This window comes from Yokenella regensburgei (assembly GCF_051486985.1).
Lineage (GTDB): Bacteria > Pseudomonadota > Gammaproteobacteria > Enterobacterales > Enterobacteriaceae > CBFFRJ01.
This window is the reverse complement of sequence record NZ_JAHVDV010000031.1, coordinates 1-57,671: the sequence shown is the minus strand read 5'-3', so window position 1 is coordinate 57,671 and position 57,671 is coordinate 1. Positions and strand designations below refer to the sequence as shown.

Genomic DNA, 57,671 nt, shown 5'->3' with positions numbered 1-57,671 from the left:
CCGTGACTATCAGAATATGGCATCACCGTTATCAGCGTGAGGTCAGTGAAAAAAATGCAGAGGCGGTTCTGCAACGCTGGCTACCCCATATAAATAAAGTGGCCTTTGCCCACGGACTGGGAATTTCTTCGCTTTACTGGATAACACCGCAGGGTCAAAACTTTGATTTTTTCCTGCTGCTGAATATCAGCATCGCCGCGATCGTCGCCGCCAATGCAACGCATCTGACGCCGGTCATTAGTACTTTTAAACGCTTTTTTTTCACCTCCTGGGGCGTGCTGAATCTCGGCATTATCTGTCGCCTCGACAACGTGATGCTCATTGTTCTGATGCTGAATCTCCTCTATGGCTTTGCTATTTACCGCCACGCTTTAACGTCACACGCCTTTTTCATTCAGCAGGCCAGACTTGAAGAGGAGAGTGCCCGGCTGGCCGAACAATTTCGCCAGGCAAAAGAGGAAGCGGAGCAGGCGCTGCAGGATAAAAATCAGTTTCTGACCACCGCCAGCCACGATTTGCGTCAGCCCGTGCATGCGATGGGGTTTTTGATTGAGGCGATTGTCCATAAAAACCGCAACGATGCACTGATGCCGCAGTTGCTGGATCTCCAGCAAAGCGTGCGATCCGTGCAGTTGATGTTCAACTCACTGCTTGATTTGAGCAAAATTGAATCAGGCAATATGGCTACCGCTGCAACCCATGTGGATATCGGCGCGCTGCTGGACTCGGTTATCACGCTTTTTCGCGAGGAGGCGAGGAGCCGTGGCCTTGCGCTACGCACCTGGCGGCCCGGGCGGCGTATCCACGTGATGGGCGATCCGCTTCTTGTGCGCCAGTCCTTGATCAACCTTATTCAGAATGCCCTGCGCTATACCCAGCAAGGGGGCGTGCTGGTGGCGATTCGCCCGCGCGGTGCTGAGTGTCTCCTTGAAGTATGGGACACCGGCGTAGGCATCGCCGATGGCGAAAAAAACAAAGTTTTCTCACCTTACTATCGACCCGAACTGGCATGGAAGATAGACAGTGCCGGGCACGGCCTTGGACTTGCCGTGGTGGCGCGCTGCGCGAAACTGATGAACGTAAAATATGGCATGCAGTCCGTTGAGGAGAGAGGTTCCCGCTTCTGGATGCGGTTCAGGCAGTACGAGGGAGAGGTCAAGGCGGTGGACGTTGCGCCGGCTAGTAATGCTGCCGTCCCCGTTACGCGCCGCACTTCGTTGAGTGGTTCTTGCCTCGTGGTCGACGACGATCCGCTGGTGACCTCCGCCTGGGAGAGCCTGATGAGTAGCTGGGGCGTCGCCGTGCGCTGTGCCGCCTCTGCAGAAGAGGCATTTGCTATTGTCGACGACGGGTTTATCCCCGAGGTTGTGCTGTGCGATCAGCGGCTGCGGTCGGGTGAAAGTGGCTTTGAGATCTTAAAGGCGCTGCTTGAGCGTCTGCCAAACGTCAGCGGGGCGATGGTCAGCGGTGAATTTAACTCACCGGTGCTGCGCGAAGCGGAAGAAGAAGGGTATATGGTACTGCGCAAACCGCTTGAGCCTGCCACGCTGCATGCCCTGCTGACGCAATGGGCCGCTCGCTGATAAGCAGAGCGGCATGGCGTTACTGTTTAATCATCATCCTGATGAATGCTTTTCTGTGAATCTAATCACAAATAAGCGGGGCGACCATTGCCTTCGGCGACGGACTTCCTTATCAATAGCCGCAGAGGATCGTTACTGATAATGCAGGCGTGACCAATTTGTTCCCTGACGGGAATCAATTGGTCACGTTTTTTTTTACCTGAAGAAAACCGACGGCGCTGTCATGAAGATTTTGAAAGTATTTAATAACAATGTGTCTCTGGTTTTTAATGACAAGGGTCAGGAAGAAATCGTCATTGGTAAAGGGCTGGGATTCAACAAGCGCGAAGGGGATCTGGTGGATGCGGCCCTGGTGGAAAAGCGCTTTGTGCTGGCGACCGCGGCGCTCAGTAAAACCAACCACTCACTGGCGTCGCATATCAATGCCGAAGAAATTGAGATAGCCATTGGCATTATAAAAAATGGTGAACAGGTTTTAGGTTACCGGATTGACGAGGCGATTATTCCGGCTCTGGCGGACCATATCGGTTTTGCCCTCAAGCGTTCGCGTGAAGGGGTAACCATCAGTAGCCCGCTGAAATGGGATATTAAACAAATTTACTTCAACGAATATCAATATGCGTTGCAGGCATTACAAAAAATTCGCGACACCTTTTCCGTCGCCCTGCCCGATGATGAAGCCGTATTTATTACGCTGCATATCGTCAATGGTGGCATTCTGGAAAATGACATGCATGAAACCATGAAAGTGACGCAAATTATTAATAACATTCTCGATATTGTTAAATATCATTATCAAAAGGAGTTTAATGAGGCGGCCTATGATTATAACCGGTTCGTCACTCATGTGCGTTACTACATCATGCGTCATTTAAAAACTAAAGCCATTGATGACAGTGACACAACGCTGGAGCGGCTGCTGACCGGACGTTACAAAAACGATTATCTCTGTGCAATGAAAATAAAACGCTACTTAGAAAGTAAATATGACTGGTTAGTCACGCGGGACGATATTGTTTATCTCACCCTGCGTCTCAATCGGTTATCAGTAAATACCTGATTTTATTTATCAGCAGGCCAACACCAGGGAAATGTTCCGCCATTTTCTATGGCCTGCTATTACCTGAAGAAAAAAACAAAGACCAGGTGGCATCATGAAATATGAAAATGAGAGTAAAGAGATCGTCTCGCTGGTAGGAGGCAAAGAGAATATTCAAAGCGTGGTGCATTGTGCCACCCGCTTGCGTTTCTCTTTAAAAGATTCCTCTCTGGCGAAGGGCGAAGCACTTAAAAAATTGCCCTGGGTACTTACGGCCGTAGAGAGTGGTGGGCAATATCAAATAGTAATTGGCAGTGCGGTAGCAGAATATTATGAGGCCATACTGGCCGTAACCGGAAAAGATAAACAAGCCTCCGGTGAAGGTCATGATGCAGTAAAAAGTAAAAGATTCAGCATGGACGCGGTATTTGAAATTATCTCCAGCGCCTTTAGTCCATTAATTCCGGCGATGGCCGGTTCAGGGATGCTGAAAGCGGTGCTGACCGTGTTGGTAGAAGCAAAATTACTCTCTGACGCCAGCGATACCTATGCCGTACTCAGCGCTGCCAGTAATGCCATTTTCTATTTTCTGCCGGTGTTCCTGGGCATCACGCTTGCCAACAAAATCGGCGGTAATATGTACGTCGGGGGTACCCTCGGTGCGGCGTTGATGGAACCGACCTTTACCGCGTTGATTGGTAAAGCGGACACCACCTTTTTAGGCATAAGTCTGACGGCGGTAAACTACGCCACCACCATTTTCCCGATATTTATTGCCATCTTTATCTACGCCTGGCTCGATAAGCTGCTTAAACGCATCATCTATAAAGAGATCCAGCTCTTTGCGGTGCCGCTCATTTCCCTGATGATCATGGTACCTTTTACTGCTCTGTTCTTTGGCCCCTTCGGAACGGTACTGGGCAACGGTCTTTCGCATGGCGTGATGTGGTTGATTAACCAGAGCAAGCTGTTGTCAGGGATTGTGATTGGCGGCGGAATGCCATTTATGGTGATGCTGGGGCTACACTGGGGCTTTTCACCTGTCACTCTGGAAAACCTGCGCATCACCGGCGGGGACCCGATTGAAGGTATGGCAGTGGCCTCTGTCTTTGCACAAATTGGTGTGGCGATGGGCTTCTGGCTGCGCGCCCGCAAACACTCGAAAATGCGTGCGTTAACCGGTCCGGTTATTCTGACCGGTCTGCTCGCGGGGGTGACCGAGCCTATCGTTTATGGCCTGATCCTGCGCTACAAGCGTCTGATGGTGATCGTCGCGCTGGCTGGAGCTATCGGTGGGGCTATCTGTGGGGTAACGGGCGTGACCATGAACGCGTACGTTTTCCATAACGTCTTCTCTATCCCGGTTTACACCCCGAAACTCGGTTATTTCACCGGTGTGCTGGCAGCGATGATTTCAGGTGCTGTGCTGGCCTGGTGCTTTGGCGTTAAAAAAGGCGAAGAGGGAGAACTGCTCCCTGACGTGGCGGCTGTGCCATCCTCTGCACCTGCTGCACCTGCTGCACCGGTTGCTACGGCTACGACCCCGGCGGCAAAAAACGGACCGGTAAGCGATATTTTTTCGCCCCTGCGTGGTGAGGTTATCCCGCTTAGCGAAATCCCGGACGATGTCTTCTCCAGCGGCGTGGTGGGGCAGGGGGTCGGTATCATTCCACTCGACAACAGTGTTTATGCCCCCTTTGATGGCGTGGTCTCGTCCATGTTCCCTTCCCGCCATGCCATCGGCGTGACCTCGGATAAAGGCGATGAGGTGCTTATTCATGTTGGTATCAATACCGTGCATCTCAACGGTCGCTGTTTTACCCCAGCGGTGAAGGTGGGGGATCACTTTTCAGCAGGTCAGGTGTTGATGACCTTTGACAGGGAGGCCATCGCACGCGAAGGGCTCTCGCTGATTACGCCAGTGATTTATGTCGACGATCGGGGTTCCGGCGGCGATCTGCATATCGAGCAGGATGGCCGTGTTAGCGAAAACGACATTTTATTCAAAATTATTCGCCACCGGTGAATGCCGCTCTGCTGGCAGGGTAACGAACAGAAGATAACGGCTTTTTAAACAGGAATTTCAATATGAAGAACGATTTTCTTTGGGGCGGCGCGGTGGCCGCTCACCAGGTGGAAGGCGCATGGAACCTGGGCGGTAAAGGTATCAGCATTGCCGACGTGATGACTGATGGCACCAAAGTGACCGCGCGGAAGATAACGCCAGGCATTCTGGACGGTCATTTCTACCCCAACCATGATGCGATCGATTTTTATCATCACTACCCGCAGGATATTAAATTGTTCGCTGAGATGGGCTTCAAATGTTTTCGGACCAGTATTGCCTGGACGCGCATTTTCCCACGCGGCGATGAACTCACGCCCAATGAAGAGGGACTTGCCTTCTACGATGCGCTTTTTGATGAACTGCTTAAATACGGTATTGAACCTGTGGTTACGCTCTCGCATTTCGAGATGCCCTGGTATCTGGTAGAGACCTTTGGCGGCTGGCGCGATCGCGCGCTCATCGACTTTTTCACCACCTTCTCCACGACCGTCATGGCGCGCTATAAGCACAAAGTGAAATACTGGATGACCTTTAACGAGATCAATAACCAGCAGATCCTTGATAACCCCCTTTATGCCTTTACAAACTCCGGCATTATTTACGGGGAAGGGGAGGATCGCCAGGAGGTGGTCTACCAGGCCGCGCATTATCAGTTTGTCGCCAGCGCCAGGGTAGTGGAAGCAGGCAGAAAAATTAATCCTGAATTTCGCATTGGCTGCATGATTGCGGCAACGCCAAACTACCCTCTTACCAGCGATCCCCTGGATAACCTGCTTGCCCAGCAGGAAAACGAAAAGCAGCTTTTTTTCACTGACGTGCATGTGCGTGGGATCTATCCGTCATGGGTGCGTAAAGCCTGGGAGAATCGGGGTTATCAGATAGATGTGACTGACGAGGATCTTGCCACCCTGACTCGTGGCACCGTGGATTATATCGGTATCAGTTACTACCTCAGCAATACGCTCTCAGCGTCCGACAGAGGGGAGCGTCTGAAGGATAACCTGTTAGGTGATAATCAACTGGTGAAAAACCCCTGGATCCCCTCAACCGAATGGGGCTGGTCAGTGGATCCGACGGGGCTGCGCTATTACCTCAATATGCTCAATAACCGCTATGCGCGGCCCATCTTCATCGTTGAAAACGGCTTCGGGGCTAACGATGTCTTAACCCCGCAGGGAATAGACGATCGGCAGAGAATCGATTTTTTAAGCCTGCATATTGAAGAGATGAAGAAGGCCATTGAGTGTGACGGCGTGGACGTGATGGGTTACACCATCTGGGGCTGTATTGACCTGGTCTCGTTTACGACCGGTGAGATGAAAAAGCGCTACGGTCTGATATATGTCGACCGCGACAACGCCGGGAACGGCAGCGGCGCGCGCAGTAAAAAACGCTCTTTCGAGTGGTACAAAAAAGTGATTGCCACCAACGGCGATACCACTATCTAAGCGTCACTTAAGCGCCTGAAGCAGGCCCGTACCGGTGCGGGCCTGTTGCTATTTATCCTGCCGGAACTTCCTCCAGTAACCAGTGTGTAAAGGCCTCGAGCGCCACCTCGTTCGCCCCGGTCCCGGCAGGCTTCACCAGGCAAAAATCTTTACTCAGGCTGGCGGCAGCAGGCCAGGGTGCCACCAGCGCGCCACGGCGCACTTCCCTGGCAACATAAACTTCCGGCACCAGTGCTACACCCTGGCCGGAAAGCGCTGCGGCAATGGCCATTTCATGCAGATCATAACGAACACCAAGTGCGGGATTATCAAGCCGGATGCCGGACTCCCGCGCATAGCGCTGCCAGGCCTCGGGTGTCTGGCGCCGGTGGATGCGCGGCAGGGCATTTAACTGCGCGTCTGGATTGCTATCCTTTAGCAGATCCGGATGGCAAACGGGCACCAGCCTTTCCTGAAACAGGAAGATGATGCGCATCCCCGCCCAGGCCGGGTGGTCAAAATGGACCGCGGCATCGAACCCGCTGCCGGTAAGGATAAAGGGATCCGTCCGGACGGCAATATTCACCGTGATCTGCGGATGGTTCTGCCTGAAGTTGCCCAGCCGGGGGATTAACCAACGGCTGGCGAAGGTCGGTGGCGCGGCGATTTCCAGGCTGAGGCTGTCGGCAGGAATGCCTTTCAGATACTGCGTATCCCGGTCGAGACGTTCGAGTGTTTCACGTACCCGGTGCGCATAGCGTGCGCCATTCGGGTTAAGCTGCACGCGACTGCCGGTGCGATCGAACAATTTACACTCAAGCAGGCCTTCAAGGCGGGCGATCTGGCGGCTGATGGCCCCTTCGGTGAGGAAGAGTTCCTCCGCCGCGCGGGCAAAGTTGCCGTGCCGTGCGGCGGCTTCAAAGGCCTGCAGGGCAGCGTTGCTGGGGAGTTTTCTGCGCATTGTTAAACCTCATTGCCCGAAGGCGCGCCATTACTCAGTGATAAAATGTCACTGAGTAATGAAATAATATCGATTCTGAGGCCACTCTTTAGCAGGTAGCATGAAGAAACGTCAAGCAGACGGATGTTCGTCTTCGCGCTCACCGTCACTCAGGAAAGGTATTGTTAATGTCTCAGTCCGATTTGATCTCCTGCCAGGTGGGGGATTTTCAGATAACCGCGCTCAGTGACGGCACTATGAAGGCCAGCCTCGAGCTTCTCTCCGGCATTGAGATTGCTGAAGCCAGTGCGATTCAACAACGTGCCGGTATCACTGAGCCCGGCAACATCGATATTCATGGTTATTTACTTCGCGGCCGGGGGCGAACGCTCCTGATCGATGCGGGGACCGGGGGAAGAAATCATGCGGGTGGGCAATTAAGTGAGCGTCTTTCTGCCCTGGGCGTTCACCCTGAAGAGGTGGATACTATCCTGCTTACGCACGGGCATCCTGACCATCTTGGCGGGTTACTTAGCGCCTGCGGACAACCGGTTTTTCGCCATGCCCGGCTCTATGTCCATCCGCTGGAGGCGGCCTACTGGCAGGATGACGCGATGATGGCGCAGGCCGACGCGCGCAGAAAAGACAATTTCATGCTGGCCCGTGCCACGCTGGAAGCCTACGCCGGGCAATTGCGCTACCTGCAGGAAAATGAAACCATTGCCGGGATAGTACCGGTATGGCTGCCGGGCCACACGCCAGGCCATACCAGTTTTCGGATAGATGGCGCGGAAAAAAGTCTGCTTATCTGGGGCGATATCGTGCATTTCCCCCGGATTCAGTCAGAACAGCCTGAAGTTTCCATCGCTTTCGACTGCGATCCGGATAAAGCCCGTGAGACGCGACGACATATCATGTTGCAGGCGAGCAGGCAGAACTGGCTGGTGGGCGGTATGCATTTTGCCAGGCCCGGTTTTGCGTCTATTGCGCCATCCGAGGAGGGATTCAGGCTGACCTATATAGAGGAGTGATCGCGGATAAGCCAATACCAGGCGTCGGTGAAGCAAGTCAATAAAAAAGCCCCAACGGTAAACGTCAGGGCTTTCAGGTTACGATTAACACATTGTTTAACATTAATACACTTAATCGGTTCGTACTGCTATTTGTACAACCTTAAATGTACGCGTTTATCACTGATAATATTGGGTACTGAAAAAATAAAGCTATTCCTCCCATTAGTTATCGGTTAAACACTCCGCTGACAGAACTGATGCATTAAACACAGCGGACAAACAAGTACATCTCCCGGCGCGATATAAACTCTTTGATGCGTGACCTGACTGCCGTTGCGACAATAAAAAAACACTGGTTCGACCCAATCGCAACATTCGTTTTTGAATCATGGCGTTACATCATCGCGCGTTGGTCCACACCCTCTGCGATTGTCGAGATTTACAACATGGCCTGAAAGCACTGTCGCAAGGGAATAATAATTCTCCCGACGCAACTCACCCAAACAAAAATTACTTCGTGGCCTTTATCGCAGAAAAATTTAAAGAGCAGCGTCACTTTCAAATTAAGCGGTAAATATGTTTACTGCCCTTTGATATCTAATTTAGACAATTTTATGACGCTGTCAATACTGTCTTTAATAACATGTCTTTTAGATCAAGGTTGAATTAAATAGCCTATTAAAATCAGCGAGATAAAAAATTTACCCATGTTACTGTTTGGTTAAAATAAAAGCGGCAGGTGTTGCTTCTGTTACGTATTTACCGCTAATGAGGGCAAAGGGAGTAATTCCGCGCAATATTTGTTCAAAACAATCCGCCTGGCGCATTATTCCCTTGCCGCTCTTATGGTTACCTTAGGCGGGTTAGCCCAGGGTTTCGTCGGCAATGAGCACGACTTTACCAATATGACCGCTGGCATCCATTAACTGATGCGCCTCCCGGGCTTTCTCCAGGGGGAAGGTTTTGAATATCTGCGGTCTGACTGCGCCGGTTTCGATGAGCGGCAGTACCTTGTCACTCAGTGCCTTAATGATTTCTGCTTTCTCGGCAGGGGTGCGTGAACGCAGAGTGGATCCAAGGTGGGTCAACCGCTTGCTGAGCATGGGAAACAAATTTACCTCTTTTGCGACGCCACCGATGACACCGATCTGCACGATTCGACCATTCATCGCCGCTGCGGCGTAGTTTCGTGCAACGTAGTCGCCCGCCACAATATCGAGAATGATATCGGCACCCTGACCCTCCGTTGCCTGAAGCGTCGCCTCTACGAAATCCTCCTCTTTATAGAGGATAGCGACATCTGCCCCCAGCTTAAGGCTGGCCTCCTGGTGAGCTTGCGAACCGACAGTAGTGATAATCTTTCCGGCGCAAAAGGCTTTTGCCAGCATCGTAGCGGTGGTGCCAATCCCTGATGCGCCGCCGTGGATAAGAATCGTGTCACCCGCTTTGAACTGGCCGCGCTCGAACATATTTAACCAGACGGTCATGAAGGTTTCAGGCAGGGCGGCAGCTTCTGTCAGACTCAGACCTGGCGGTAGCGGCAGGGTGTTGCTTGCATCCGCCACGCAGTACTGCGCGTACCCACCGCCGGGAATCAACGCGGCGACATGGTCGCCCGGTTTGACCTTTTGCACATCCTTACCGGTCTGCACCACAATTCCGGCTACCTCAAGGCCGGGGATGTCTGACGCACCTGGCGGTGGCGCATAAAGTCCTTTGCGCTGCATGATATCCGGGCCGTTGACGCCTGCGGCGACAATGTGAATGAGCACTTCATTCTCTTTTGGCTGCGGCAGCGGGCGTGTGGTGGCCTGCAAAACCTCAGGCCCACCGGGCGCGGTAATTTCGATGGCGGTCATGGTTGAGGGCAGTTCCCCGTTTTCCCAGGACATGGTCTTCTCCTTACAATCAGTGAATCTTCAGCCATCCCGTTATGGATGCATTGCTAAAGACGGTGTCCTTAAAGATGGGTGCAGAGTGGCGCAAGCGCAAACCTGTCGCAGGGTTTCTCAAGCTGCGTGGACGTAAATAACCTGCGTTTTAACGATAAGCTCAGGGGGTGAACGGCAAAAATCGTGCATTTGAAAAAGAGAGAGCGGGCTGCCTTTGCCGCCAGTGAGTTTGAAAAAAGCGCCCGTGACCAGCCGGTGATGCCGGCTGGTCAGCTTCTTTATTTCAGGTGTGTTTTCAGTTCGTAAGCGGCCTGACCAAGCGCAGCCCGCACCGCCGGGACTTCGCTTAAGGCATTCAGCAGACCATAATCATGGATAAGCCCGTTATAACGCGTAACCGTGACGTCTACACCGGCAGCATCAAGTTTGCGGCCAAAAGCCTCGCCTTCATCGCGCAGCACGTCAAGTTCAGCTGTCTGGATAAGCGTAGGTGGCAGGCCCTGCAACTGCTCACGCGTTGCGCGCAGCGGAGAGGCGAGAATATTATTACGATCGCTCTCTTTTGTTGTGTAGGCGTCCCAGAACCACTTCATCATATTGCGTGACAGGAAATAGCCATTTTCATACTGGTTATAGGAGCCGGTATCAAAATGGGCGTCAGTGACGGGCCAGAGCATGACATTATAACGAATCTCAGGCGCATGATGCTGTTTAGCCTGAAGCGCCACGGCTGCAACCATGTTTCCGCCGACACTGTTACCTACCAGCGCCAGGCGTTTTCCGTCAACGCCAATTTCACTCCCGTGTTCAGATACCCAGCGGGTGGCGGCATATGCCTGATTAATGGCAACTGGGAAATGCGCTTCCGGCGATGGCGTGTAATTAACAAAGACCGCCGCCGCGCCCGAGGCTGTCACCAGGTCACGAACGAGGCGTTCGTGGGTCTCAAAATCCCCCAGAATCCAGCCACCGCCGTGGAAGAACATGAAAACGGGCAGGGTTCCTTGCGCATTCAGGGGCTTCACAATGTTTAGTGTCATTTCCCCCCCTTCAATATTTATTGTCCTTTCACTGACCTCTGCTGCAGGCAGTTTCGCGCCCTTCTGGGCATCGATGAGCACCTGGCGCGCTTCCTGCACAGAGCGTTGTTCAATCGGCTTACCTCCGCTGCTATTCAGCACATTCAGGAACTGCTGAACGTGATGTTCAGGTTGCGGTTGAGCGGCAAAGCTATTGATCGAAACGGCTGCCATTGCAGCAGTCAGTAACGCTGACTTGAATTTCATCGTCATACCCTTTTTAAATTTTGTAATATTAAATAGTGCACTATATAAATGGGCGGCATACTCAGGTATTCCTGCCCTGATGCACCTGCTTTTAATGAAAGTGGATACCTGGTACGCCAGCATTTTCGCCACACTGACGGGCCAGGATAAAGCCCCGGCCAGGTGAGTGACCACGGGCTTTCTGGAGGGTAATCGCCAGATTCAGAGGCCCAGATCCGACAGACCAGGGTGATCGTCCGGGCGGCGTCCCAGCGGCCAGTGGAATTTGCGCTCGCTTTCTTTGATAGGCATGTCGTTGATACAGGCATAGCGATGGTGCATCAGTCCATCTTCACCAAATTCCCAGTTCTCGTTACCGTAAGAACGGAACCAGTTACCGGCATCATCACGCCATTCATAGGCGTAACGCACGGCAATGCGGTTATCCGTAAACGCCCACAACTCTTTGATCAGGCGATACTCAAACTCTTTTTTCCATTTGCGGGCAAGAAACGCTTCTGCTTCTTCACGATTGTTGGCGAACTCGGCACGGTTGCGCCATTTCGTATCCAGTGAGTATGCCAGCGAGACCTTTGCCGCATCGCGGCTGTTCCAGCCATCTTCGGCAAGACGCACTTTTTCAATGGCGGATTCGCGGGTGAAAGGCGGCAGTGGCGGACGAACTTCGCTATGGGACATGTTAAAGACTCCTGTGTATGTGGGTATACCCGCAAAAACGGGGTTTAGATACTCAGACATTAAGTTTCTGCCACTGTCCCGCAACGTCCCTTACGCGAAGGGGGATGAGGCCATCACCTCTCTATCTGAGCCGGTGAAGTCTTCCTCAACTACGTTAAAAATTATCTGGCCAGAGGTATTGCTTCTTGTCCATGCATTAATGGTAGAACGATCGTTCTACCTTCGTCAAGCGACTTATTAAAACAACGGTGAAATTTACGCCAGCAAAGGCCTCTGACGGGTGGAGAATCGCTTTCAGTTTCCAGGAAAATTTAATTAAAACAATTGGTTATTTCGTAATGGGGATTCATTTTTTTATTGATGGTGTTCGGGCTAACACCGTGGGTTTAAATTTTCCCGGCCTGTCAGTGTGCCTGTGGTCAAAGATTAAACAGGGGAATTACGGGCGACTGGAAAGGCGGGGCAGGTAATAGCGCGTAGATTTCGGAAAATAAGGCTCGGGATTGTCACCAGCCGGACGAGGGCGGCAGAGCAGAAATAACATCTTCTCTGCCATGCGCAAAGTAACAAAAGCCGGAGTTGTGAAGAGAGGGAGTATTGCCAGAACTACAAAATGTCTCCCCGGCCAGGCTAGTGACCGGGAAGCTGTTAATACCTGAACTCAGGTCAGGCTCAGACGCCCGTTAAGAAACCTGCTCCAGTAACAGTTGCGCTATCTCTCTGGCATCGTCGGCGGCACGGTAATCGCCCATCACACGAGAGATGGTGATAGCACCTTCCACCAGCAGCAGCAGCTTTCTGGCGAGGGAGGACGCGTGGTCAATATTCAGCTGACCGGCAAGCTCAAGGGTGTAGTCGAGTAACTTTTGTTTGTGCATCCTGGCAATCTGGCGAACAGGATCGCTGCTGTCACCCACTTCCCCCGCCGTATTGATAAACGCACAGCCACGGTAGCCGTCTGACTCAAACCAGTCCCGGAGTACGGTGAATATATTCAGGATCCGCCCCTGTGGGGTCTCCGCTTTGTCGCACTCTGCCCGGAACCACGCCATCCAGCGTACATCACGGGCATTCAGCGCGGCGGTAGTCACTTCTTCTTTGTTGGCGAAATAGCGATAAATGCTCTTCCGGGCAACGCCTGAGGTTCTTACCAGAAGATCCATACCGGTGGCATGAATGCCGTTCTGATAGATGAGATCCTCGGCGGTGGCGAGAATTTTTTCTCGCGTAGTCGTAGTGGTGGTGTTCTTGTTCATAGAGTGATGGTAGAACTGGCGTTCTCCTTGGTCAAGTATCAGACAGTCCGGGGGTGACTCGGGATGAGGGTCACGTCAAAACTGAAGCTGACTGTAGAGCGTTACCTCATGGGAGACAATCAGTTTCCTACCCCTCCTCTGAGAAAACCTTCAGCGTGGTCAGGCTCTCGTTCTGTTTCTGAAGGCTGCCACTTTCATGCGGTTGCCACAGGTCGCCATGCTGCACCAGCGGCGGCGATGTGATTTGCTCAGATCATGGAACAGCAGAATGCAGTCGTGGGCTTCACACTGACGTACAAATTCGAATTTATCGTCCGTTATCAGCCTCACCAGGGCGTCGGCGACAGGCCAGAGAAGGCCTGAGGGGTGATGGCAATCAGGCTGAACGTCGACCTGGTACTGCTGCCTGTCCGGAGACCATTGCAGGTTGGTCATCGGGCGTCCTTCCACAAGTATCGCGTTAATGACATGCACATCAGCTGCAACAGCCTGCATCGCTGCCTCTACGACCCTCCTTGCTGCCTGCCTGAACTGACGCGCTGCTGCCAGTAATCCGGGCGGTGCTTCCGTGCCTTCAGATACCACACCTGCCATGACAAGCCAGTCGGTGACGCTGCGATCGTCTACCAGGCAATCATGCCGTGCATCGCCGGTACCGTATTCAGTATTGATGAAATCCAGCGCGAGGTTATCCGCGAGGAAGAGAGGCCGGGAAGCAGTGAGTTGGTTGTCCATATCAATCCGTAACCTATAAATTAATTTTGACAGGTTACCAAATTTATGTGTAACCTTCAAATAAGCAATTTAACGGTTACATAGGGGTTATCATGGTATTATCAACATCCACACTTCGTTCTGCTGGTGAAGCGGCAAAGGTCCATTACCGCGTGAAACAGACGGGTGATGTGAAGATTTTCTATCGCGAGGCAGGCGACCCGGCTTCGCCGACACTGCTTATGCTCCACGGCTTTGCGGGCTCTTCCTTCATGTTTCGTGATCTGATTTCTCGCCTCGCCGACCGCTATCATCTTATCGCGCCAGACTTGCCCGCTTTTGGTTTTACAGAGGCCCCGCCGCGGGGCGAATATGCTTATACATTCAGCCAGCTTGCAGAGACCATCAACCTGTTCACGCAGGCACTTAATCTTGAAAGCTATGCGTTGATGGTTCACGATTACGGCGCCCCTGTTGGCTGGCGGCTGGCTCTGGCACATCCGCAGCGGGTAACAGCCATCATTTCCCAGAACGGCAACGCCTATGAAGAGGGGCTGGGCGATGCCTGGGCACCTATTCAGACCTACTGGCGCGAACCGACGCCCGAAAACCGGGAGGCGTTACGCGGATTCCCGACGCCGGACTCCATTAAATGGCAGTACCTGGAGGGCGTTGCGGATAAAAGCCTTGTTTCACCTGATGGATATACGCTTGAAGGGGCGCAAATAGTGCGGCCTGGCAATGCTGAGATTCAGCTTGATCTGTTGCTGGATTACGCCTCGAATGTGCAGATGTATCCTCTTTTCCAGACCTATTTCCGTGATTATCAGCCACCGTTGTTAGCCGTATGGGGCAAAAACGATCCCTTTTTCCTGGCAGCAGGGGCTCAAGCATGGAAACGCGATCTTCCTGATGCAGACATTCAGTTCTTTGATACCGGACATTTCGCCCTCGAGACTCACGCAGAAGAAATAGCCGTTAAAGTGCGTGATTTTCTCGACAGACATCTGTGCGAGCAGGAATAACGCCGCTTCGGGCTGCGCGACGTTTAAGCAGGAAGTACAGCCTGAACCAAAGGAATAATGAAGGGCGTGAGTGACCAGCACTATTATTCAAAGTGTACCTCATGCCCAGTTCATGCCGAAAATAAGGCAACGTATTTCAATATTATCTGACGCAGAGGAATAACAATGTCACTGACAGCAGGTGTGCAACATATTGGCTTAGCTGTATCAAATCTTGAGGCAAGTGCGGCGTTTTTTACCAAACTGCTGGGCTGGGAGGAAGTAAAACGGCGTGAGGATTATCCCGCTATTTTTGTAAAAGATGAAGCACTGATGCTGACGCTCTGGAAAACACAAACTGAGGCCCCCGTTAGCTTTGATCGTAAAAAGAATGTCGGCCTTCATCATTTAGCGTTGCGGGTTAATAGTAAGGCGGATTTATACAGAATCCTTGATATTTTAAAAGCAAATCAGATAGAAATTGAATTTGAGCCAACTCTTATCAGAGAGGGGCCCTCAATGCATATGATGTGTTATGAGCCAAGTGGGATAAGAGTTGAATTTTACTGTTCAGATGAGCGGAATGGATAACATTATTTATTACTCTGCTGCTGCCCATTACGTGAGAGCCTGATGCCTCCCTCACTCAACCGTAAGACAGCGGTTTGCATGGGGGATGAATGAACGACGCCAGAGGAATACGAGTCACGTGGTTTATCGAGGCGTCCTTGCCTCTTCTGGCACTCCTTGTCAGGCCAACATAGTCTGTTTATCTGACGTTATTCAGGCGCATTGACCTGGGTGAGGACCGCTCCGTCTTCTCCGAGAAGCTGGAGTTTAAGCACTTCACTTTTAATCAGCGGCAGAGGAACCATATTAGGCTGACCACTGTTGCCAACATAGTCAGTGCCGGTTGCTTTCAGAAAGTAACGGACACTCATTTTGCCGCTTTCCAGCGATTTCGAAATGGTGCGAGCCAGTGTTTCGTCGGTGGCCGGAATAAAGCTGATGCGCTCCGTTTTAGACAGGTCGATAGCGCAGTTAGTATGTTTTTCGTAGCCGGTCTGTTCGTTGAATAAAAATTGCTTGCTGTCGCTGTTTACCCAGACCTGAAAACCTGCAACGCCTTTTGGATGCGCGGAGCTCTGATCGTTCGCTTCAATGTAGCGGGTGATAAACACGTTATTTGGTTTTCTGTCGTTGTGGATTAACGTCAGGGTAAAATAGTCGCTGACCTTCGTATCGGTCATGGCATCAATTTTTGCACGCATGCTGTTGATGAAGTCGGTTCGCTCGAAGTGTTCTTCTTTCTTCATCAGCTCTTGTGGCGCAATCAGGAAAGCGTAGTTCTCATCGGGTGAGGTACCAGAAACTTTTTTATATAACCCCAGGCATTGCAGGTTGGTATTAATGGCAGTGAATGCTGCGTCAGCAGGAATGTCGGGAGTTTTATTGACCGCTTGCGCCTGCTGTTTATGTTGGTCAGCAGGGGGAGTATTTTTTACCTCCTCTTTATTATCACAACCTGCAAGAAACAGGGCGGCAGTTAACAAAGATACCGTAGTAAAAGTTTTGGTCTTCAACGTCTTCCTCACTTTAAAATTAACCTACTTAAATTTCCATCTGACAAGTGACGCTCAATAAATGAGCATCTCTCAACCCGTAAAGACATCATTATGTAAAGCTCATGCTGAATAATTTACGCCCGTAACTAATGCGGCACTGATTTATCGGGGAAGTGGGTTCAGCGCTTGAATGTCTGTTTTTGCAATGTTGTTTTTAAGGCAAGCATTGTACTACGCAATTGTCATACTGCTACCTGCCATATTTTTCCCCTCTTTGCAAAAGCCGCACTGCGTAAAGCAACGGTTTCGGTACGCGGAGCGGCGCTAAAGCCCCTGGGCCTGACGCTGCTGTTCCGCGGTACGCCAGCAGGGAGATGAGTCTCATGTTTGTAAGTGCTGAGCATGGAATGACTGCATTAACAACGCTCGGGGAGATCGAGTGCTGCAAGAATGGCCGTTTCCATTTTTTGCGGGGAGGTGAAGGGGGCAAAACGCCTGAGCGGTGTACCATCGCGTCCAATCAGAAACTTAGTGAAGTTCCATTTGATTCGCCCGCCCGGCAAGCCAGGTAATTCGTTTTTAAGATAACGAAACAGCGGGTGCGCTGCGGTTCCGTTTACCTCTACTTTTCCGAACATCGGGAAACTTACACCGTAATTAATGTGGCAGGTCTGGGCGATGTCATCGGCGTCGCCGGGCTCCTGCTTACCAAACTGGTTGCAGGGAAATCCCAGCACCACCAGACCCCGGGCGGAATATTTTTTGTACAGCGCCTCAAGGCCGCCATATTGCGGGGTGAAGCCGCAATGGCTGGCGGTATTAACCACCACAACGACCTTGCCTGCGTAGTCGGCCATAGAGATAAGCTGGCCGTCCAGTGTGATCGCCGTAAATTGATGAAAAGTCTTCATATTATGGTCCTCAATTCCCCCCGTTCGACCGAGATGCTGCTGCATGGCGCGATACAGGTGGGCACAGTATTCATGGGGGCGATGCTACGATTCCGCTCTTTCCTGAGGCTTCGAACGCTACGATCTTCCCTGCTTTGCCTGGGGCATTTTCCGCTGTTCTCAGCGGCAAAGAGTCGTTAACCCCGGTCTTAAATCCCTGAGCCGCTATACTGACCAGTGCAGCTGCATTTTTTAGACGAGGCTGAGCCCGAAAAATTACCTCATACCTACCTTACTTGTTAGCAGGAGAGCAATATGCAGAAGAGTAAAACCCTGAAAGGGCTGATTGCCTTATCGGCAGTAGCCGCATTGTTCAGCACTGCAAGCGTGCAAGCCCAGACGCAGACGAATGCAGCGCAGAGTAACGTCGCAGGTCAGGCAGAATCGAGCACTAAGCTTAGCGCCGGCGACGCAAAAGCGTTAAAAGATATGGCCCAGGCCAATATCAATGAAATCGCTGCCGCGAAGATTGCGCAGGAGAAGGCGCAAAGTAGCGAAGTTAAAGCCTTCGCGGAGCAAATGATCAAAGACCACGGCGACGCGCTGACCAAAGTACAGACGGTCGCCCAACAAAAAGGGGTGGAACTACCGACTGAGCCGGACGCCACCCACAAGACCATGGCCGCTAAACTGGAAAAACAGAGTGGCGAGGCCTTTGACAAAATGTATATGGAAAATGCCGGTACCAAAGATCACAAAATGGTGCTATCGACCCTGAAAAGCGACGCTACAAAGATCAAGGATCCGGATGTGAAGGCGCTGGCCGACGCGCATACGCCTGTCGTTGAGCAGCACCTGAAGTCTGCGCAGCAGATGTCGAAGTCAGCCGATAAGTAATACGTTATTCGACAGGCACAGAATCTGCGCCCTGGACTGCGAGATTAAAGCGCATAGCAGGCAGGGCGGGATCGTTGCATGTTGCATAATGACTGTCGTTCCTGACCGCAGGTTTGCTGACGACTGCATTAACGTAAGGCCGCCATAAGAGAGGCGGCAGGACGAGACATTGCGAAGGACCGCATTTGGTTTAACACAGGCCTGGATAAATCAGCCGTTATGGCGGGCATTCCACTCTTCGCGGGTAATTTCCCATAGTTCGGAGTCAAGCAGACCACTCACATAGGCTTTCTTTTCCGTCCGAATAAGACGCATACCGCTACTGACTGAAATACGCTGGGACCGGCTGTTGTCTGCTGCTTTCGGCGCGCGCAACACTGGCTTATTCAGGGTATTAAACCAGTAATCGGTTGCGGCAATACTTGCCTCACGCATATAGCCCTGCCCCTGATATTCCGGTGCCAGCCAGAATCCGCGGTTATTATCCTCAACGTCGTAAAGACAGATTAGCCCCATGAGCTCGTCAGGCGTTTCACGACATCTGATGGTCCAGAACCAGGCCACGCCTTTTGCCATATCAGGAAGCGCGACGTTATTGACGTAATTCTCTGCGCCATTATCCGGGTAAGGCCAGGGTACTGAGGCGACCATATATCGAACCACCTCCCAGTGTGGGTAGCGTTTTTGAATCTGAACAGCATCCTCTGGGACAAGCGGCTTAAGTAAAAGGCGTTCTGTTACGAGAAGAGGGATTGTCATCGATATATTTCCTTATGTTTATTCCATTCTGTTCAACCCGGGATTCACTACCCTATGACTCTCTTCTGTCAGGGTATACGAGCGGAGACTGCGGTCAACAGGCGTCAGATTTATCGATGCTTCGGCTGACGTGCTCTGTCTTTTCGCCGTGGCATGATCCACGCCTGTTTTGTGCGAGCGAGGCCCTGGCGGCAGCGGTAAACCCCACGGCGGTATAAACCGGGCCTCTCAGGCGGTTACCTGTTAACTGCCGCTTAGCGCCAGAGTGTTGGGTCGGGCCATTCCCGCCAGTGCGGCGTTAGCATTATCGTTCATTCCTTTTGGCGTAACTATCAGGCCAGCAGTAAAGGTTAACGCCTGGTACCTAAGATCCTTGTGGCAATCGCTTTTGCACTCTTGAGCTTTACCTTTCCTGCCTCGGAATGCGTGCTGGATTCAAAGGTTTCAAAGTAAAGGTCGATGTTTTCTGCGGCTTTTTCTATAAATACCTGCGGGAGTTGCGAGCAAATAGACTGAAAAATTATTTCATAAGCTAAAGCACGGCACTGCAGGTCATCAATCACTTCTTCGACTGGCTTCATAACCTCTCCTTGATCAAGGCGGTGATACTCGCTGATAAACAGAAAACTTTCGAAAGCGAGTACCTGGGCGACAGGAATATTTAATGTAGCTGAATAAGTCTGACTTGACAGCATTCGCGCTATTTCAGCGAAAACCAGGTCGCCTCAGAGCGGCGAAAAGAGCATCACCAGGCTGTGGTTAACGAAGCCCGCCCGGGATGCTAAACCTTAAACTATCGCTATGACCACGCGCCAGAAACATAGCGGCGGGTCGGGAATCACACTGACGAGTCCGACTATAGTGGCTTGCCAACGCGCGGAGCGTAAACGGGTACCCAGGACGATGCTCGTGGGGTTTAAAAATCACCCCGTCAGCTACCTGTTTTCTCTGAAAGTTACCTATCGACATTTTAATAAATCTACAATTTTGTATGCCTCTTTTTCGTACATATTGCATCGAATAACTTCCAGCGAGGTAGGGCGACTAAAATAATAGCCCTGTGCAATATCACAATTGTATTTTTTTAATTGTAACAGCTGCTCCTGTGTTTCAACGCCTTCTGCAGTGACTTCCATGTTATAGTCTTTACTTATGCCAATGATTTTTTCAACTATATTTTTTGCAGTTTGTGAGTCATTCATGGCAAAGATGAACGATTTATCAATTTTTATTCCATGAAAAGGAAAACTATGCAGGTGGTACAGAGAGGTAAAACCTGTACCGAAATCATCGATAACTAATCTGATACCCATCTCTTTCAATTCCTGCATTATCTGCAATGCGCGCTCCGGTTTGCATAATGTGATGTTCTCGGTGACTTCCAGTTCGAGGCGAGATGAAGATAAACTGGAAGCCATTAGGGCTTTTTTAATTCTGAGAATTACATCACTGGTTTTAAATTCCAGGGGCGAAATGTTAACTGAAAGGCTAATTTTATCAAAAGTCTGGGCGACTTCCTTGCAGGCATTTTCAAGTACCCAATCGGTAATAGAGGTTATGATACCCGTTTCTTCAGCCAGAGAGATAAACTGATCGGGCATAATGACTCCATGCCGGGGATGCCGCCAGCGCACCAGGGCTTCCACTGAGGTCATGCATGACTTCTTGATATCAAATTTAGGTTGGTAAACCAGAAACAGTTGGTCTTTCTCTATTGCTTCACGTAAATCACTTTCCATTTCCCTGCGCTGGATAATTTGCTTGAACATATCAGATTGATAGATTTCATAGGAGTTCCCGCCTTTGTTTTTCGATTTATACAGGGCGATATCCGAATAGATTAATAAATCGTTAGCTGTCAGGGCATCCTGCGGCGAACGTGCACAACCGATATTCACACCTACAAATATTTGGTTATTATAGACATGATAAGGTTTACTCACCGAATCAATAATTCTCTGACAAAGAGCATCAATATCATTATCCTGGCTGGGGTCAGATACAATAATGATAAATTCATCTCCTCCCTGGCGTGTCACCATGTCTGAATCACTTAAGCAATGGCGTAACCTGTCAGCCACTTCGCTGAGAACGATATCGCCTGCGGCGTGGCCGTATAAATCATTGACTGATTTAAAATCCGTAAGATCCAGACTCAACATTACCAGCGAATTACCCGCTTCGCTTCGGGATTGTAATTTACCTGTAAGAAATTCCTGCATCATTACGCGATTAGGCAGTCCCGTTAATGCATCATGATGGGAGAGAAAGCGAATACGCTCATTCGCTTCCACCTCATGGGTGACATCAGAGGCGGTACCACGAAAGCCCATTGTGCCATCCGGCAACCGTGCTCTCTTTATAGTTAAGTTACAGTAGCGGTTATTGCCCGTCGCGGAAACGTAACGGCAATGAGACAAAGACAAACAGTTACCTGATTGGGTTGGCGTCAGCCAGCCTTTGATTGTGGCATGGTTATCTTCAAAAAAGTCTATTAAGCTTCGCTGAAGCCACTCATTGATACTGTAGCCAGTAATTAATGGGAAGCGCGCAGAAATCCATGTAATCTTTAACGAAGGGTTAGCTTCCCATATCCAGTCAGTCGTTGCATCGACAACGTCTTTAAAGCGTTGCTCGCTATATAATAATTCAGAGCGGCTTTGTTCCAACAAAAATGTCTGTTCATCATTCAAACGTGCTTTCATCATAGCCTTACGGGTAAGATGTAAGGCGAAGAGCGCAGCAGTGACCATGAAAAGAATCAGCAGAGGGATAACCCAGTAAAGTAAATGCTCAGAAGGGGATTTGCTCTGCCACGCAACCGTTAAGCACTCTTCAATATCTGAGGTGCAAATCTTACTCTGATTCAATATGGGATCCGCAGCGTGTGCTGATATTAAATGGAGATCGGTAATGCCGTATTCATCTCCAAGTTTCTGCATTTTCACTGGAGTTAATATGTCGAAAAAAATCATCAACGTATTTTTTTGATTAATATAAGACTCGAATTTAATGTTTTCACGCACAATCCATGCTGCTGCCACTAATGCAACCTGGCCATTAATATTAATCAATTTTGAAATGGTTTTTCCCTTACTTTCATCAAGGGCAGCGAAAAGGCTCCGGGAAATATCTTTTCCTAACCATTTATCCATTGGTACTGTACTCAGTTGCCCATTCTGTATGCTATACTGAGTTTTCCCATCTGGAGATAAAATAAAAACACCTTCGTAGTTAAATTTTGAGTAAAGAGAACTACCAAAATTTTGCTCATTCCAGGCCCAGTTTTTGTTCACGGTGCTTGAAAGGTTATCATAAGCCTCATTCCAGTTTGCATTATCTGTTAAATGCAAACGTAAATTTTCCTGGCGATTATCAAGGGATTTTGTTATTAAATGAGACTTTTCATTATAATCATAGTGATTTAAATCTTTTTTTATCTGAACAAGCGTGAGAATTATGGTTAAAAATATAAATATCATTAAACCCGGGATGAGTAATGTAATTTGCTGGAGTATCTCTTGAGTTTTGCCATCCAGCGAGGGTGGCGTTCTATTATCGAATAAGCTCATGATTAGACCTTGAATTAATGACTCATGAATCCCAAAAAAGTATCTTTGCTTGTCTTATAGAAATCTTAAAAAAGCTTACCAGGCATATAGTTGTGACTCTACTCATTCAAACTATCGTTAACGTTATAAAGTCGCACGGGTGCTGAGTGGTGTGCCGGCCACTATGGTAAATACTGCGCCTGGTAAGAAACGTTACTATAAAGAAGGCCTTAGAGTCGCTTCAGTGAAAATTAAAACCATTTTTATACCCTCCGGTTAAGGAGGGTATAAATATTAAAAGGATTCCCAGTCAGTCCCGGCGCTCGTCACTGCTGCAGGTCGCAGGGAACGTCTGACAGGCAAGGCGGATTTAGGTTTATTTTTTTGCGGTTCAGTGCCAATTTTGAATACTGAAACCAATTGAGAAAGCTGTTCGGCCTGTTGCTCAAGAGATAATGACGCTGCTGATGACTCCTGGACCAGGGCAGCATTTTGCTGGGTAGTAGAATCAAGCTCGGTGACAGCTTTCCCTATCTGGTCAATACCTCTGCTTTGCTCATCTGAAGCATCGGAAATTTCATTCATAATGCCGCTGACATTCGTAACCGATTCGACAATTTGCTCCATAGTCGAACCAGCCTGATTAGCCATTTCGGAACCAAGATGCACGCGATTGACTGACTCTTTGATCAGAACTTCAATTTCTTTCGCAGCCTGCGAGCTTCGCTGCGCAAGATTTCGTACTTCTCCGGCCACCACCGCAAATCCGCGACCTTGCTCTCCCGCGCGCGCTGCCTCGACTGCAGCGTTCAATGCCAGAATATTCGTCTGGAATGAAATGCTGTTAATAACATTAATGATATCTGTAATTTTATTAGAACTTTCAGTGATGGTTTCCATTGTGCTGACCACATCCCAGACAATTTTTCCACCAGCGCGAGCATGTTCGGCGGCGACCCCGGCAAGCTGGCTTGCCTCACGGGCGTTATCAGCATTACGTCTGACCGTAGAGGTCAACTCTTCCATACTCGCAGCCGTTTCGACCACTGCCGCTGACTGCTCTTCCGTACGGGAAGCGAGGTCAACATTGCCAGCCGAAATATCAGAAGAGGCGCTGGCGACGTGGACAACAGATTCTTTGATTTGGGCGATCATTTCCCGGAGCTTATCGTTCATTATGCCCATCGCGATGGTTAACCGCCCAAGTTCATCTTTCGACTGAGGCTCAATAATCGCAGTGAGATCGCCCCCGGCTATGCGTTCAGCAAGCGTCAGGTTATGTTTGATCTGGCGGGTCATCTGCCTTGTCAACAGCCAGGCCACGAGCAGTCCAGTTATTACTGCGCAGACGGCAACCAATGCCATGGTTAACATTACGTTTTGAATGACATCAATATTTTTTTGTGTTTGCCCTGCAACAAGATCGGTCGTAATTGTGTTTATTTTATCAGCCACACCTGTTAACACCGTAGCTGCTTTCTGGGATTCAATTAAGGAATGACTATAGGCCTCTACGTTTTCACGCATGAGCTTGAGATACTTTAACGCCTGTTCCTTTGCCGGGAGAGAAAGGACGATGTTTTCAGAATTTATCAACTTTAATGCAGCATTGTACTCCGTCATAAAGTCGTCCATCCCACGTTTCCCGGTGGAGGACTGTATCTCATACACGGACATTCCCATCTCATTCAAATCGACAAGTAACGACACTTCATCTTTAGAAATGCTTTGCTGCTGGAACAGGAGGGCACTGTATTGAACCAGTGGTGCTTTCGAATCCTGTGAGGTCAGTTGCGCTGCTTTTTGCTTTGTCAGGGAGTCTAACTGTACAAAGCTGTCACGCTGACTGGCGTAAAGAGGGATGGTATCGCGCAGTTCCTTAAATAAGATCCCTGCATCCTTATCCCAGGTGAAGTTTTGACCCTTAAACGCAATTTGATCCATTTTGCGGATGGCTGCTATATTATTCTGCAGGGCCGCATCTTCATGATTAAGCTGGTATATCAAACGATTACGTCTTGCCGTGTTCAGTTCGTCACTAATTTCATTAATGAGTTTTCCCTTAAGGGCATGATTGCGGATGGTGTCAGACTGAACAATACTGATCAAAGAAGAGAGTACGATAATAATTATTAAAACCGTAAAGCCACCAAATAGTTTAGCAGCCACAGGAAGGTTTTTTAGAGATGGTAGTAGCTGAGCCATAGAGGGTTCCTCGTTAAAATACCTGGTTTTCTTTAATTATCTTTATGTTACGGAAACTTTCACTCTACTGTTTCGCGTAGTGTAAATGCTGGGTCTAATATTCATTATGAATTGACTCATCTTGTCATCGGCCGTGTTTGATAAAACATTAATATTATCTGTAAGAAGCATGATGCAAGGTTTGTTTCTTTTAATATTTTTTTCTGTATTGCATAATATATGTGATCTGTTTAACACTCAGTAAATGCCACCCTGATAATAATTAGCATGAGAAGGGTGTTAACCTTAAAAACATCTCAATGATAATACTGTCAATCATTCTCGCAGCGAACATTTCCGGTCAATTGCAAAAGTCCCTGTTCAAATCTTCCGATATTTCGTCTCTTTACTATGAGTGGCTACAATCACCGTTAACATAATGGCGTTCTGCCTGGAGCACACGACTGTTCCTGAGCAGACAGAGCGACACCCAGGTGAAGTTATTACTTAAAAAATCTATCTTTTTGATATCTATCATAAATACACCCAGATTGTTGTCGGGTGTCCATGACCGATAACCCCTTGCATTCTCAGATGATAAACACCGGAATCACGCTTTGCACAGTGTTCGCATACTTTTGCACTATAACGAAAAAATTAAATCAGCCAGCTTTCCTGGAAAAGTAAACTTAAATTAAATTATTTTGGTGCATGTAAAAAATAACATTCATGTCGCAAACAGATAATAAAGGCCTGGTTATTGAAATCAAGCAAAAACGGCAGTATTTTTTAATTGCTTATACATCAATTCAGAACCGCAATAATGCAGGGCTGATTATGAGCAAACCTTAATTTTACCTTAAGAAATTAGGTCGCCACCATGATTTTTAAGCGTAGTGTGAGCCCCGAAGATTTAATTTTAATGCAAACGGTAAAGGAATTGCTGCTGGAAGAAAATCTTACTCATAGCGAGCTAATAAATAGCATCGTCAGTAAAATGCAGGTGTCATTAAATGAAGAACACCGTAAAACCTGCTCATCCTTGATCCGTGACATCTGGATATCTCAGGCGTTCAACGCAGAAAAGGAATCCAGTAAGGGTTCTCTATCCGGGAATAACAGGCTTGTAAACATAAAGCGTGGAGCCTTCAACCCGAAACAATGAATACAACCGGGAGCAAGGTAGCTTCTTATATATCATTTAACTTAAGGTGCAGAGTTATAGGGCAGGTAATGTCGCTTGCCCTTTTTTATGAAATACCTGGCTGTATGCCTGCTTAATAACAGCGTATAAGTGCATCACACTCCGCCGCTGGCAACACCTGGCGCGTAAAATCTGAGCTGTTTCTTTGCTTTTACGCAGGAGTGTTGTTTGCGGTCGCGGTTTTGCTGGCGTGATTAGCCAGGCCCCTCACTTCCCGCTGCCAGCAGCGGAACCAGCACATCGCTAACCGGAACTGGAATGCCATGAGCATGACCGTAGCGTTGTATCACGCCGTTACGGATATCCCATTCCATCGGGCGATTAGCCTGCCGGTCGGCCAGAATCGAGGTGCCTAAATCGGCGGGGGCGCGTTGAAAACCCTCTATGATCTCCTCCACGATACGATCATCCAGTACCGCCCCTTCTGCGCGAGCTACCGCCAGACACTCATGCAGATAAGCGTGGGCAAGCGTGCTGACGTCCTCGCGGGAAAACATACCGGCACGGCGATTTGCCAGAACCATCAGGCCGGCTACCGCATTTTGTAAAAGCTTGCGCCAGGCCACAGAACAAAAATCGTCGGACAGCTCAACGCTGCATGAGGTGCCGCTCAGGGCCTCTGTCACCCGTTTTGCCTGCGGAACATTCGGTAACGTCAGACGCGGTTTAGCGCGTAGCCAGACCGATGCATCAGGTTCACGCTGAGCCGGAAACCAGACCACCGACGGCAGTACCGTTGCGCCATTGACCAACCCTGCAAGTTGAGCTTTTTGTTCAACACCATTTTGCAAAGCGCAGACCACCGTATTTTCATCGCATAAAACGCACAGCCACCTGGCAGTGTCGGCGTTCTGAGTCGTTTTTACCGCCACGAAAACCAGGCTCATGGGGTGTTTGATGGTTGCGGGATCGGTTAACACCGGACCGGGAACAACAATTTCGCCTTCATCATGACGCAAGACTAATGTTGAATGCGCGGAGCGTCCGCAAAGTAGCGGCGTCCGGCCTGCTTCATGCAGTACCGCCGCGATAGTGGTCCCTATCGCACCCGGTCCAATCAGCGCAGTGGCTGGAAAGTCTGACATTGAACCTTCTCCTGATCTGCTATGCCATGGTCAAACAAGAGATGAACCACTGGCAGATGCCCGGCAGAGGGCGTTTGTAATGTGGCCTCTGTTGCGTATAACCCGTTTCAACTTTTTCAGGCGTAAGTAAGGCTAACCATATCTGAAAGTGTAGGGGAGAATGACAGCCTTAACGCTCTGTCAGAGCATATTTTATCTTTTAATAGCAGGAGCACGGCGTGGGGGATTTTATTTTCGGATCAAAAATGCCCAGAACGTAACGTCGCAGGGGAGGGGTAATAATGCATAAGCACGATTGAAAACGTAGCGGCAGAGACGCCAGTGGGTGACTCTTTTTAACGTTATGGAACTCTTTTTTTGCAGTTTCAGGACCAGGTCTGATTAACCGGTATTAAAACAAGCTATCCGCATGATAATGGCGTATGCTTAGGTTTAATGTAACCAATCAACCTTAACCGTGAATATTATCTAATTTCATTCGTATATTCATGGCGAATTGCACTTTAGTCCACATGATTATGCCTGATGATGAATTCTCATTTACTCCTTGGGTTGTTAAGAATATATCTTAAACAAGGGGTTGGCGTGAAAAATGAGAATGTAATAATTGGCGAAGCGATAGAGTTCCTGCTCAGTACACGCCCACGCGAAGAATTTAGTAGGGAAGCATTAATTGAGCATTTGAAACGTCAGTACGCCCAAAAATATGAATCCAGCGCATCGTTAGAAGAAATTGAACTTTATGAGCGGGCGCTTAAGTCGGTTATGTTTACAAAAAAATGAATGGCACGTCGAAAATAAGGCAAGGATTTTATTTTTACGACGTTATTATGTCAGCTTTCAACTATTACCTTTTTATAGAAGAAAGATTGCTAGTCATAGAGTCTGGCAAAAACATCCGCTTCGCTATAACCTACCTGATGTCGTGAAAAACCATAATCTGAGAAAGATGAGCGTCGTCTGGAATGCAGGATCTTATAGATAAACGGGTACCACAGGCCGAGCATAGCGCGCCATGTGGGGTATCTTTGTCTGCACTGAAGGTAGTAAAAATAAATTTCTTACAGTTACAGACCGGACATGTAAATTTAATGTTAGGAATAAATTTCTCCTCGCTGTTGCGTTATCACTCATTGTATCACTTCGCTTTTTGCTTAAAGGATATATCGAAGGAAAAATATACCACTGACATCCATAAATTTTGTCAGCTCTGGCAAAGACACCCTGGCAGGACGACGATCATGAGCACGGGTAAAAATGCATTGTCAGCGTTAAGGTATTAAAAAACCCGCAATAAGCGGGCTTTATGATTATCAGCAGAGCGTAATAAGGGGGCCTTAGACAGGACCGGTTTTTCACCTCTACACGATAACAGGGTCTTGCTTACAGCGCGGTAACGTTAGCCGCTGCCGGGCCTTTTGCACCATTTTCAATGGTGAAAGAAACCTGCTGACCTTCATCCAGAGTTTTAAAGCTATCACTTTGAATAGCAGAGAAATGTACGAATACATCTTTGCTGCCATCGTTAGGGGTGATGAAGCCAAAACCTTTATCGGAGTTAAACCATTTTACTAAACCAGTCATTTTATTAGACATAGATACTTCCTTAGTTGATGAGCCACGCGAGGCGGCGATGATGGCCTGTAATAAAAGAGTTACTTACTTGGCGCTTAGGAGAAGGCTCACGAAGAAGAGTATCTTTGGATAACACTTGAACTGAGGACTGCTTTACTAAAACTGCGTTCATAAGGTCTGTATTCCAAACCGGTAACGTCATTAAGGCACAGTAATTTTTATTTAGCAATGTTTAACTTTTTTTATTTTAACCGCTCACACGCCCGGATGGCTAAATGTCTGTCGGTTTCTCGCGGTGCGCTTAACATCCGCTTTGTCTATGCTTTTAAGTTTTTACTTAACCTTACGAAAAAACGTCTGGATGCAGTGACTGTTATGAGAGGTATATATTTGCCGCTACCGGTCCGCTAAGACCATTGATGCGGCAAAACTCAACGCGAATGCCTGGCAGGAGTTGTTCTGATTCACTGGTATTGAAAGCTGAAATATGCAGAAGAACGTCTTTTCGACCATCTGATGGGGTGATGAGCCCTTTACCACTGAGGCTGTCAAAGCTTTTGACAATGCCTGTCATTTTACGAGACAACGATGTTCCTTTTATGTAAACCCGGAACAACTATACGCTAAAATTAATACATTGCTACTCTTTAGCTTTTTATAAGCCAGGTCGCCTGACCAGTTGCCGAAAAAATTTGTTCGATCGGTCACGAAAGAGAGTGAACAACATTGCCAGATGAGTCGATTACTGAATCATTCATCTTTACACCTGGCATGAACGTTCTGTCAGAAACGTGGGGCAGATTTAAATAATTTATTGCAGTATGGGCAGACAAGCTGGGCACCTTTCTGAACCCGGCTGAAGCTATGTTCAGAATCTTTGGCACAGTTAGGGCACGGGCATTTTACTAAATGGTTACGGCGGGTTAATGCGTCTTTACGTCCGGACATAGGCAACTCCTGATATGAGGGGGGCCTACCATACACGTTTAATCAGGCTACTGCTTAGATTTATTAACCTCTGGGTCATATTTAAAAATGCAAGACCTTTCGCCAGGCATGTGTCATTGGCCCAGCGTCGCCTGGTATATAAACAGCCACGTCGTTTTGTTCTGGCGGATTTTCTACCAGCCACGTAACTCGGGGTTGATGCCGTGCAAGGGCAATATACCTTTTCTTAAAACCGGTGAAGGTCGATTGCCGCTACTGGTAAGCAAGGTCAAATTCTTACGGCAGCAGCCACTCTTTTAGAAGAACGATCTTCATAGCCGATAACCGAAGCCTGCATTCAGAAATGTTGACGGCTACTGACTGAAAATCAATGAGGCGTTTTTACGCTCAGGGAGTATAACTGGCGGCAGTGGAGGCGAGTAACCGAGGTGTGATGCTTATAAACAGCAATCTGCGGTAATTGCGACCAATCAGACCTGGTTGTTGCCTTGAATAACGTACCTGCCAGGCCTTAAGAAGAAGATAACCTGCCATGTTTCTTTAAAACTGATAACCCTGATAAAATTGTGCCCTACGAGAGTACTGAATGTCCCACGCGCCGAACATCCAACCTGATTTAAAACATATGTTCAGATGAAAATAGATTCAGCGTAAAACTATGTAGTTTCTGGGGGACGAAAAATCCTTTTCCTCGATCCACCTGTAATAACCACAGGAAGGGGCAGAATAATTATTCAGGAAACATCCTAATTTCAGGTAAACGGTGCGGTGATGAACTGACCTTGCAGATCGTGAGAAGGTAAACAGCACGTCAAAGTGATCGAGAATATCAGGACATATTCTGAAGTAATGTATGGTCAAAGCGAGAGAAAGGCGTCTGGCAAAGGGAAATGATCGTAAAGCGAAGAGGGTGTAAGAAAGAGAAGTGGGGAGAAAAAAACGCTCCCCACTAAAAAAATCAGATTGCGAAATCTTCGAGCTTTTTGCCTTGTTTAATCGCGGCAGTAATTGCTTTTGGCGTACGACCCTGGCCTGTCCAGGTTTTCTCGCTGCCATCTTCATCAATATACTTATATTTAGCCGGACGCGGCTCACGCACTGACTTACGCTTGGTAGTGGTGGTTTTCAGAGAAGAAAGAAGTTCAGTTGGATCAATACCTTCTTCCAGCAATTTCTGACGGAACGCAGCCAGTTTTGCTTCTTTCTCTTCAAGTTCGCGCTTCTGTGAAGATTCTTCTTCACGACGCTCTTCAACAATAACAACCAGTTTTTCTAGCATCTCTTCGAGAGATTCAAGAGAAACTTCGCGAGATTGCGCGCGAAGGGTACGAATGTTGTTAAGGTTTTTTAGTGCTTCTGACATCACATTACTCCTTGTCCTGGAAATTAAAATCTAACAAAACAATTTTTAGTTATTATTGAGTAAAAATCAATACCACAATAGAGAGTAATTCCGCTATACCGCATTATTTTTTTACTCATGCTCAGTTTTTAGCATCACGATATATTTTTTGCAGAGCGATATCCGAGTGCAGAGGTATAAATATGATACCGCGCTCCATAAAAGCGCAGCCTGATGCTTATATCCTGCAATTTCGTAGGTCTTTTCCGTCATTATGTGAGCGAGCGAGAAATTTTTTGTGCCTCAGGCTAAAAAATTTTGCGTTTTTGGGTGCTATTTTTATTGGTGCGTTGTGGGTGATGATACGCCTTGCGCATGTGCAGGCAAGAAAGGCGGCGTTGTGCACGCTACCTTCGCCGCTTCGCTATGGCGGAATAATGATACATTTTTTTCCAAAGCTGAAGATTGCCATCTGGCGACGTTACGTCGTGCGTAAGGTGAAACACATTGCAGAGTAAAAGTGTTTTGCACGTTAAGGCCAAACGGAGTTTTCGTTGTAACATCGGTTTCTTTGTAAACACAAGACTGCATGTTATTTATGCAGTCTGTTTTTGGCGCGAGAAAAGGCGTTACGCTGTGTGAATGACGGTAGCGGAAATGAGAATAATGAATAACGGGCAAATGATTGACTGGATTTATAACTTAGATTTGCGCTGTTTCCAGATTGCGATGGCGTCATTGATGTTGTGGGTGACGATATCGCCTACTTTTTCGTCATTCAGGTAAACGTCATAGTGGTCCTGATTGAACCTGAAGACAATTATTTCCCCCTGATAACGGACCCGTTTCTCCTTGACCGTAATGCCTCGGCTGCGCATAGCGATTTTTGCGATGGGGTCTACTTTCCTGTCTTTCATGTGGTGATCGATGAGCCTCTTATTATCATGTGTCGTATCCGGGCTGGCGCGCAGGCGTCATGATATTAATTTTATATGCCCGGCGAGAAAAGACCATTAATGTAAAAAGAGTATGGCAAAGAAAAATAGTGCCTGCTGATGTAAATCTTAAGGCTTTCTTAATCGAGACGTGTTCTCTGCATTCCGTCTTGAGGGGAGCTTTTTCAGGTTCTCAGGGCAGGAAATTAATCGCGAAGTAATGGCTGAGAATTATTCTGATTCTCATTTCGTAAAGTACGCTATCCCTCCAGCATTTATCAGGCGCAGAGGGAATATCCTGGTAGCGAAGCATTGCAATTACGCTCTCTTTAATCAATAACGCAGAGACTCACCACCAGGAATAAAAATAACCTTTAACCCGGTCAAAATAATCACTGCACCGGTGAGCGACGCTCATCGCCGGATATCACTAACAGGTTTTACCCGGCATGAAGTTAAGCCCCCATCCGGCGAGGGACAGGGGAAGATGAGGGCGAAAGACGATCAGATAAACCCATCGTCGTCGTTACTGGTATCAAAATCATCGTCACTGCTTTGATCAAAGAAGGGGTCTCGGGTGTCCTCACTGAGGCCGTCCACGCGGTTATCCGAAGCTTGCAGGAAACTGTCCTGACTGGGGTCGCCCCAGGAGTGATCGCGTGTGAAATCCGCTTCCGGTGTTACCGGGGGTTCAATGATATTCACTATCTCTTCCGGCTGAGCGTGATGAAACATACTGGTCAGCATATCGGCCAGCACAACCCCGCCCGCGACCCCGGCCGCCGTTTGCAGTGCACCAGACATAAACCCGCCCGCACGAGAGGGCGCAGCCGGTGGCAACTGTGTGCCGGAAGCGGAGTATGGTGGTGGTGTGCCGGTGTTGCCCTGCTGGGCCTGGGGCTGGGTTTTCCCGCCACCAAACAGGCTACTGAGAAAACTGCCGCCAGCAGGTTGTTGCGTTTTAAGCGTGGCGACCTCGTTTTGTAATGCCTGTACCTGGTCATGCAGCCGCGTTAATGCAGCCTCCTGAATAAGGATCGACTGAGCCATGTAATACGCGGCGGCGGGTTGTTGCCTTACATATGCTTCAATTATCCGTTCGGCTTGTGCATCCCTTGCACCGCTTTGCTGCTCCGCTTGTTTCAGACGCTGAAAAAGCCCCTCGATAAGCCGTTGTTCTTCGTGTTGCATAGCGAAAACCTCAAATGCAGGGAAGGTGATGAGCGCCGCTTGCGCTCACCGGATAAGGTAGATGTTAGCTTATGGTTAATAAGGGAAGAACAAACGGAACATCAACAAGGCGTAAAGCGTGTCGGGAGGAGGATGTCGTTAACTGAACATTGCGAGTGAGAGCGTGCTGCAGTAAGTGGAATGAAAATTTGCATCATTTCAAAACGAGGCCTTTCTTTAGCGAAAGTCATTATCGTGCTAACCATTTTTTGGTATAACAACTTTTTCATCCTGTCAGACCTTTGCATCGGCAAAAGGTTATTTATGCTAAGGGCACATTATGGCCTCGTCTGATACCGCTCAGGCAGAAACCGCTCGGGAAGGGGCAAAAGATCCCAAACGAATTTCCGGCGTGGCGCTACTGGTTGCCAGCGCATTTTTTATGGAGTTTCTTGACGGGACGGTCATTGCCACCGCCCTGCCGGACATGGCGAAAGCCTTCGGCGTCTCCGCCATCGATCTGAATATAGGCATCAGCGCCTATTTACTGACGCTGGCTATGCTGATTCCCGCGAGCGGCTGGATCGCCGAGCGCTTTGGTGCCCGCACCATCTTCAGTCTTGCAGTTGGAATTTTCACCCTGGCTTCGCTGCTATGTGGACTGACCCACAGCGTGACGGAATTTGTGTTGATGCGCATTTTTCAGGGGGTAGGCGGGGCAATGATGGTGCCGGTCGGGCGACTTGTGGTACTGCGCACTACACCAAAAAACCAACTGATTAAAGCCATTGCGACCCTGACCTGGCCGGCGCTGGTGGCCCCGATTATTGGTCCGCCACTGGGTGGTTTTATTACCACCTATGCCAGCTGGCACTGGATCTTTTTCCTGAATGTCCCGCTTGGGATCGTGGCTATCATTCTGGCACTGCGCATGATGCCTGGTCTTGCGGAGGAGGAAAAACGTCCGTTCGATGTTCAGGGATTCTTCGCTACCGGTATCACGATGTTGTGCCTGGTCGCGGGGCTTGAGATGTTCAGTCAGCAGCATGTCAGCCTGTGGCAGGCGGCGGCAACGCTGGCGGCTGGACTGATGGCCCTGGTCTGGAGCTTACGCCATCTCCGCCGCGCGCGCGCGCCGCTCGTTAGTCTGACGGCGCTGGCGGTTCCCTCTTTTCGCATTACCATGCGTGGCGGATTCATACTGCGCGCCACGATCAGTTCAGCCCCCTTTATGCTGCCGCTCATGTTCCAGGTAGGTTTCGGGATGAACGCTTTCGAAGCCGGTGCGCTGGTGCTGGCCGTGTTTGCCGGAAACCTCGCCATGAAGCCCGCTACCACGCCGCTGATTCGCCGTTTTGGTTTCAGACGGCTGCTGATTGGCAATGGGGTCGTCTGCGTGTTGTCTCTCTTCTTATGTGCTTTTCTGGCACCCGACTCGCCGCAACTGCTCACTCTGACGCTGCTGTTTATCGGTGGGCTGAGTCGCTCAATGCAGTTTACAGGGATAAGTTCCCTGGCCTTTGCCGAGGTGCCACCCGGCGAGATGAGCTCGGCTAATACCCTGTTTAGTACCTCGCTACAACTGGCCAGCGGATTAGGGGTTACGCTGGGCGCGCTCAGTATCCGGGCCGGGGGGTTGCTTACCGACTGGCTGGGTTATGAAGATATTCAGGGGATGGCATTCAAACTTGGGTTTGTGATTATTGCGCTTATCACGGCCATTGGTTTGTACGATATGACCCGTCTTAACGCCGATGCGGGCAGTACGGTTTCCCAAAAAGGCTGAGCAGTGAAGGGGCTGAAACAGGGCCCGCTTAAACAACGGTTAGCGAGGAGCGTACTGGCACTTATGAACACTGCTCATTAATTCATGTTTTGTTGCATTTTGCCGGTTTTAAGTCGCAACGCGGACGAACACGGTATTTACAGAGCGAAAGGCCGTTTCGGTTTTGTCTTAATTGCCATTATTGTAATGAATAAGTAAAACACTTACATTAATCGCATCCATGATGGGTGCGTTGTCATGCAGTAATATTGCAGGTGGAAAATCCCGCCTGGCCCGGCTGACCGGGTGGAGAAAGGCAAGCGGATCATAACAATGAACGATAAAAATAAGCAGGTGATCCTGCAAGACGACGACATTCATCATCTGTATGCACTGCTGAATGACAATTCAGATTGGGTGTGGGAAGTCGACGCCCAGGGACGCTATACCTGGTCTTCAGAAGTGGTCACCGACTTGCTTGGTTATCCTCCCGATGAGGTGATTGGCAAAACGCCGTTTGACTTTATGCCGCCAGGTGAAGCAGAACGCGTTGCGCGGACTTTTCTGGAAATTGTGGCGGAAAAAAGGGCATTCTCGGGACTGGTCAATCGAAACAGACGCGCGGACGGGCGCGTTGTCGTCCTGGAAACCAGTGGTATTCCCTTATTTGATGATAAGGGGGAGCTTCGCGGTTACCGGGGCGTGGATCGTAATATTTCGAATCTGGGGGAGCGAGTTCTCCAGCTTGAAACCATCTATGACACCACGCCAGTGGCGCTCTGCATGATAGACAGATACGGGTATCTTGTGATGTCTAACAAAGCAATGGCGCGTCTGCTGCACAATAATACTGACGAGCTTCTTCAACGGCACTTTTCAGAGTTGATGCCTGAATTCTGGCACCTTTTCGAAGAAGATTTTGCGCTGGCCGATATGGGAGAGTCCATTCCCGGCCGCGAAATCATCTGGCACGATCGTTGTTATGATACGCAGTCCGTTGCTGTCACCGACGCGAGTAGTAATGTGGTCGGACTGTCGGTTACCTGGGTGGATATCACCGCGCGGCGTCAGGCAGAACAGAAACTGGCCGGAGCCAATCAGGTTTTGCAGCGTCACGCGCAACACGATCACCTGACCGGATTATTTAACCGGCGCTACATGGATGAGTGCCTGCTTAACGAGATTGCCCGTTCCAGTGAGCTACAGTACCCGCTCTCCATATGTCTGGTGGATATCGATTTCTTTAAGCTATTTAACGATAGCCAGGGGCATCAGGCCGGGGATGAGTGTTTGCAAACGGTTGCCCGCTCCCTGGTGTCATCTCTGCTTCACAGAGATGACAATGTCAGTCGTTATGGGGGGGAGGAGTTTCTCGTCATCCTTCCCGATACGAATAAAGCCGCTGCACTGACGGTTGCAGAGCGTCTTCGTGCGCAGATAAATGCGCTCAAGCTGCCGCACTACTCGAGCCCGCTGGGGTTTCTGACTATCAGCATCGGGATAGCCACGTTAGATTGCAGCAATAAATTGCCCCATGACACGCCACAGCACATGATTGCCAGTACATTGATAAACCGCGCGGACAATGCCCTCTATGCCGCAAAAAAACAGGGGCGTAACCGGGTTGTCGTGGCAGATTAACCCAGAACAGCGTACGCGCGCTCATCGTAAAAAATGCCCCTTCTGAAAGAAAATCCATCCCTTCAGAAGGGGAGACCAGCTGGCCATTCGTTACATAAGCCTATCCAAAGTAGTGAGCTGGTTTTCAAAATCCCAGCTGTATCACTATTTTTCATGAATAAATGGAATGGACTCATTACCCTTATGAACAAATAAAAGCGGGGTAACGCCTGGCATTAATACTTATCGCTATGTAATTTATGATGAAATAAAACCTGGGTGAACGCTATTTCAACTCATGATGCGAGCGACGGTTGAGTTTTCGTTATGAATTTTGCACGGTTTTTTTCGACATCTTCACTCTGTTGACGGTTCTCACAATAAAGCGCGGTGACGATATCTGCCTTGATTTGGTAGCCCCGATTATCTACCCGAATAATAAAGTCGTCTTCAATACCTATCATGCTTAGGGTCAGTTTAAGATCCTGCATGACCTGCCACAACCGCGGTGCCGATGAGCGCAGACCGTGTTTGTCCCAGACCTGGGACATCAGCCTCTGGGTGGTGATAACACCTTTACCGCCATGTGCCAGTAAAAACATCAGCAAACGCAATTTTGTATCACGCAGGGGGATGCGGTCTCGTTTACCTGGACGACTGCGGCCGCTGACATTAATAAGATGTTTATGAATAAGATCCAGTTGGATATCCTGACCGATAATATATCCAAATAATGTTTTGTTCATTATTCATTTCCTTTATATATGTAACTGCATCTGGTCACGAAGTGAACATAAAGAAGCGGTAGTATACGAATTAAGTACATGCGGGAAAATATAAGAAATACGTCAGTTTATTAACGTGCTATTCATGTTGGCTGGTATGTATTATTTAAAGTTATCAGTCGAGCCCGTTAAAGCGCTATATATATTTCAGGGAAATGTGTTTCTCCAGGTCTGGCATCGCTATTGTGGCGACATGTGTTTTTTCTTTACGTAAATTTAAATAAAAGTAAGAAAGACTCGTTTGTAACTCATTGTTTTACAGTTAATTAATATTAGTTCTATTTAAAAAACGTGAAAAAGCTGAAAAATTTTCTTGAAAACTGTTGATGAAGAGATTGATTTAAAGCAATAAAAGAGCATACGAGAAATTTTTAATTCTACATGTATTTAATGTTTTGGATTTATCGTCTGGTTTCTTGCGGTTTTTATAGTGAAACATTTTTAGGGTTTGATGGATTATGTGTGTATCACATTTAAAGATAAATTTGTGCCCGAGAAGATGGCGATGCATAAGAAATCTCTTACTGGTTCCGACCTGTCTGTCGCTGCAAGTGTTATGACTGCACTGCCATCTTTATCTGCTTACTCATTAAGCAAATGGACGTTTGCAATTTTTATCTCAATTATGGGACATCACAATATGAAAAAGCTTCTGATTGCATCATCTGTGCTGGCTGCACTGGCAATGGGCGCGGCACATGCAGGTACCGAAACCACCAACGGCGGTACCATTGAATTTATCGGTGAAATCACCGACAGCACCTGTTTGGTCTCTGTTGCAAACACTGATAACGCTTCAGGCCCGGCGCGCACCAATAATACCGTTATTCTGCCTACCGTACCGACATCGCAACTGGCGGCTGCAAGCGACACTGCAGGGCGTAAGGGCTTTACGTTGTTAGTGGGCAGCAACCCTTTTAACAGCACAACGTGCAATCTGGGTAAAATCAGTGAACGAGATGTAAATGACGTGCCGACAGGTAACGTCATTAACATCACTAAGGTGCGTGCGATTTTCGGTGGGCCGCTTGGTGCTGGCAGCATCAATAACTCCGTCAACCCTACCACGGGATATGATTCAGCCTATTACAATAACGTTAATACAACGTCCGGTAATTTGCTGAACATTGCTGACATGGTTAACACCGGTGCCAATTCCACTGACCGTACCTGGCCAGCGACGACGGGTGCGAATGCTTACCCGAGTGCAACCAATGTTGAATTGCAACTGCTCGATAGCAACCTTGCCCCAATTAAAGTAGGGGATACAGCATCGCAAAAAGCCTCATCTTTGTTTACCTCCTTTGGTAACACGGCTCCAGCTAAACCTAGTACCCAGGTTGGGTTGCAATATTATGTTCAGTATATCGCCACTGGTACAGCTACTCCCGGTATGGTGCGTGGTTTCGTAAGTTACGATCTGGATTATCAATAATACAAAATGGGGCAGCAATGCCCCTTTTTCCAACAGGAGCATTTATGGGATTGCGTCATTGTATTAAATGCGCTGTGGTAGCCCTGGTTGCCTTAATTACCTGCGGAGTACACCTGGCGCAGGCGAGTGTTGTATTAAGCGGTACGCGCGTGATTTATCACGGCAAGAAAAAAGAAGTAACGGTCACGGTTACCAACAATAATGCTTCCCCAGTATTAATTCAAAACTGGATGGATGCCGGCAAAGAAAAAGCCATACCAGGGAAGATTGCGGTTCCGTTTGTATTAACGCCGCCAATTAACCGTGTGGATGCAGGTAAAGCACAGACATTACGTATTACCTACTTAGGTTCTCCACCGCTGCCCCAGGATAAAGAGTCCGTCTTCTGGATTAATGTGCTGGAAGTACCGGCAAAAGCTAAAGGCATTAAAGCCGATCAGAGTCGGCTCAATATCGCCTTTCGTTCACGTATTAAGATGTTTTACCGTCCGGAAGGGTTAAAAGGCAACGCGTTTCAGGCAATTAGCCAGCTTAAGTGGAATGTCGCCAGTGACGGTGGTGTGGATGTGACTAACCCGACGCCCTATTTCGTCTCATTGCAGGTTTTACAATATGGCAAGGAAATTTTGGAAGGAAAAATGATTGGGCCGGGAGAGGCTCAGCATTACAAATTCCAAAATGCGAAAGTAACGGATTTAAATAAATTAAATTACCACGCTATTAATGATTACGGTGCGCTCACTGAAGCCAAAGCACAAAAATAAATAATATCAATACCTCTGCGCTTTGCGGTTAATGGATTAACGGATTTCTGGAGTGGTCTTATGGATTTGTCTAACGCCAGATGTAAAATATCGCCATTTCGTGGCCGGTTGTCACCTGTGGCGTTGTCATTATTAATGGCCTTCCCGGTATGGGGGGAGGAAATAGCCAGTAAAGACGTGGAAGAGATTGCAGCCGCAAACCCGGATGAATATTCGCGTAATGTGGTCGAATTTGAAGACGATCTGTTACGCATGATGGGTCACAATAAAGTGGACCTTGATCGCTTTGCCTACGGTTCCAGCGCTTCGCCGGGAAAATACCGCATCAGCGTATACCTCAACGACATGCCAATTGTGAACAGCGAAGAAGTGGAGTTTAAAGAGGGAGCAGACAAACGTGTCTATCCTTGTTTAAGCCCGAAACTGGTTCGCCTTATCAATTTAAAAGAAGATCGTCTTGAGACCGAAGCTCGTGAAACCATCGAAGCGGCACATGAATGTACCGATCTTGAAAAACTGATCCCCCAGGCTAAAGTGGACTTCGATAGCGGCGAGCAACGTCTGGATATTACCCTTCCTCAGGCAATGGTCAGTCGCGCTATGCGCGGCGCGGTGAGTCCGGAACTATGGGAAAGTGGTATACCTGCACTTACCCTCGGTTATTATGTCAACGGTTATGATTCCAGCTACAGCGGCGGCTATGACTCCCGTTCGATGTTCGCGTCCATGAACGCGGGCCTCAACGTGGGTGCCTGGCAGTTACGCCACAACGGCTCCTATAACTGGGACAAAGATCAGGGCGGAGAATACATTGTAACCAATACGTATGTGCAGCGAGATATTGCACTGCTGCGCAGCCAGTTTATTGCCGGGGAAAATAATACCACCGGTCAGATATTCAGCTCCCTGCCTTTTACAGGTGCTCGTATCAGCAGCGATCCACGTATGTTGCCGGATGTGCAGCGCGGTTACGCCCCGGAAATTCGCGGTGTCGCCAAAACCAACGCCAAAGTGACAGTTCGCCAGCTGGGCAACATTATTTACGAAACTACCGTGACCCCGGGTGCGTTTGTTATTGATGACCTCTATCCCGCAGGGTACGGTGGGGACCTCGAAGTCACTGTTACTGAAGCTGATGGCAGCGTACAGCAGTACAGTATGGCTTATGCTTCTGTGGCCCAGTTATTGCGACCTGGCGTACATGAGTACAGCTTTACCGCGGGTAAACTTCGTAATACCGGCCTCGACGATGAACCGATGTTCTATGAAGCAACCTATCAACGTGGCCTGAGTAACCTTTTTACTGGCTATGGTGGCATTCAATACAGTAAAAATTACCAGTCGGCCCAGCTTGGAACAGCACTGGGGACAGGGTTTGGTGCGCTGAGCGCAGACGTAACCTTCTCCAGTAGCGATGTTGGAGAAAAAGGCGGCGGCACGCTTAAAGGCCAGAGCTATCGCATCAGTTATAGTAAGCTTATTAACGAAACCGACAGTAATATCACCCTTGCTGCGTACCGTTTTTCCAGTAAAAACTACATGGAATTCCTTACTGCCCTACAGACGCGCAATAACGTTAAACAGGGCTACAGCGTGGACAGCGTCTGGCGCTCTAAAAATCGCTTTAATATCAGTCTTAATCAGGGATTGCCGAAGGGCTGGGGTAATATTTACCTCAGCGCATCGACGGAGAATTATTGGAACAGTAAACAGGGCTATAACACCTATTACCAGATGGGCTACTCCAACAATCTCTGGCGTCTGAACTACAGTATCAGCGCCGGGCGCAGTAAGGCAGCCAACGGGCACGAGCAAACAAACTGGTATTTTGGCGTATCCATGCCGTTGTGGGATGGCTATGAAACACGTGCTCCCTATCTGAGCCTGCGTTATAACGAAAATAGTGACGGCGGCAGAAGTGAACAGGCCATGCTGTCCGGGGTGTTGGGTGAAGGTAATAAATACAGCTACAACATGACCGCAAGCCATGATAATTACAGCGGGTCATCAGGTAGTATTGGGGCAGGCTGGCAGGGCAGTGTTGCAACATTAAACGGCAGCTTCAGTAAAGGTAGAGATTACAGGAGCAGCTCGCTCAGTCTGAGCGGTGCCGCTGTAGCCCACTCAGGCGGTGTTACTCTCTCTCCCTTTAACAGTGATACCTTTGCGCTGATTGAAGCCAAAGGCGCGAAAGGGGCGAAAGTAGCGGGTTATGCCGGAGCTGAAGTCGACAACTTTGGTTATGCGCTTTATCCATCACTGGTGCCATATAGCATAAATACCGTAGGCATCGACCCGGAAGGTTCTTCGCTGGATGTGGAGTTTGAAAATACTTCGCAAAATGTGGTTCCACGCGCCGGGGCAGTGGTCAAAGTGAAATTTGAGACTCACCGGGGGACCGCGGTTCTGATTCGTTCCATGTTCGGCGGTGAACCCGTTCCCTTTGGTGCAGAAGTCTTCGACGAAAAAAATGCTAACGTAGGTACTGTTACTCAGGGGGGCTTGATCTACGCCCGCGTTGAAGAAGATAAAGGTACGCTGACGGTTAAATGGGGCGAAGAGATGCACAATCGCTGTCAGGTCAGTTATGTGCTTGCGCCTGAGCCAAAAGACAAAGAAATGCAGGGCTTGCCGCAGCAGTTCACTATGCCGTGTCAGACTTACCAGTCACCAGGACGTGTTTCAACGCCTGGCGGTGCGCTGGCAGCAGCGACACCTTAATTATCCTCCTCTTCTCTCTTGTCATATTTTTGGCGGTAATTTCGATTACCGCCTTTTTTACATCTTAAAATAAGAAAGGTTAATGGCTCTCTTTGGGTTTAACGGGTTATATTTACTCGTTTACTTTTCTTATGCATTATGTTTTCCATATTTCTCGTGTGAAATAATAATCTCTAAATAATATGATTGCTGAATGAATATCGAGAATATCCTGAGGTTTTTTTTAAGGCAAAAGGAGAATGTTTCGTTTTTTTAATGTTCTTATTCGGAGCTAGTGGAGGCTTGTTACTATTAGATAAAAAAGATAACATCCAAAGGTCTTTGCTAAGATTTTGGCTATTCATTAAGAGTGCTGACGGCTATGAGGGAATACATAAGGGAAATAATTAATTGCAGGCTTATCTCTGTTCCTCTTAAAGAAATGGTATTTATAATATTTCTTTGTTTGAGTTATGGCGCGAAATTAGATGCAAAAGAAGTTTTCTGCACATCAGGAAATAGTCCGTCCCCGGTTAATTTTGAAATTTCCCCAGCTAAAGTCACTGTTAGCTCTCATGTCGCCAATTACACCGAGCTTTATCTAATACAAATGAACCTCTCCAGCGGCGTTGCTGCCCGCTGCAAAACCACTCCAGCCGGGGGAAACATGGCTGTTGGGGCTTCATTAGACAATGTTCCTGGGCCGGGCGACACCTCGCATGCCGGGTATGTTATTTACCCTACTAACATCAGCGGTATTGGTATTTCCGTCAATAGTCAGGATGCTGCCGGAACACCACCGATCCCCGTCTGGCCGGACGTATTAGTAGTGAACACGGTAATGGCTAATGGCATGAATCGTATCTTCAGTCAAAATGTCGCTATCCGGTTGTGGAAAATACCTGGCGATATTTCTGTCGGCACGTCACCTTTCGCAGTGACTGGACCAATGATTCTGCAGGGTATTATGCCCGCAGCAGCGGGGGATACTCTGGATCCGGCAATGATGACCGCCGACCGTGCGCTTAGTTCGACATTCTGGACTTTAAGTTCGCGTAATCTTGTTGGCAGCGCCAACTATTACGTGGGCACCTGCAACCTGAGCGACAACAATCAAACGGTGTTATTAGGTAAGCATCTTAATTTCGAGCGCTACTCAGCATGGAAGGATGCAAGTTTTAGTATTGAATGCCCGTCCCCTGCATATGGTTACGGTGGCGTTAACGGTACAACGGCAAACAAAAGAAATAAGCCACCCTCCATTAACATCACTCCCTATAATGCGGAGATTACGCATGATGATTTGGGGAATACGCTCAGTAGTACAATAGCCCTTGATGCAGGTGGGGCTCAGGGCTATGGCGTTCAACTTGCCTGGGGCGATTATTCCACTCAGGCGGCGGGAGTAAATCCGGCCCAACCGGTGCCATTTAATACCCGGGTTTCTGTTGCCTCTCTGGTGGCCGGTTATCCCACACTCATTTCCCCGCTGGGTTCCACCGCCAAACCTGCCACCATCAAAATGGCCGCTCGCTTTATCCAGACCGAAGCAGTGCCGCAGCCGGGTCCGGCCAGGGCGGCCGTCGAGGTCATTGTTAATTACGAATAACGCAGCAGGGGCTAATTTGCCCCACCGGTCGGGATCGCTTCAGCCCACTGCCCGGCGGTTTTCATCAGCTCCGCTATGACACTTCGGTTCAGCCCTAACCGGTGACCCAGTGCGCTAACCTCTTCCCATTTATGGTTTTCATATAAAACAGCCAGATGAAGATAAGGGTAAAGCGGTCCGCGCTGCTCTTTTAACGCCATCATGACGCTGGCTGACACATCAATCTGGCCAATCAGATCCCCCATCGGCATTTCGAAAATGTTATCGAGCTGGGAAAACAGACCCACGATAAACGCATCATCTGATGAATGACGACTGACAGAACGCGCTGCCGCCAGCTCGCAGAACTTCCCACGGATCAGGCACTGATGATAAATTTCATCGGTTTTAACCACGTTGACGGAGGTCAGGCAGGCTACCAGCACAAAACGTCGCAATTCATTGGTGCCGAGATAGAAGATGATGTCCTTAAGGGACTGACTACGGAAATTTTTGATGCCGCGCGCGTTAAAGACAATGTTTTGCGCATAGCGCATCAGCTTAAAAGAGAGGGCCAGGTCCTGCTTCAGCAGCGCTTCGATTTTGCTGAAATCCGGGGAGTCTGCGTTAGCTTCTTTCATCAGCTTCAGGGTGACGGCCTGATTCTGAATCAGTTTATTACCCGCATGAATAACGGGTTTGCTGAAAAAATGCCCCTGGAAAAGCGTGCAGCCGAGGGCACGAAAGCGTTCATACTCTTCGAGTGTTTCCACTTTCTCGGCCAGAAAGACCGTCCCTTCCAGCAGGGCGGCTTTATCCTCGATATAATGTTTTATCTCTTCCGCAGTATTTTCCCGCACATCAAACTTAATGATGCTGACGTAGGGTAAAAAGTCATTCCACGTGTCACCGAGTTCAAAGTCATCCAGCGCGATGCGAAAACCGTGTTGTGAGAGTTGCTTGACCGTTTTTAGCAGGCGTGGCGTCGGCTCCGCCGTCTCGAGAATCTCGACGATAACACGATCTTTAGGCAGGGTTTCCGCCATGCCCTGAACCAGCAGTTCATACGGAAAGTTAACGAAAATAGCACTGTACTCTTTCAAACGACCGAGAGGGGCACCAAGAAACTGTTCTACGATAATTTGGGCAGTGGCATATTCCGGAGTAACGTCGGGAAACCGGTTCGTCATACTGTCTCTGAACAACAGTTCGTAACCGACCGTGTTCATATTTTCGTCAAAAATCGCCTGGCGGGCGACAAAAGAAAACATTGGATACTCCATACAGATGCCTGCAAATATCAAGTCCGGTAACAGGTCGTAACCGGTTAACCCTCATTATTTTCCCTGCATATCAGGAAGGAGGGGGAGCGAAATGGCAGCGTCGCAAGTTGGTCTGACAGAAGGCAGTATCTTTTGTAAACTTCTTAAGGACTTAAGTCAAATCCCTTATGCGAAAAGAGAGGAGCATAAAGCGAAATTTCTGCAAAAAATCGTGCGCGTAAAGCACATACTGACCCGATTGCCTGTAACCGGGTCATCTTTTAATCAAGACGCTTGCGACTTCAGAGTAGCCCCGGCTTTTTCCAGCATAGCGTGTAATAACACATTTGCTCCGGCAGTGACCTGTTCCGGTGATGCATATTCTGTTTCATTGTGACTGATACCGTCTTTGCAGGGAATAAAAATCATTCCAGTAGGTGCGAGCATGCTCATATAAACCGCATCGTGACCGGCACCTGACACAATATCCATTGATGAATAGCCCAGTTTTTCAGCGGCCCGGCGGATGACGTCTTTGCAATCAGGATGAAAAGGGGCAGCGGGGTAGTGCGATACCTGGTGTAACGCAATGCCAAGACTTGTCTCCTTTTCCACCTTCTGAAGAAAAGCGTTTAATGCCACATCCATCTCATCAACCTGGGCATCGGTCATATTACGAAAATCGACTGAGAATTTTACGCTGCCTGGCACCACGTTACGGCTGTTAGGATGCACCTGCACCATCCCGACGGTTCCCCGGCCATGTGGTGCGAACTGCCCTGCAATGTTGACCACCTCCTGCATGATCCGGGTGGCCACCTGCAAGGCATCTTTGCGCATCGCCATCGGAGTGGGACCCGCATGAGACTCCATGCCGGTAACGATACAGTCATACCAGCGGATGCCCAGTACAGCCTGCACGACCCCAATCTCAATGTGTTGAGCCTCAAGAATCGGCCCCTGTTCGATATGCGCTTCAAAGTAAGCGTTAATGGGATGCGCCCCAGGGGTAACCTCACCCATATAGCCAATTTCGGTGAGCGCCTCTTTCACTGTTTTGCCCTCGGTATCGGTGGCAGCGTAGGCTACCTCCAGAGGAATGATGCCGGCGAATACCCCAGAGCCCATCATCACCGGGACGAATCGGGAGCCCTCTTCATTGGTCCAGAACACCATTTCCACCGGGGCTTCAGTTTCAATTCCCTGCTCGTTGAGCGTTCTCATCACCTCCAGCGCGGCGAGTACACCGAAATTGCCATCGAATTTACCACCGGTAGGCTGGGTATCAATGTGGCTACCGGCCACTATCGGCGGCAGGGCGTTATTTCGTCCGGCCCGGCGCATAAAAACGTTGCCTATCTTATCAATCTCGACGGACAACCCCTCTGCTTTGCCCCAGCCAATTACCCGATCCCGCCCCTGACGATCAAGATCGGTGAGTGTCAGACGGCAGACGCCCCCTTTGGGTGTGGCGCCAATTTCAGCGAGGGTCATCAGGGATTGCCAGAGACGCTCGCCATTAACGCGTAGGCTGCTGATAGCGGTGGTATTGGGATCAAAAGTAACGACTTCACTGCTCATGACGGACTCCTTTGCTGAGGATAATTAACGGGCGACGGCTTTGGGGGCACGATGACGTTCCCATACCGCTGCCGCACTGAAGTCCGGTCCAAAAGCCGGACGTTTGATATAACGACCTGCACCTTCGCGTGCGCGTAACTCACCCTCAGCCCAGACGATACGGCCCTGGCTTACGGTAAAAACGGGTACGCCTGTCACGGTACGCCCTTCGAAAATGTTGAAATCGTTGCGTGAGTGGTGAGTCGTCGCGCTAAGGGTTTTGCTGCCCAGCGGATCCCACAACACCAGATCGGCATCGGCGCCCGGCGCAACACAGCCTTTGCGCGGGAAGATATTGAACAAGCGCGCCGTATTTGCTGATGTAACCGCAACAAATTCGCTCGGAGTCAGCCGCCCGCTGTTGACGCCAGCATCCCATAACACCGCCATACGCTCTTCCACGCCACCGCAGCCGTTAGGAATTTTGGTGAAGTTGTCGGTGCCTGCCGCTTTCTGGCCGGTGCAGAAGGTGCAATGGTCGGTAGCGGTGGTGTGAAGCTGACCAGACTGCAGACCATGCCAGAGTGCGGACTGGTGGGATTTATCGCGAAAAGGGGGGCTCATAACATGCGCTGCGGCAATGTTGAAATCCGGATGGCGGTAGACGCTCTCATCGATAACCAGATGTCCTGCCAGCACCTCACCATAGACGCGCTGGCCCTGGCTACGGGCACGGGCAATGGCTTGTGCTGATTCCCGGCATGATACATGCACCACGTAAATCGGCACCCCCATAATGCTGGCGACGGTGATGGCACGGTTAGCGGCTTCGCCTTCTACTTCCGGTGGGCGAGAGAGCGGATGGCCCTCCGGCCCGGTAATGCCCTGTTTTAATAGCTCCTGCTGCAACAACCAGACCATTTCGCCATTCTCGGCATGGACGGTGGGCATAGCCCCCAGCTCAAGGCAGCGGCGGAAGCTGTTCATCAGCGTTTCGTCATCACACATGATGGCGTTTTTATAAGCCATAAAGTGTTTGAAGCTATTAATGCCCTCCTGCTGCACCAGCGTCCCCATCTCCTGACGTACGCTCTCATCCCACCAGGTAATGGCGACGTGAAAACTGTAATCGGCAGCCGATTTTTCCGCCCAGCTGCGCCACTGATGATAGGCGTCCAGTAGTGGTTGTTGCGGATTGGGGATAACAAAATCGATGATAGTTGTGGTTCCGCCGGCAAGAGCCGCAGCGGTTCCGCTGTAAAAATCATCCACGGTAGTGGTGCCCATAAACGGGAAGTTCATATGGGTATGAGGATCGATGCCGCCCGGCATAACGTACAGCCCCGATGCGTCCAGGGTGTCAGTAGCAGCGGGAAGATCCCACTGCGAGGCGTTGCCGACGGCGGCCACAACGCCGTTGGTGCAGAGTACATCGGCGTGCCGCTGGTGGTCTGCGTTAACGACGGTGCCGCCTTTAATTAACAGATTACGCATGTGTGTATCTCCAGTGTGCCTGTTGTGAAATGGATGAGCGCTTTTCCCCTCACCCTAACCCTCTCCCCGAAGGGGCGAGGGGATCGATTGAGTGCCATCTTGCCTTTCGCTCTCTCCCGAGAGGGCTAGGGGGCCTTTCGGTTTTCTCCCTCTCCCTGAGGAAGAGGGTCGGGGTGAGGGGGAGAACACCTGGCTTTACGCCGACCTCGCCATCGGGTTATTCGGGTGAGTCGTCCAGTTGGCATAGACTTCCGTCACAACCTTACCGGTGCGCTTATCCACCTCGCCCGGCTGCAGGCTACGCAGAGAGATGCAGTTCTCTACCGGGCAAATCGAGGCACACAGATTACAGCCGACGCACTCCTCCTCCTTGACCTCAAAATGGCGCTCACCTTCGGTGAAGGCGGCGATTGCCTGATGCGAGGTATCCTCACAAACCAGATGGCAGCGTCCGCATTTAATGCAGGAGGCCTGGTCTATTACTGCTTTGTCCACGTGATTCAGGTTGAGAAAACGCCAGTCGGTAACGCTTGGCAGCGCCATACCGCGAAAATCGTCCAGCGACCTGAATCCTTTCTCATCCATGTAATTTTCCAGGCCGCTTATCATGTCGCGCACAATCTGAAAACCATGCACCATGACGGCGGTGCAGACCTGAACGGTGCCGCAGCCCAGCGCAATAAACTCTGCCGCATCGCGCCAGGTAGATATCCCCCCAATACCGGAAATCGGCAGCCCACGGGTGTATGGATCGCGGCCAATTTCAGAGACCATATTCAGCGCGATGGGTTTGACCGCCGGGCCACAGTAGCCGCCGTGCGACCCCTGGCTGCCGGTATGCGGCGACATCAACATCCTGTCGAGATCCACGCCGATCACCGAGTTGATGGTGTTGATCAGCGACACCGCGTCAGCCCCCCCGGCGTGAGCTGCCCGAGCCGGATAACGAATGTCGGTAATATTAGGGGTGAGTTTGACGATGACCGGCAGGCTGCAATACTGTTTGCACCAGCGAGTGACCCGTTCGATATACTCAGGCACCTGACCGACAGCCGCCCCCATTCCGCGCTCGCTCATCCCGTGCGGGCAGCCAAAGTTCAACTCGATGCCATCTGCCCCGGTGGCTTCAACCTGCGGCAGAATGGTGCGCCAGGCGTCCTCTTCGCAGGGCACCATAATGGAGACCACGACCGCACGATCTGGCCAGCGCTGCTTAATACGGGCTATCTCTTCAAGATTGATTGCCAGCGAACGGTCAGTAATGAGTTCAATATTATTGAGTCCAAGAATCCGTCGATCGTGGCCCAGCAACGTGCCGTAACGTGGGCCGCTCACGTTAACCACGTGGGGATCATGCCCCAGCGTTTTCCAGACCACGCCACCCCAGCCTGCCTGAAACGCACGCTCGACGTTGTACGCTTTGTCAGTTGGCGGCGCGGAGGCCAGCCAGAAAGGATTCGGACTGTTAATACCCAGAAAATTGGTCTGTAAACTAGCCATGAATACGCTCCTGAAAAGCAGTGACCCCGGCGGTATCGGTAGCCTGGCCTGCAAGAAATAACGCCATAGAATGGGCGGCGAGTTTGCCCATGCGCACGGCATCCACGGTCAGATCCAGACCGCCAGCGCAACAGTCGCCGCCTGCCCAGACGCCTGGAAGTGAGGTACGACCGTTATCATCAACCGCAATGCGCCCCTGCTTGAGTGCAATGGCGTGCTCGGTCGGTGCCGGGTCAAACGTCTGACCGATGGCTTTCAACACCATGTCAGCGGCAAGGGTGAACGACTCCTGATGCGACTCCCCTCCTGCGCTTTCTTCATGCATCACCTGAAAAGTGACCCCCGTAAGCTGATGGTTGTCGGTTTCAAAGCGCAGGGGAGCTGCCCAGAGTCGCAGAACGACACCACAGGCTCTGGCCCACTGGCGCTCTTTTTCAGAGGCTTTCATCTGGGCTTCGCCACGGCGATAAACCAGCGTGACCTCCCGCGCGCCAAGTTTTTTCGCCTGCACGGCGGCATCCACGGCGGTCATCCCGCCGCCTATCACCACGACGTTACGCCCCACAGGCAACAGGCTAAGATCAGCGCACTGGCGCAGTTCGGCGATAAAATCGACCGCTTCGCGTACTCCTTCAGGTTCCGCGCCGTGGTTATCCAGTTGATTTACGCCGCTTAAGCCGAGACCAAGAAAGACGGCATCGTAGTCATGACGTAATGCCGCGAGGGTGACATCTCGCCCCAGCGTCCTGCCGCACTGCAGCGTGATACCGCCAATGGAGAGCAGCCAGGCTACCTCGTCTGCAGCAGCATCATCACTGATTTTGTAACGGGCCAAGCCGTAGGTATTGAGTCCGCCGGCTTTGCCTCGGGTATCGAAAAGATCAATATCGTGCCCGGCCACTGCAAGGTGATGCGCTACCGTCAGACCCGCCGGACCTGCGCCCACCACTGCGACACGTTTGCCGGAAGAAGGGGCGCGCGTAAACAACGGCTTACCCGGCGAAGCAAAGAAATGGTCGGTAGCGTGGCGTTGTAGCAGGGCGATAGCGAGTGGCCGACCCTCCTGGTCTTTACGCACGCACTTCTGTTCACACAGGGTTTCGGTCGGGCAGACGCGGGCGCAGGTGCCTCCCAGCACATTGGCCATAAGAATATTTTCTGCCGCGCCGCGCACGTTGCCCTGGGCAATACGGTGAATAAAACCCGGCACGTCGATCCCGGCGGGGCAGGCGCGGGTACAAGGGGCGTCAAAACAGTAGTGGCAGCGTTCTGCTTCGATAACCGCCTGCACAGCGCTTAGCGGGGGGGCGCAATCGGCAAAGGCGCGAACGTACTCGGTGGGGTCACAACGACCGGGCTTAATCCCCGGCGCATTGCTACCTGATTCGTTGCTCATCATGGCTTCTCCTGAATAGTTGGCAGGGTTATCGCTCCCTGTCGTCAACAACCTGACCAAATGGTTAAGTTCTTCACGAATAACCTTGCTATTTACGTGCCATTTCTGGATGGGCACGTTCTGCGCCCGTGATGACGATAAATACCCTGTTGATTAACGATTTTTTTCGATTTCTTGCGCACATTTGGTGCAGATCGCACCATTATTGCTTACGTTCTCGCTCTATCGTGGCAGCGTTATTCCTCGTCAAAACCACAGATACGCCAGATACAGTTAAAAACGTGCTCCGTCGCGCGGCGTTGCGCAGCCTTTGATCGCGAGTCACCCCCCAGCACGGCGGCAATCTGGATATCAAAATCGGCATAGGTTTGGGTCATTGACCAGAGGGTGAAAAAGAAATGGGTGGTGTCCATCGGCTGCAATGCACCACGTCGTATCCAGGTATCGAGAATGCGTGCTTTCCCGGCCACAAGGTCATGCAGTTGGGTGGTTAACAAGGGATAAACGACCTGCGCGCCCTGCAAAATCTCATTGGCGAACAGGCGTGAGGCATCCGGGCGCGCAAAGCTGAAGGCCATCTTATTATTAATGTACTCCGCCAGCGCCCGTTTCGGATCGGCGCTTGCGCTGAGCCCCTCAAGCGGTGCCAGCCAGTCATGAAGAATGCCCTCCAGCACCCGCAGATAGAGGTGCTTTTTACTGCCGAAGTAATAATGCAGATTGGCTTTGGGGAGGGCTGCCTCATCGGCAATTTGCTGCATGGTGGCACCGTGAAAACCGTAGCGGGCAAATACCCGTTCAGCGGCCGGCAGGATGATGGCTTCGTTATCCTGACGGATGCGGCCTTTATCCTGTGATTTTGCCGCGTCGTTGAGAAAACCTTCGTGCATGGCTGACTCCGGTGGAAGTGCCGTCCCTGGCGGTGAGAATTAATTCAGTTTTGCCGCCGCATCCCACACGATGTGAGTCATTGCACTGTCGCCGGGATCGTTCTTAATCACCGGAGTATCGCCACCACTGTGCAGCAGAACATCGATGGTGCGGTGGTAAGCGGTCGGATCGAGATAGCCGATTTTCGGCGTACCGGCGTTGGTAATGAGCTTCGCCACATTCTCCATCTGGCGCGTCTGCACCTCTTCTGTTGCGGCCCCGGAGGCATCTTCAGCCACCACAATTTTTGCCGCTTCTTCCGGGTGCTTCACCGCATAGTCCCAGCCCTTAAATGAGGCGTTGAGGAATTTGGCCATCCTGGCAACGAAGGCCGGATCTTTCAGGTTCGACTCCAGCACATACAACCCATCTTCCAGAGTCGAGACACCCTGATCCTCATAGGGGAAAGTGATCAGATCCGTCTCTTTTAGTCCGGCGTCGATCAACTGCCAGTACTCGTTGTAATTCATGGTGGAAATACAGGCCGCCTGATCCTGTAGCAAAGGATCAACGTTAAAGCCTTGTTTGAGGATAGTGATGTCCTTACCCGGCTTCAGATTCAGCTTGTTCATCCAGTTGAAGAACGGGTACTCATTACCGCCGTACCACACGCCCAGGGTTTTACCTTTGAAATCTGCCGGGGTTTTAATACCGCTTGATTTTTTGCAGGTCAGCATCATCCCGGAGCGGTCGTAGATCTGGGCAATATTGACCAGCGGTACGCCTGCTTCACGAGAGGCCAGCGCATCAGGTAACCAGTTGACCACCACATCAGCTGATTTACCGGCAATGACCTGGACAGGGGAGATATCCGTCCCCCCCGGCTTAATGGTGACATCCAGCCCTGCCTGCTTATAAAACCCTTTTTCCTGGGCCACGTAATAGCCCGCGAACTGCGACTGTGGTAGCCATTTTAATTGCAGCGTCACTTTCTCGGCAGCCTGCGCTGAAAACGCAAAAACCGACATTGCCGCCAGCAACACCCCCCGGCGAAAAGCAGAACGTTTCATCATTGGATAACTCCTCGGGTTAATATGCATCACTATGTTGTTATTTACGTCGACGCGGCGTTCCCACGCAGGGAGGGATGCCAGAAATTAACCCGCTGGTCTAAACGCACCAGCAGGGCATAAATAAGTGAACCGGCCAGCGACGAGACCACAATCGCCGACCACACTACCGGCATGTGCATACGTGCTGATTCTGTTGAAATGCGAAAGCCCAGTCCGGCAGTCGGAGAGCCGAAATACTCCGCCACGATGGCGGTGATAAGCGCCAGCGTGGCATTGACCTTAAGCGCGCTGAAAATAAAAGGCATTGCGGCGGGCAGGCGCAGCATCAGCAGGTTCTGGCGTGGGGTGGCTGCGTAGCAGTACATCAGCTCCTGCTCCAGCTTGCCGCTGGCTTTAAGCCCCGCCAGGGTGCTGACCAGTGCCGGGAAGAACGTCACGAGGATGACCACGGCAGCCTTTGACGGCCAGTCGAAGCCAAACCACATCACCGCAATGGGGGCGACGCCGACCAGAGGAACGGTACTGGTGAGACTGGCGACCGGCAGCAGGCCGCGTTGTAAAAAGGGCAGACGGTCAATTAACAGCGCCACGCCAATGCCGAAACCGCAACCTGCCAGATAGCCGATCAGTACTGACTTGAGCACGGTTTGCACCAGGTCACCGGCTAATAAAGAGAGGCTCTCCAGCAGGGCGGTGAGAATAGCCAGCGGGGCCGGTAAGATAACCTGCGGAACAGCGTATCCGGTCACCAGTATCTGCCAGAACCACAGCAGCCACAGGCCGAGCAACCCGGCCACGGCACTGGCAGGCACGCTGGCATGGGCCATACGCTGCACGCTCACCATCGCCAGCAGCCCCAGCGCGCAGGTACTCAGGGCATGGTAAGGCAGCAGGGCCAGCCAGACGGCGCTTACCGCAAGCGTGACGGCAAACAACAAGGTGCGTAGCGGACGGGTCGAACAGGCCAGAAGGGCACTGATCATCAGTAACAGCGCGCTGACTGAAGGGGCAGTTATGGCAGGATTTGCCAGATTTAACGCAATCAACGCCAGCACCGACAGCAGAAAGGCCGCCACCAGCAGCACCGCACCTGGTATCGCTTTCGTTTTCATTTTCATCCTCTCCCCCTGCGCTGGCGAAGCACCAGACGCTCCGTTAGCGTGACAAGTCCGGTCAGCGCCAGCCCTGACAGTGAGGCCATCACCAGTGCCGACCAGATTTGCAGGGTGTTACCGTAGTAAGAGCCCGTCAGCAGGCGCGCACCAAGGCCCGCCTGTGCGCCTGTAGGCAGCTCTGCGACCATTGTGCCGACCAGTCCACTGGCAATGGCGACCCGAAAGGCAGGAAAGAGATAAGGTAATGAGGAGGGCAGGCGCACCATCCAGAATGTATCTATGCGGCGGGCAGCCCAGGTATGCATCAGTTCCATCTCCAGCTTTTGTGGCGAACGCAGCCCCTGGACAGTGGCAATAGCTACCGGAAAAAAGCACAGATACATAGCAATCGTCGCTTTCGGCAGCATGCCGGTGATCCCCACGCTACCGAGAATAATCAGCACAATGGGAGCAATCGCCAGCACCGGGATAGTTTGTGAGGCGACAATCCACGGCATCAGGGCTTTATCAAGGGTACGGGAGTGCACGATACCCACGGCCAGCAGCACGCCGAACACCACCCCCATCGCAAAACCCGTCAGGGCGGCGCTGGTGGTCACCCAGGTATGCAGTAACAGATTACGTGGGGAGGAGAGCGGCCACCGGGAGAGGCTGCTCCAGATATCGATAACCACCTGATGCGGAGCGGGCAGGAGAGGGCGTTTGGCGTTCAGCGCGGCATATATCAGGTCGCTGCTGCTCCACGCGCCGCGGGGAGCCAGCACACGGTCAATCACCCCGGATGCATTGAGCGCAAAGGCCAGCACGTACCAGAGGAGTAGCGCCGCCAGCAGCACGGTGCCGACCGGCAGCGCATACCAGTGCAGGCGTTGATTAATGGTCATGATGCCCCTCCACCAGCGCCTCGCGAACCTCTGCGGCTATCTGCAGAAAGGCGGGAGTATCGCGTATATCGAGCGTGCGCTCTGCCGGAAGCGGCGAATCAATCACCTTCACGATCCGCCCCGGTCGCGGTGACATCACCACAATTTTGGTCGACAAATAGACCGCTTCAGAAATGGAGTGGGTAACAAATACCATGGTGCGCTGTTCCTGACACCACAGCTGCTGCAACTGCTGATTGAGGTTGTCGCGGGTCAGTTCGTCCAGTGCGCCAAAAGGCTCATCCATCATCAGAATTTTTGGTGCAAACCCAAGCGCGCGGGCGATGGAGACGCGTTGCTGCATACCCCCGGAAAGCTGCCAGGGAAACTTCTTCTCAAATCCCGTTAACCCAACCCGCGCCAGTTGCTCCCGGGCGATAGCGTCGCAGCGCTCCGGCGGCACGCCCCGAATTTGCAGCGGCAGCATGACGTTGGTCAGCACGGTGCGCCAGGGGAGCAGCACGGGGGCCTGGAAAACATAGCCGTATGCCCCGGCCTTGCGTGCTTCAGAGGGTGACATCTCATTCACGCTGACGTCACCGGAGGTGATAGGTTCAAGATCGGCGATGAGGCGCAGCAGGGTGGTTTTACCGCAGCCTGAGGGGCCAATAAATGAAACGAACTCACCCTGGCGGATCGTCAGGTTAATATCCTTCAGCGCATGTACCGGCTGATCCGCAGCCGGATAGACCACGTTAGCTTGGTTGACCATGATGGCGGGTCGTGTTGTCACGACCGCCGGTTTCATTGAAACGACGGCGGCCGTCGGCGCGTACATTATCTGGCTCATTTCCGTGGACCCCTGATTATTGACTAACTGGTTAGGTTATTCTCTCCATGCCATTTTTGTGCCAGGGGTGATTTGTTAGCGATTTTACGTAATTTAGCTGCGATATAAGCAATTTTTATGGCTATTTTGGTGCAAATGGCGACAGGTTTGTCTGGTGGTGGGGCAGCGCAAGAAGGTGCGTGGAAACACGGGTAAGAGGTAAGGGGAGGGGGCAGTGTGCAGCGTAACGGTTCCGGGCTGCCAGAGCGAGGGACAGTTAACTGTCGGCGTCGTGGCAGTTAACAGGGGGCATGCCCGCGCTACCATTATCCCCGGCGTGGGCGCCCATCTTCTTCTACCCTGAAAGGATAAATCGCATGTTAAGGAGAGGCTATGAACCACGTTTCCCCCACGCCGGTAACCCAGGCGCTGATGCTTCAGCCACATGCATGGGTGCCCAACAACCCTGAGTTGCCCGTTCTGGTCTACCGGCAGGTCCTCCCTGCCCACAACCGCACGGCGGCAGCGCAACACCTGTTTACCACAAACGGCTGGCCTCCACAGTGGGTGGACGGGGTGTTTGATTATCACCATTACCATAGTAATGCCCATGAGGTACTGGGGTGTGTTGCAGGCGAGGCAAGACTGATGCTTGGCGGCCCCGGCGGGAAGGAGCTGACGCTCAGCGCCGGAGATGTGCTCCTTCTGCCCGCGGGCACAGGGCACTGTAATCACGGAAGTACGCCCGATTTCTCCATAGTGGGTGCCTATCCCCCGAACCTGGAGTTTGACCTGTGCCGTGAGGCCCCCACACAGGCAATGCTGGCTGCTATCGCCAGCGCCCCCTTTCCTGCAAGCGATCCGGTTTATGGTGCGCAGGGTCCGCTGCTGGAGAAGTGGCTGTAAGCCTGTTGCCAGGAATTTTCTTGTTTTATAGCAGGGAGTTACTTTGCTTTCTATTCTCAATAGGCATGAGGAATGCAAACTCTCTGACACTGCTAAAGGGGGCCGGTTTTTTTAAGCGACTCCCGGATAAAAGGTATTGTGCATGTTGCCGCCAGCCCGTTACGGGTTGGCTTTTTTTTGCATAAATGTTAACCGTTTTTTGACGCCATTCGGAAACTATGATCGGCATCATAAATCTGAAAATCTGGCCTGTTCGGGTTATTGATCGGAGTAATCCGATGGACTACTATGGCTTCACCCCAGACAGAGCTAACGCCACAATATAGTGAGTGCCGGAGATAAGCGCCGGGGGGCCAAACAACATTGTCCCACTTGTTTTACTTAATACACCAGGCCCTGGCATCTGCCAGGGCTTCTACGTTTCAGCCTGCCACACTCGCATTTCATTCCTGCTTCAAGTCCCTGCACACTCCTCTTTTTCCTGATGCGCTTTGTTCTAACCTCTTCTACACTCTGGCGTAATTGAATAATGGCTGACGTCGTCAGAAGAAAAGAGAACTGCAGAGAACCCTTATGGATATCGACAAAATTAGAAAATTGATTGAGCTGGTTGAAAAATCAGGCATCTCCGAGCTGGAAATTTCAGAAGGTGAAGAGTCTGTTCGTATCAGCCGCGCAACGGCAGGCCCCTCATACCCTATGATGCAGCAGGCTTATGCGGCACCGGCACCTCAACAACCGGCACTGTCCGATGCCATTGCGCCAGCGACCACGCCGGTGATGGAAGCCCCCGAAGCCCCAGAAATTAAAGGGCATGTTGTCCGTTCCCCGATGGTCGGGACGTTCTACCGCACCCCGAGCCCGGATGCGAAAGCATTCTGCGAAGTGGGCCAGAAAGTCAACGTGGGCGACACGCTCTGCATCGTTGAAGCGATGAAAATGATGAACCAGATCGAAGCTGATAAAGCGGGCGTGGTGAAAGCCATCCTTGCCGAGAGCGGTCAACCTGTCGAATTCGACGAGCCGCTGGTCATCATCGAATAACGAGGCGAAGATGCTGGAAAAAATTGTCATCGCAAACCGTGGCGAGATTGCCCTGCGAATTCTGCGTGCCTGTAAAGAGCTGGGCATCCGGACTGTC

The 57,671-nt window shown here is 50.5% G+C and carries 49 protein-coding genes (1 of these 49 running past the window's edge); 19 read left to right on the top strand and 30 right to left on the bottom strand.

The window, feature by feature from the left end; all coding sequences use genetic code 11:
- The 4 genes from KXR87_RS18955 to KXR87_RS18940 all read left to right on the top strand — a co-directional run.
- Window positions 1-1,583, top strand: the 3' portion of a protein-coding gene (locus KXR87_RS18955; protein WP_437433762.1) for an ATP-binding protein. The gene continues 199 nt to the left of window position 1, outside the view; 1,583 of the gene's 1,782 nt are visible here — the last part of the coding sequence; its start codon lies off the left edge, out of view; its stop codon occupies window positions 1,581-1,583.
- Window positions 1,584-1,806: 223 nt separating this feature from the next.
- A complete protein-coding gene (locus tag KXR87_RS18950; protein ID WP_437433761.1) occupies window positions 1,807-2,643 on the top strand; it encodes a PRD domain-containing protein in 837 nt (278 codons plus the stop codon).
- A 94-nt stretch (window positions 2,644-2,737) separates the two neighbouring features.
- Window positions 2,738-4,648 (top strand): glucose PTS transporter subunit IIA, encoded by a 1,911-nt coding sequence (locus KXR87_RS18945; protein WP_437433760.1) that lies wholly within the window; start codon window positions 2,738-2,740, stop codon window positions 4,646-4,648.
- A gap of 62 nt (window positions 4,649-4,710) precedes the next feature.
- Window positions 4,711-6,138, top strand: coding sequence for a 6-phospho-beta-glucosidase (locus KXR87_RS18940; protein WP_437433759.1), 1,428 nt, complete (start codon window positions 4,711-4,713; stop codon window positions 6,136-6,138).
- 52 nt (window positions 6,139-6,190) lie between these two features.
- On the opposite strand, the gene KXR87_RS18935 is transcribed toward KXR87_RS18940, so the two are convergent.
- A complete protein-coding gene (locus KXR87_RS18935) occupies window positions 6,191-7,078 on the bottom strand; it encodes a LysR substrate-binding domain-containing protein (RefSeq protein WP_437433758.1) in 888 nt (295 codons plus the stop codon).
- Window positions 7,079-7,245: 167 nt separating this feature from the next.
- Here KXR87_RS18935 and KXR87_RS18930 point away from each other — a divergent pair, with 167 nt between their 5' ends.
- Window positions 7,246-8,088: an MBL fold metallo-hydrolase gene (locus KXR87_RS18930; protein WP_437433757.1), complete on the top strand. Its 843-nt coding sequence runs from the start codon at window positions 7,246-7,248 to the stop codon at window positions 8,086-8,088.
- A gap of 845 nt (window positions 8,089-8,933) precedes the next feature.
- Here KXR87_RS18930 and KXR87_RS18925 read toward each other — a convergent pair.
- From KXR87_RS18925 to KXR87_RS18905, 5 genes are all read right to left on the bottom strand, one after another.
- Window positions 8,934-9,962, bottom strand: a complete 1,029-nt coding sequence (locus KXR87_RS18925) for an NAD(P)H-quinone oxidoreductase (RefSeq protein WP_437433756.1) — start codon at window positions 9,960-9,962, stop codon at window positions 8,934-8,936.
- A gap of 278 nt (window positions 9,963-10,240) precedes the next feature.
- Window positions 10,241-11,248, bottom strand: a complete 1,008-nt coding sequence (locus KXR87_RS18920) for an alpha/beta hydrolase (RefSeq protein WP_437433755.1) — start codon at window positions 11,246-11,248, stop codon at window positions 10,241-10,243.
- Between the two features lie 201 nt (window positions 11,249-11,449).
- Window positions 11,450-11,926, bottom strand: coding sequence for a DUF1348 family protein (locus tag KXR87_RS18915; protein ID WP_437433754.1), 477 nt, complete (start codon window positions 11,924-11,926; stop codon window positions 11,450-11,452).
- Between the two features lie 683 nt (window positions 11,927-12,609).
- Window positions 12,610-13,182, bottom strand: a complete 573-nt coding sequence (locus KXR87_RS18910) for a TetR/AcrR family transcriptional regulator (RefSeq protein WP_437433753.1) — start codon at window positions 13,180-13,182, stop codon at window positions 12,610-12,612.
- Between the two features lie 159 nt (window positions 13,183-13,341).
- On the bottom strand, window positions 13,342-13,917 hold the full coding sequence (locus KXR87_RS18905) for a CGNR zinc finger domain-containing protein (protein WP_437433752.1): 576 nt from the start codon (window positions 13,915-13,917) through the stop codon (window positions 13,342-13,344).
- A 92-nt stretch (window positions 13,918-14,009) separates the two neighbouring features.
- Between KXR87_RS18905 and KXR87_RS18900 the strand changes: the two genes are divergently transcribed.
- Together KXR87_RS18900 and KXR87_RS18895 are read left to right on the top strand one after the other, a co-directional pair.
- Window positions 14,010-14,921, top strand: a complete 912-nt coding sequence (locus KXR87_RS18900; protein ID WP_437433751.1) for an alpha/beta fold hydrolase — start codon at window positions 14,010-14,012, stop codon at window positions 14,919-14,921.
- A gap of 165 nt (window positions 14,922-15,086) precedes the next feature.
- Window positions 15,087-15,491: a VOC family protein gene (locus tag KXR87_RS18895; RefSeq protein ID WP_437433750.1), complete on the top strand. Its 405-nt coding sequence runs from the start codon at window positions 15,087-15,089 to the stop codon at window positions 15,489-15,491.
- Window positions 15,492-15,679: 188 nt separating this feature from the next.
- On the opposite strand, the gene KXR87_RS18890 is transcribed toward KXR87_RS18895, so the two are convergent.
- Together KXR87_RS18890 and KXR87_RS18885 are read right to left on the bottom strand one after the other, a co-directional pair.
- Window positions 15,680-16,483: a hypothetical protein gene (locus tag KXR87_RS18890; protein WP_437433749.1), complete on the bottom strand. Its 804-nt coding sequence runs from the start codon at window positions 16,481-16,483 to the stop codon at window positions 15,680-15,682.
- A gap of 398 nt (window positions 16,484-16,881) precedes the next feature.
- Window positions 16,882-17,376, bottom strand: a complete 495-nt coding sequence (locus tag KXR87_RS18885; protein WP_437433748.1) for a glutathione peroxidase — start codon at window positions 17,374-17,376, stop codon at window positions 16,882-16,884.
- Window positions 17,377-17,670: 294 nt separating this feature from the next.
- On the opposite strand from KXR87_RS18885, the gene KXR87_RS18880 reads away from it, so the two are divergent.
- Window positions 17,671-18,252 carry a DUF4142 domain-containing protein gene (locus KXR87_RS18880; RefSeq protein WP_437433747.1) on the top strand — a complete coding sequence of 194 codons (582 nt, stop codon included), beginning with the start codon at window positions 17,671-17,673 and terminating at the stop codon, window positions 18,250-18,252.
- Between the two features lie 210 nt (window positions 18,253-18,462).
- Here the strand turns inward: KXR87_RS18880 and KXR87_RS18875 are convergent, their stop codons facing one another.
- The 4 genes from KXR87_RS18875 to KXR87_RS18860 form a co-directional block, all read right to left on the bottom strand.
- The gene (locus KXR87_RS18875) at window positions 18,463-19,011 is read right to left on the bottom strand and encodes a GNAT family N-acetyltransferase (RefSeq protein ID WP_437433746.1); all 549 of its coding nucleotides are present in this window, start codon (window positions 19,009-19,011) and stop codon (window positions 18,463-18,465) included.
- 350 nt (window positions 19,012-19,361) lie between these two features.
- Window positions 19,362-19,592 (bottom strand): hypothetical protein, encoded by a 231-nt coding sequence (locus KXR87_RS18870; RefSeq protein ID WP_437433745.1) that lies wholly within the window; start codon window positions 19,590-19,592, stop codon window positions 19,362-19,364.
- Between the two features lie 378 nt (window positions 19,593-19,970).
- On the bottom strand, window positions 19,971-22,583 hold the full coding sequence (locus KXR87_RS18865; RefSeq protein ID WP_437433744.1) for a bifunctional diguanylate cyclase/phosphodiesterase: 2,613 nt from the start codon (window positions 22,581-22,583) through the stop codon (window positions 19,971-19,973).
- 273 nt (window positions 22,584-22,856) lie between these two features.
- Window positions 22,857-24,767 (bottom strand): methyl-accepting chemotaxis protein, encoded by a 1,911-nt coding sequence (locus KXR87_RS18860; protein WP_437433743.1) that lies wholly within the window; start codon window positions 24,765-24,767, stop codon window positions 22,857-22,859.
- Window positions 24,768-25,626: 859 nt separating this feature from the next.
- Between KXR87_RS18860 and KXR87_RS18855 the strand changes: the two genes are divergently transcribed.
- A complete protein-coding gene (locus KXR87_RS18855; RefSeq protein ID WP_437433742.1) occupies window positions 25,627-25,911 on the top strand; it encodes a hypothetical protein in 285 nt (94 codons plus the stop codon).
- 233 nt (window positions 25,912-26,144) lie between these two features.
- On the opposite strand, the gene KXR87_RS18850 is transcribed toward KXR87_RS18855, so the two are convergent.
- A complete protein-coding gene (locus KXR87_RS18850) occupies window positions 26,145-27,035 on the bottom strand; it encodes an oxidoreductase (protein ID WP_437433741.1) in 891 nt (296 codons plus the stop codon).
- Between the two features lie 525 nt (window positions 27,036-27,560).
- Between KXR87_RS18850 and KXR87_RS18845 the strand changes: the two genes are divergently transcribed.
- On the top strand, window positions 27,561-27,818 hold the full coding sequence (locus KXR87_RS18845) for a hypothetical protein (RefSeq protein WP_437433740.1): 258 nt from the start codon (window positions 27,561-27,563) through the stop codon (window positions 27,816-27,818).
- 600 nt (window positions 27,819-28,418) lie between these two features.
- Here KXR87_RS18845 and cspE read toward each other — a convergent pair.
- From cspE to KXR87_RS18815, 6 genes are all read right to left on the bottom strand, one after another.
- Window positions 28,419-28,631, bottom strand: coding sequence for a transcription antiterminator/RNA stability regulator CspE (cspE, locus tag KXR87_RS18840; RefSeq protein WP_437433739.1), 213 nt, complete (start codon window positions 28,629-28,631; stop codon window positions 28,419-28,421).
- Window positions 28,632-28,983: 352 nt separating this feature from the next.
- On the bottom strand, window positions 28,984-29,196 hold the full coding sequence (gene cspF / locus KXR87_RS18835) for a cold shock-like protein CspF (RefSeq protein WP_437433738.1): 213 nt from the start codon (window positions 29,194-29,196) through the stop codon (window positions 28,984-28,986).
- Window positions 29,197-29,393: 197 nt separating this feature from the next.
- Window positions 29,394-29,558, bottom strand: a complete 165-nt coding sequence (locus KXR87_RS18830) for a YnfU family zinc-binding protein (RefSeq protein ID WP_437433737.1) — start codon at window positions 29,556-29,558, stop codon at window positions 29,394-29,396.
- 958 nt (window positions 29,559-30,516) lie between these two features.
- A complete protein-coding gene (locus KXR87_RS18825; RefSeq protein ID WP_437433736.1) occupies window positions 30,517-30,921 on the bottom strand; it encodes an H-NS family histone-like protein in 405 nt (134 codons plus the stop codon).
- Between the two features lie 674 nt (window positions 30,922-31,595).
- Complete coding sequence (locus KXR87_RS18820; RefSeq protein WP_437433735.1) at window positions 31,596-31,817, bottom strand: hypothetical protein; 222 nt, start codon at window positions 31,815-31,817, stop codon at window positions 31,596-31,598.
- A 522-nt stretch (window positions 31,818-32,339) separates the two neighbouring features.
- Complete coding sequence (locus tag KXR87_RS18815) at window positions 32,340-33,026, bottom strand: DUF2076 domain-containing protein (RefSeq protein ID WP_437433734.1); 687 nt, start codon at window positions 33,024-33,026, stop codon at window positions 32,340-32,342.
- A gap of 319 nt (window positions 33,027-33,345) precedes the next feature.
- Between KXR87_RS18815 and KXR87_RS18810 the strand changes: the two genes are divergently transcribed.
- Window positions 33,346-34,791 carry an MFS transporter gene (locus KXR87_RS18810; protein ID WP_437433733.1) on the top strand — a complete coding sequence of 482 codons (1,446 nt, stop codon included), beginning with the start codon at window positions 33,346-33,348 and terminating at the stop codon, window positions 34,789-34,791.
- Between the two features lie 312 nt (window positions 34,792-35,103).
- The gene (locus KXR87_RS18805) at window positions 35,104-36,411 is read left to right on the top strand and encodes a sensor domain-containing diguanylate cyclase (RefSeq protein WP_437433732.1); all 1,308 of its coding nucleotides are present in this window, start codon (window positions 35,104-35,106) and stop codon (window positions 36,409-36,411) included.
- Window positions 36,412-36,686: 275 nt separating this feature from the next.
- Here the strand turns inward: KXR87_RS18805 and KXR87_RS18800 are convergent, their stop codons facing one another.
- The gene (locus KXR87_RS18800; protein ID WP_437433731.1) at window positions 36,687-37,136 is read right to left on the bottom strand and encodes a winged helix-turn-helix domain-containing protein; all 450 of its coding nucleotides are present in this window, start codon (window positions 37,134-37,136) and stop codon (window positions 36,687-36,689) included.
- Between the two features lie 490 nt (window positions 37,137-37,626).
- Here KXR87_RS18800 and KXR87_RS18795 point away from each other — a divergent pair, with 490 nt between their 5' ends.
- The 4 genes from KXR87_RS18795 (at window position 37,627) to KXR87_RS18780 (ending at window position 43,683) form a co-directional block, all read left to right on the top strand.
- Complete coding sequence (locus KXR87_RS18795; RefSeq protein WP_437433730.1) at window positions 37,627-38,610, top strand: fimbrial protein; 984 nt, start codon at window positions 37,627-37,629, stop codon at window positions 38,608-38,610.
- A 44-nt stretch (window positions 38,611-38,654) separates the two neighbouring features.
- Entirely contained in the window at window positions 38,655-39,374 is a 720-nt protein-coding gene (locus KXR87_RS18790; protein WP_437433729.1) for a fimbria/pilus periplasmic chaperone, read from the top strand.
- A 60-nt stretch (window positions 39,375-39,434) separates the two neighbouring features.
- Window positions 39,435-42,095: a fimbria/pilus outer membrane usher protein gene (locus KXR87_RS18785; protein ID WP_437433728.1), complete on the top strand. Its 2,661-nt coding sequence runs from the start codon at window positions 39,435-39,437 to the stop codon at window positions 42,093-42,095.
- A gap of 646 nt (window positions 42,096-42,741) precedes the next feature.
- Complete coding sequence (locus tag KXR87_RS18780; RefSeq protein ID WP_437433727.1) at window positions 42,742-43,683, top strand: hypothetical protein; 942 nt, start codon at window positions 42,742-42,744, stop codon at window positions 43,681-43,683.
- An 11-nt stretch (window positions 43,684-43,694) separates the two neighbouring features.
- Here KXR87_RS18780 and KXR87_RS18775 read toward each other — a convergent pair whose 3' ends face one another.
- The 10 genes from KXR87_RS18775 to KXR87_RS18730 form a co-directional block, all read right to left on the bottom strand.
- Entirely contained in the window at window positions 43,695-44,933 is a 1,239-nt protein-coding gene (locus tag KXR87_RS18775) for an EAL and HDOD domain-containing protein (RefSeq protein ID WP_437433726.1), read from the bottom strand.
- A gap of 276 nt (window positions 44,934-45,209) precedes the next feature.
- Window positions 45,210-46,505, bottom strand: a complete 1,296-nt coding sequence (locus tag KXR87_RS18770; RefSeq protein ID WP_437433725.1) for a Zn-dependent hydrolase — start codon at window positions 46,503-46,505, stop codon at window positions 45,210-45,212.
- Window positions 46,506-46,529: 24 nt separating this feature from the next.
- Window positions 46,530-47,978: a dihydropyrimidinase gene (gene hydA / locus KXR87_RS18765; RefSeq protein WP_437433724.1), complete on the bottom strand. Its 1,449-nt coding sequence runs from the start codon at window positions 47,976-47,978 to the stop codon at window positions 46,530-46,532.
- A gap of 195 nt (window positions 47,979-48,173) precedes the next feature.
- A complete protein-coding gene (gene preA, locus KXR87_RS18760; RefSeq protein WP_437433723.1) occupies window positions 48,174-49,478 on the bottom strand; it encodes an NAD-dependent dihydropyrimidine dehydrogenase subunit PreA in 1,305 nt (434 codons plus the stop codon).
- Window positions 49,471-50,877, bottom strand: a complete 1,407-nt coding sequence (locus KXR87_RS18755; RefSeq protein ID WP_437433722.1) for an NAD(P)-dependent oxidoreductase — start codon at window positions 50,875-50,877, stop codon at window positions 49,471-49,473. Before KXR87_RS18755 ends, preA begins: the two co-directional genes overlap by 8 nt.
- Before the next feature lie 233 nt (window positions 50,878-51,110).
- A complete protein-coding gene (locus tag KXR87_RS18750) occupies window positions 51,111-51,764 on the bottom strand; it encodes a TetR family transcriptional regulator C-terminal domain-containing protein (RefSeq protein WP_437433721.1) in 654 nt (217 codons plus the stop codon).
- 39 nt (window positions 51,765-51,803) lie between these two features.
- The gene (locus KXR87_RS18745) at window positions 51,804-52,817 is read right to left on the bottom strand and encodes an ABC transporter substrate-binding protein (protein ID WP_437433720.1); all 1,014 of its coding nucleotides are present in this window, start codon (window positions 52,815-52,817) and stop codon (window positions 51,804-51,806) included.
- A gap of 41 nt (window positions 52,818-52,858) precedes the next feature.
- A complete protein-coding gene (locus KXR87_RS18740; RefSeq protein WP_437433719.1) occupies window positions 52,859-53,935 on the bottom strand; it encodes an ABC transporter permease in 1,077 nt (358 codons plus the stop codon).
- The gene (locus tag KXR87_RS18735) at window positions 53,932-54,816 is read right to left on the bottom strand and encodes an ABC transporter permease (protein ID WP_437433718.1); all 885 of its coding nucleotides are present in this window, start codon (window positions 54,814-54,816) and stop codon (window positions 53,932-53,934) included. Before KXR87_RS18735 ends, KXR87_RS18740 begins: the two co-directional genes overlap by 4 nt.
- Complete coding sequence (locus KXR87_RS18730; protein WP_437433717.1) at window positions 54,806-55,645, bottom strand: ABC transporter ATP-binding protein; 840 nt, start codon at window positions 55,643-55,645, stop codon at window positions 54,806-54,808. The genes KXR87_RS18735 and KXR87_RS18730 overlap by 11 nt, the downstream gene beginning before the upstream one ends.
- Before the next feature lie 372 nt (window positions 55,646-56,017).
- Here KXR87_RS18730 and KXR87_RS18725 point away from each other — a divergent pair, with 372 nt between their 5' ends.
- The 3 genes from KXR87_RS18725 to KXR87_RS18715 all read left to right on the top strand — a co-directional run.
- On the top strand, window positions 56,018-56,530 hold the full coding sequence (locus KXR87_RS18725; RefSeq protein ID WP_437433716.1) for a cupin domain-containing protein: 513 nt from the start codon (window positions 56,018-56,020) through the stop codon (window positions 56,528-56,530).
- Between the two features lie 573 nt (window positions 56,531-57,103).
- A complete protein-coding gene (accB, locus tag KXR87_RS18720) occupies window positions 57,104-57,574 on the top strand; it encodes an acetyl-CoA carboxylase biotin carboxyl carrier protein (RefSeq protein ID WP_437433715.1) in 471 nt (156 codons plus the stop codon).
- Between the two features lie 10 nt (window positions 57,575-57,584).
- Window positions 57,585-57,671, top strand: an 87-nt coding sequence (locus KXR87_RS18715; protein WP_437431796.1) for a biotin carboxylase N-terminal domain-containing protein, incomplete at its 3' end; no start/stop codon positions are given.

Coding starts and splice junctions, on each gene's coding strand:
- KXR87_RS18950 (WP_437433761.1), top strand. CDS start 1,807: ATGAAGATTTTGAAAGTATTTAATAACAATGTGTCTCTGGTTTTTAAT.
- KXR87_RS18945 (WP_437433760.1), top strand. CDS start 2,738: ATGAAATATGAAAATGAGAGTAAAGAGATCGTCTCGCTGGTAGGAGGC.
- KXR87_RS18940 (WP_437433759.1), top strand. CDS start 4,711: ATGAAGAACGATTTTCTTTGGGGCGGCGCGGTGGCCGCTCACCAGGTG.
- KXR87_RS18935 (WP_437433758.1), bottom strand. CDS start 7,078: ATGCGCAGAAAACTCCCCAGCAACGCTGCCCTGCAGGCCTTTGAAGCC.
- KXR87_RS18930 (WP_437433757.1), top strand. CDS start 7,246: ATGTCTCAGTCCGATTTGATCTCCTGCCAGGTGGGGGATTTTCAGATA.
- KXR87_RS18925 (WP_437433756.1), bottom strand. CDS start 9,962: ATGTCCTGGGAAAACGGGGAACTGCCCTCAACCATGACCGCCATCGAA.
- KXR87_RS18920 (WP_437433755.1), bottom strand. CDS start 11,248: ATGAAATTCAAGTCAGCGTTACTGACTGCTGCAATGGCAGCCGTTTCG.
- KXR87_RS18915 (WP_437433754.1), bottom strand. CDS start 11,926: ATGTCCCATAGCGAAGTTCGTCCGCCACTGCCGCCTTTCACCCGCGAA.
- KXR87_RS18910 (WP_437433753.1), bottom strand. CDS start 13,182: ATGAACAAGAACACCACCACTACGACTACGCGAGAAAAAATTCTCGCC.
- KXR87_RS18905 (WP_437433752.1), bottom strand. CDS start 13,917: ATGGACAACCAACTCACTGCTTCCCGGCCTCTCTTCCTCGCGGATAAC.
- KXR87_RS18900 (WP_437433751.1), top strand. CDS start 14,010: ATGGTATTATCAACATCCACACTTCGTTCTGCTGGTGAAGCGGCAAAG.
- KXR87_RS18895 (WP_437433750.1), top strand. CDS start 15,087: ATGTCACTGACAGCAGGTGTGCAACATATTGGCTTAGCTGTATCAAAT.
- KXR87_RS18885 (WP_437433748.1), bottom strand. CDS start 17,376: ATGAAGACTTTTCATCAATTTACGGCGATCACACTGGACGGCCAGCTT.
- KXR87_RS18880 (WP_437433747.1), top strand. CDS start 17,671: ATGCAGAAGAGTAAAACCCTGAAAGGGCTGATTGCCTTATCGGCAGTA.
- KXR87_RS18875 (WP_437433746.1), bottom strand. CDS start 19,011: ATGACAATCCCTCTTCTCGTAACAGAACGCCTTTTACTTAAGCCGCTT.
- KXR87_RS18870 (WP_437433745.1), bottom strand. CDS start 19,592: ATGAAGCCAGTCGAAGAAGTGATTGATGACCTGCAGTGCCGTGCTTTA.
- KXR87_RS18865 (WP_437433744.1), bottom strand. CDS start 22,583: ATGAGCTTATTCGATAATAGAACGCCACCCTCGCTGGATGGCAAAACT.
- KXR87_RS18860 (WP_437433743.1), bottom strand. CDS start 24,767: ATGGCTCAGCTACTACCATCTCTAAAAAACCTTCCTGTGGCTGCTAAA.
- KXR87_RS18855 (WP_437433742.1), top strand. CDS start 25,627: ATGATTTTTAAGCGTAGTGTGAGCCCCGAAGATTTAATTTTAATGCAA.
- KXR87_RS18850 (WP_437433741.1), bottom strand. CDS start 27,035: ATGTCAGACTTTCCAGCCACTGCGCTGATTGGACCGGGTGCGATAGGG.
- KXR87_RS18845 (WP_437433740.1), top strand. CDS start 27,561: ATGATGAATTCTCATTTACTCCTTGGGTTGTTAAGAATATATCTTAAA.
- cspE (WP_437433739.1), bottom strand. CDS start 28,631: ATGTCTAATAAAATGACTGGTTTAGTAAAATGGTTTAACTCCGATAAA.
- KXR87_RS18830 (WP_437433737.1), bottom strand. CDS start 29,558: ATGTCCGGACGTAAAGACGCATTAACCCGCCGTAACCATTTAGTAAAA.
- KXR87_RS18825 (WP_437433736.1), bottom strand. CDS start 30,921: ATGTCAGAAGCACTAAAAAACCTTAACAACATTCGTACCCTTCGCGCG.
- KXR87_RS18820 (WP_437433735.1), bottom strand. CDS start 31,817: ATGAAAGACAGGAAAGTAGACCCCATCGCAAAAATCGCTATGCGCAGC.
- KXR87_RS18815 (WP_437433734.1), bottom strand. CDS start 33,026: ATGCAACACGAAGAACAACGGCTTATCGAGGGGCTTTTTCAGCGTCTG.
- KXR87_RS18810 (WP_437433733.1), top strand. CDS start 33,346: ATGGCCTCGTCTGATACCGCTCAGGCAGAAACCGCTCGGGAAGGGGCA.
- KXR87_RS18805 (WP_437433732.1), top strand. CDS start 35,104: ATGAACGATAAAAATAAGCAGGTGATCCTGCAAGACGACGACATTCAT.
- KXR87_RS18800 (WP_437433731.1), bottom strand. CDS start 37,136: ATGAACAAAACATTATTTGGATATATTATCGGTCAGGATATCCAACTG.
- KXR87_RS18795 (WP_437433730.1), top strand. CDS start 37,627: ATGGATTATGTGTGTATCACATTTAAAGATAAATTTGTGCCCGAGAAG.
- KXR87_RS18790 (WP_437433729.1), top strand. CDS start 38,655: ATGGGATTGCGTCATTGTATTAAATGCGCTGTGGTAGCCCTGGTTGCC.
- KXR87_RS18785 (WP_437433728.1), top strand. CDS start 39,435: ATGGATTTGTCTAACGCCAGATGTAAAATATCGCCATTTCGTGGCCGG.
- KXR87_RS18780 (WP_437433727.1), top strand. CDS start 42,742: ATGGCTGTTGGGGCTTCATTAGACAATGTTCCTGGGCCGGGCGACACC.
- KXR87_RS18775 (WP_437433726.1), bottom strand. CDS start 44,933: ATGTTTTCTTTTGTCGCCCGCCAGGCGATTTTTGACGAAAATATGAAC.
- KXR87_RS18770 (WP_437433725.1), bottom strand. CDS start 46,505: ATGAGCAGTGAAGTCGTTACTTTTGATCCCAATACCACCGCTATCAGC.
- hydA (WP_437433724.1), bottom strand. CDS start 47,978: ATGCGTAATCTGTTAATTAAAGGCGGCACCGTCGTTAACGCAGACCAC.
- preA (WP_437433723.1), bottom strand. CDS start 49,478: ATGGCTAGTTTACAGACCAATTTTCTGGGTATTAACAGTCCGAATCCT.
- KXR87_RS18755 (WP_437433722.1), bottom strand. CDS start 50,877: ATGATGAGCAACGAATCAGGTAGCAATGCGCCGGGGATTAAGCCCGGT.
- KXR87_RS18750 (WP_437433721.1), bottom strand. CDS start 51,764: ATGCACGAAGGTTTTCTCAACGACGCGGCAAAATCACAGGATAAAGGC.
- KXR87_RS18745 (WP_437433720.1), bottom strand. CDS start 52,817: ATGATGAAACGTTCTGCTTTTCGCCGGGGGGTGTTGCTGGCGGCAATG.
- KXR87_RS18740 (WP_437433719.1), bottom strand. CDS start 53,935: ATGAAAATGAAAACGAAAGCGATACCAGGTGCGGTGCTGCTGGTGGCG.
- KXR87_RS18735 (WP_437433718.1), bottom strand. CDS start 54,816: ATGACCATTAATCAACGCCTGCACTGGTATGCGCTGCCGGTCGGCACC.
- KXR87_RS18730 (WP_437433717.1), bottom strand. CDS start 55,645: ATGAGCCAGATAATGTACGCGCCGACGGCCGCCGTCGTTTCAATGAAA.
- KXR87_RS18725 (WP_437433716.1), top strand. CDS start 56,018: ATGAACCACGTTTCCCCCACGCCGGTAACCCAGGCGCTGATGCTTCAG.
- accB (WP_437433715.1), top strand. CDS start 57,104: ATGGATATCGACAAAATTAGAAAATTGATTGAGCTGGTTGAAAAATCA.